This window comes from Bradyrhizobium ferriligni, assembly GCF_056837965.1.
Window position 1 is genome coordinate 1 of sequence record NZ_JBXEJO010000087.1, and the last position, 40,622, is coordinate 40,622.

31 protein-coding genes and 1 tRNA gene are annotated in these 40,622 nt (G+C 65.6%); 14 read left to right on the forward strand and 18 right to left on the reverse strand.

Annotation, left to right across the window (positions count from 1 at the left end; translation table 11 throughout):
• Window positions 1-66: 66 nt before the first annotated feature.
• A complete protein-coding gene (locus tag AC1VNY_RS36440; protein WP_482408784.1) occupies window positions 67-1,602 on the reverse strand; it encodes an aspartate ammonia-lyase in 1,536 nt (511 codons plus the stop codon).
• Window positions 1,603-1,924: 322 nt separating this feature from the next.
• Between AC1VNY_RS36440 and AC1VNY_RS36445 the strand changes: the two genes are divergently transcribed.
• Window positions 1,925-2,638, forward strand: a complete 714-nt coding sequence (locus tag AC1VNY_RS36445; RefSeq protein WP_482408785.1) for a hypothetical protein — start codon at window positions 1,925-1,927, stop codon at window positions 2,636-2,638.
• Window positions 2,639-2,907: 269 nt separating this feature from the next.
• Here the strand turns inward: AC1VNY_RS36445 and AC1VNY_RS36450 are convergent, their stop codons facing one another.
• On the reverse strand, window positions 2,908-3,744 hold the full coding sequence (locus tag AC1VNY_RS36450; protein WP_482408786.1) for a tetratricopeptide repeat protein: 837 nt from the start codon (window positions 3,742-3,744) through the stop codon (window positions 2,908-2,910).
• A 230-nt stretch (window positions 3,745-3,974) separates the two neighbouring features.
• Here AC1VNY_RS36450 and AC1VNY_RS36455 point away from each other — a divergent pair, with 230 nt between their 5' ends.
• Window positions 3,975-5,225 (forward strand): glycosyltransferase family 87 protein, encoded by a 1,251-nt coding sequence (locus tag AC1VNY_RS36455; protein WP_482408787.1) that lies wholly within the window; start codon window positions 3,975-3,977, stop codon window positions 5,223-5,225.
• A gap of 36 nt (window positions 5,226-5,261) precedes the next feature.
• Here AC1VNY_RS36455 and AC1VNY_RS36460 read toward each other — a convergent pair whose 3' ends face one another.
• From AC1VNY_RS36460 to AC1VNY_RS36485, 6 genes are all read right to left on the reverse strand, one after another.
• Window positions 5,262-6,863, reverse strand: coding sequence for a hypothetical protein (locus tag AC1VNY_RS36460; protein WP_482408788.1), 1,602 nt, complete (start codon window positions 6,861-6,863; stop codon window positions 5,262-5,264).
• A complete protein-coding gene (locus tag AC1VNY_RS36465; RefSeq protein WP_482408789.1) occupies window positions 6,863-7,609 on the reverse strand; it encodes an SDR family oxidoreductase in 747 nt (248 codons plus the stop codon). Before AC1VNY_RS36465 ends, AC1VNY_RS36460 begins: the two co-directional genes overlap by 1 nt.
• Window positions 7,609-8,964: an FAD-binding oxidoreductase gene (locus tag AC1VNY_RS36470; RefSeq protein ID WP_482408790.1), complete on the reverse strand. Its 1,356-nt coding sequence runs from the start codon at window positions 8,962-8,964 to the stop codon at window positions 7,609-7,611. The genes AC1VNY_RS36465 and AC1VNY_RS36470 overlap by 1 nt, the downstream gene beginning before the upstream one ends.
• 32 nt (window positions 8,965-8,996) lie before the next feature.
• Window positions 8,997-10,415, reverse strand: a complete 1,419-nt coding sequence (locus AC1VNY_RS36475) for a UbiA family prenyltransferase (RefSeq protein ID WP_482408791.1) — start codon at window positions 10,413-10,415, stop codon at window positions 8,997-8,999.
• Window positions 10,416-10,572: 157 nt separating this feature from the next.
• A tRNA-Arg gene (locus AC1VNY_RS36480) sits at window positions 10,573-10,649 on the reverse strand.
• A 119-nt stretch (window positions 10,650-10,768) separates the two neighbouring features.
• Window positions 10,769-12,271 carry a flavin-containing monooxygenase gene (locus tag AC1VNY_RS36485; RefSeq protein ID WP_482408792.1) on the reverse strand — a complete coding sequence of 501 codons (1,503 nt, stop codon included), beginning with the start codon at window positions 12,269-12,271 and terminating at the stop codon, window positions 10,769-10,771.
• 94 nt (window positions 12,272-12,365) lie between these two features.
• Between AC1VNY_RS36485 and AC1VNY_RS36490 the strand changes: the two genes are divergently transcribed.
• The 3 genes from AC1VNY_RS36490 (at window position 12,366) to AC1VNY_RS36500 (ending at window position 15,184) form a co-directional block, all read left to right on the forward strand.
• On the forward strand, window positions 12,366-13,016 hold the full coding sequence (locus AC1VNY_RS36490; protein ID WP_482408793.1) for a TetR/AcrR family transcriptional regulator: 651 nt from the start codon (window positions 12,366-12,368) through the stop codon (window positions 13,014-13,016).
• Window positions 13,017-13,216: 200 nt separating this feature from the next.
• Window positions 13,217-14,314, forward strand: coding sequence for a helix-turn-helix transcriptional regulator (locus AC1VNY_RS36495; protein WP_482408794.1), 1,098 nt, complete (start codon window positions 13,217-13,219; stop codon window positions 14,312-14,314).
• 192 nt (window positions 14,315-14,506) lie between these two features.
• Window positions 14,507-15,184, forward strand: coding sequence for a hypothetical protein (locus AC1VNY_RS36500; protein ID WP_482408795.1), 678 nt, complete (start codon window positions 14,507-14,509; stop codon window positions 15,182-15,184).
• Here the strand turns inward: AC1VNY_RS36500 and AC1VNY_RS36505 are convergent.
• From AC1VNY_RS36505 to AC1VNY_RS36515, 3 genes are read right to left on the reverse strand one after another with little or no spacing between them, the layout of a single operon-like run.
• A complete protein-coding gene (locus tag AC1VNY_RS36505; protein WP_482408796.1) occupies window positions 15,174-15,596 on the reverse strand; it encodes a CAP domain-containing protein in 423 nt (140 codons plus the stop codon). The two genes, AC1VNY_RS36500 and AC1VNY_RS36505, sit on opposite strands and share 11 nt — an antisense overlap.
• A 22-nt stretch (window positions 15,597-15,618) precedes the next feature.
• A complete protein-coding gene (locus AC1VNY_RS36510) occupies window positions 15,619-15,825 on the reverse strand; it encodes a hypothetical protein (RefSeq protein ID WP_482408797.1) in 207 nt (68 codons plus the stop codon).
• A 40-nt stretch (window positions 15,826-15,865) separates the two neighbouring features.
• Window positions 15,866-16,888, reverse strand: coding sequence for a 2-dehydropantoate 2-reductase (locus AC1VNY_RS36515; protein ID WP_482408798.1), 1,023 nt, complete (start codon window positions 16,886-16,888; stop codon window positions 15,866-15,868).
• 148 nt (window positions 16,889-17,036) lie between these two features.
• On the opposite strand from AC1VNY_RS36515, the gene AC1VNY_RS36520 reads away from it, so the two are divergent.
• Window positions 17,037-17,642, forward strand: a complete 606-nt coding sequence (locus AC1VNY_RS36520; RefSeq protein ID WP_482408799.1) for a YidB family protein — start codon at window positions 17,037-17,039, stop codon at window positions 17,640-17,642.
• A 36-nt stretch (window positions 17,643-17,678) separates the two neighbouring features.
• The gene (locus AC1VNY_RS36525; protein WP_482408800.1) at window positions 17,679-17,948 is read left to right on the forward strand and encodes a GlsB/YeaQ/YmgE family stress response membrane protein; all 270 of its coding nucleotides are present in this window, start codon (window positions 17,679-17,681) and stop codon (window positions 17,946-17,948) included.
• 97 nt (window positions 17,949-18,045) lie between these two features.
• Here AC1VNY_RS36525 and AC1VNY_RS36530 read toward each other — a convergent pair whose 3' ends face one another.
• Window positions 18,046-18,828, reverse strand: a complete 783-nt coding sequence (locus AC1VNY_RS36530; protein WP_482408801.1) for an SDR family NAD(P)-dependent oxidoreductase — start codon at window positions 18,826-18,828, stop codon at window positions 18,046-18,048.
• Window positions 18,829-18,918: 90 nt separating this feature from the next.
• Complete coding sequence (locus AC1VNY_RS36535; RefSeq protein ID WP_482408802.1) at window positions 18,919-19,680, reverse strand: N-acyl homoserine lactonase family protein; 762 nt, start codon at window positions 19,678-19,680, stop codon at window positions 18,919-18,921.
• Between the two features lie 201 nt (window positions 19,681-19,881).
• On the opposite strand from AC1VNY_RS36535, the gene AC1VNY_RS36540 reads away from it, so the two are divergent.
• The 7 genes from AC1VNY_RS36540 to AC1VNY_RS36570 all read left to right on the forward strand — a co-directional run bounded on the left by AC1VNY_RS36540 (window position 19,882) and on the right by AC1VNY_RS36570 (window position 28,114).
• Window positions 19,882-21,510 (forward strand): AMP-binding protein, encoded by a 1,629-nt coding sequence (locus AC1VNY_RS36540; RefSeq protein ID WP_482408803.1) that lies wholly within the window; start codon window positions 19,882-19,884, stop codon window positions 21,508-21,510.
• Window positions 21,511-21,525: 15 nt separating this feature from the next.
• Window positions 21,526-22,740 carry an ABC transporter substrate-binding protein gene (locus tag AC1VNY_RS36545; RefSeq protein WP_482408804.1) on the forward strand — a complete coding sequence of 405 codons (1,215 nt, stop codon included), beginning with the start codon at window positions 21,526-21,528 and terminating at the stop codon, window positions 22,738-22,740.
• A gap of 56 nt (window positions 22,741-22,796) precedes the next feature.
• A complete protein-coding gene (locus tag AC1VNY_RS36550) occupies window positions 22,797-23,930 on the forward strand; it encodes an NADH:flavin oxidoreductase/NADH oxidase (protein WP_482408805.1) in 1,134 nt (377 codons plus the stop codon).
• 2 nt (window positions 23,931-23,932) lie between these two features.
• Window positions 23,933-24,784, forward strand: coding sequence for an IclR family transcriptional regulator (locus AC1VNY_RS36555; RefSeq protein ID WP_482408806.1), 852 nt, complete (start codon window positions 23,933-23,935; stop codon window positions 24,782-24,784).
• Window positions 24,785-25,014: 230 nt separating this feature from the next.
• The gene (locus AC1VNY_RS36560) at window positions 25,015-26,082 is read left to right on the forward strand and encodes an acyl-CoA dehydrogenase family protein (protein WP_482408807.1); all 1,068 of its coding nucleotides are present in this window, start codon (window positions 25,015-25,017) and stop codon (window positions 26,080-26,082) included.
• Window positions 26,083-26,112: 30 nt separating this feature from the next.
• Entirely contained in the window at window positions 26,113-27,273 is a 1,161-nt protein-coding gene (locus AC1VNY_RS36565; protein WP_018269158.1) for an acyl-CoA dehydrogenase family protein, read from the forward strand.
• A 40-nt stretch (window positions 27,274-27,313) separates the two neighbouring features.
• On the forward strand, window positions 27,314-28,114 hold the full coding sequence (locus AC1VNY_RS36570; RefSeq protein WP_028341859.1) for an enoyl-CoA hydratase/isomerase family protein: 801 nt from the start codon (window positions 27,314-27,316) through the stop codon (window positions 28,112-28,114).
• 172 nt (window positions 28,115-28,286) lie between these two features.
• On the opposite strand, the gene AC1VNY_RS36575 is transcribed toward AC1VNY_RS36570, so the two are convergent.
• From AC1VNY_RS36575 to AC1VNY_RS36595, 5 genes are all read right to left on the reverse strand, one after another.
• Complete coding sequence (locus tag AC1VNY_RS36575) at window positions 28,287-30,401, reverse strand: acetate--CoA ligase family protein (RefSeq protein ID WP_482408808.1); 2,115 nt, start codon at window positions 30,399-30,401, stop codon at window positions 28,287-28,289.
• A 303-nt stretch (window positions 30,402-30,704) separates the two neighbouring features.
• Window positions 30,705-31,460: a VOC family protein gene (locus tag AC1VNY_RS36580; RefSeq protein ID WP_482408809.1), complete on the reverse strand. Its 756-nt coding sequence runs from the start codon at window positions 31,458-31,460 to the stop codon at window positions 30,705-30,707.
• A gap of 3 nt (window positions 31,461-31,463) precedes the next feature.
• Complete coding sequence (locus AC1VNY_RS36585) at window positions 31,464-32,258, reverse strand: enoyl-CoA hydratase (protein ID WP_028341862.1); 795 nt, start codon at window positions 32,256-32,258, stop codon at window positions 31,464-31,466.
• Window positions 32,259-32,295: 37 nt separating this feature from the next.
• A complete protein-coding gene (locus AC1VNY_RS36590; protein WP_092083161.1) occupies window positions 32,296-33,501 on the reverse strand; it encodes an ABC transporter substrate-binding protein in 1,206 nt (401 codons plus the stop codon).
• A 158-nt stretch (window positions 33,502-33,659) separates the two neighbouring features.
• Window positions 33,660-40,622: Ig-like domain-containing protein (locus AC1VNY_RS36595; protein WP_482408810.1), on the reverse strand; the 6,963-nt coding region annotated here is incomplete at its 5' end.

Sequence of the window (40,622 nt, forward strand, 5' to 3'; positions counted from 1 at the left end):
CCCCAACCCTCCCCCGCAAGCGGGAGAGGGAGCGCCAACACCTTCGTCGCTACATCTCATGCGGCCTCAACTCTTCGGCACTGGCTGCCGGCGCGCCGGGCGGGTCATTGCTTCGAGTTCAAGCAACTGGTTGAGCTGCGCCTCGGTCAGAAGCTTTTCCTCCAGCACGATGTCGGCGACCGAGCGGTTCTCCTTGAGCGCACGGCGCGCCACGCGCGATGAAGCTTCGTAGCCGAGCGACGGCGCCAGCGCCGTGATCAGGCCGATCGAGCCCTGCACCAGGCTGCGGCAGCGCTCGCGATCGGCCTCGATGCCGTCGACGCAGCGCTTGGTCAGCGTATCGACCGCCGCCGTCAGCATGCGTAGCGAGCTCAAGACGCAATAGCCGATGGTCGGCTCGAACGCGTTGAGCTGCAACTGGCCACCTTCGGCGCACATCGTGACCGTGAGGTCGTGCCCGATCACCAGGAAGGCCACCTGATTGACCACCTCGGGAATGACGGGATTGACCTTGCCGGGCATGATCGACGAGCCGGCCTGCACGGCGGGCAGGCGGATTTCGCCGATGCCGGTGCGCGGCCCCGACGACAACAGCCGCAGGTCGTTGCAGATCTTGGACAGCTTGACCGCGACGCGCTTGAGCACGCCGGAGAACAGCACGAAGGCGCCGAGATCGGACGTCGCCTCGATCAGGTTGGATGCCAGCACCATCGGCTGGCCGGACAGCCGCGACAGCTCCTCGACCGCGAGCGCCGCATAGCGCGGATCGGCATTGATACCGGTACCGATCGCGGTGGCGCCGAGATTGACCTCGCGAAACAGCGCGGAAATCTCGTTCAGGCGCGCGACGTCCTCCTTCACGGTCACGTGGAAGGCATCGAATTCCTGGCCGAGCGTCATCGGCACCGCATCCTGAAGCTGGGTCCGCCCCATCTTCAACACATCGGCGAACTCCACCGCCTTGCCCTTGAGGGAGTAGGCGAGATCGTCCAGCGCGCGCACCAGCGGCTGGGTGGCGAAGATCACCGCGAGCCGCAGCGCGGTCGGATAGGCGTCGTTGGTCGACTGCGCCATGTTGACGTCGTCGTTCGGATGCAGCGCGTGGTAATCGCCGGGCTTGCGCCCCATCAGCCGCAGCGCGACGTTGGCGATCACCTCATTGGCGTTCATGTTGGTCGAGGTGCCGGCGCCGCCCTGGATCGCGTCGACGACGAAGGACTCGGCATAGACCTTTTCGGTCGCAATCTGGGTGCAGGCCGCTTCGATCGCATCCGCCTTCTCGGGTGCAAGATAGCCGAGCCGCTTGTTGGCGCGCGCGGCGGCCTGCTTCACCAGCGCCAGCGCGCGGACGAATTCCGGGAAGTGCCCGACCGGCACGCCGGTGATCGGAAAGTTCATCACCGCGCGCTTGGTGTGAATGCCCCACAGCGCATTGGCCGGCACGTCGTCCTCGCCGAGCAGATCGTGCTCGGTGCGGGACTGCGCCTGCTCGATCGGCACGGTGCGGACGGTCGCGACCGCGAGCTCGCTGGGGCCGCCGCTCTCGCCGGAAGCTGACGCGGCAGCTGCAGTGTTGGCGGTCTCAACCTTCGATTCGGCCATCGGTACCTCCGTTACCTCTCGCAGATCTTGTCGTCAGCGACGACGGCGATGATGCGCCCGGCGGGCGTCGAAAGCCAATGCCTATCGGCAGAGTCTTGCACACCGGTGAGCGGCAAGACGCAGAAAAGCTGCATTGGCGCGCGCCGAACCGTGAGATTGAGGGCTTTGCCTTATCCGTCATGATAACAACAACTTATAGCTCGATATCGTGACTCGCTTGGCGACCGATGCGACTGCTTTCTCCGCCCCGTCGTCGCGTGCTAGACGAGCATCGACTGGCGCAAGGGCGCCGCCGACACTGAACGAACCAAGGGCCAAAGCCGTGTCCAACAACAACGAAGCGATCGCCATCAAATTCCGCTGCCCGGCGGAGCTCGAGGGCAAGATTCCGCCGCCGGTGCCTGCATCATTGGGTCTTCCCGGATGGCTCAAGGCGATGCCGACGCAGGCCTTCAATACGATGAGCAATCGCGAAGAGGATACCGTCAAGCGCTGCCCGCCATTCGTCGATGCGATGACATCGGGTTTCCTGTTGCCGCTGGTCTGCGATCTCAAGGTCGAGAATGGCGCGATCACCTGGGACAACGACCTTCCGGCCGGCGGCGCGCTCGAATTCCCGCGCTCGCCGGTCGGATTCCACGACGAAAGCCAGGTGGTCGGCTCGCCGCTGTTCGAGCCCGACCGCTTCGTCATCAAGTTCATCAATCTGTGGACCATCGAGGCGCCGCCGGGCTACTCACTGTTCTTCACCCATCCGGTCAACCGGTTCGACCTGCCGTTCACCACGCTGACCGGCATGGTCGATTGCGATCTGTTTCACGACAGCTGGGTTCATTTCCCGGCACGCTGGCACGACACCAGTTTCAACGGCGTATTGCCCAAGGGCACGCCGGTTGCGCAGTGCTTCCCGGTCAAGCGCGAGAACTGGGTCGCGCAGACCGCGGCGATGACGCCAGATGAAACATCGCGCGCGCAGGAACTGACCAACAGGATGGCCCGCGAGTCCGGACTCTATCGGCGCCAATTCCGGACGTAGATCGGGCGCGCGAAGCTGCGTTGCGGGCGATGATAGGTGTCGGTGGGGAGAAGATTCTCTCCACCTGTCGTCCCTGCGAAAGCAGGGACCCATACGCCGCGGCGGGTGTTGTGAATGGGACTCGTCGTTCCGGCATCGCTCAACAATGACCATTGGTGGTTATGGGTCCCTGCTTTCGCAGGGACGACGGTGCACCAGCGGCCGAAGCTCTGGATTCTAGTTTGACGCGCTTTCCTGGCGCGAACCGGTGTCTGCTTCGCTCGAAAACGCTAGCTCAGGAATTCCGCAAAGGCGCTGCGGCGGAAGAAGAAGCGGCCGTGCGATGACATGATCAGCGCGGCGGTCGTGCGGCCGATCATTTGCGGCCGGCCGCGCAACGCGAGACGCAGATTGGCCTCGCCGGCCGCGCGGTCGCCCATTTCCAGAAGACTGGCGGAGAAGCTGAGACGCATCAAGGGGTCGTCGGGGCGCTGCGCCATCACCTGGCGGTAGAGATCCGCCGCGGCAGCATATTCGCCATCGAGCAGCAGCACACGCGCAAGCGCGGCCAGAACATCCGGATGTCCCGGCGCCGCATTGCGCAGCTTCTCCAGAATCTCGCGCGCCCGGCCGCGCTCATTGCGCTGGGGCAGCAACTGCGCGAGCAAGAGCTGAAACTCGAGACTCCCCGGCGCGAGAGCAAGCGCGCTCTCAATGACGGCAACCGCCTCGTCGATGCGACCGGCCGAGTGCAATTGCCCTGCCAGCGCCTGGAATGCCGGCAGGTACGGCGGCCGCCGCGCGGTGGTTCGCCGCAGCACATCGATCGCCTCGCTGCCGCGACCGGCGCCGCCGAGCGCTGCGCCGAGCAGGGTCTCGAGGCCGGGATCGTCGACGCGGCGCACGGCTCGCTCGAGCGGCGCGATCGCCTCCTCGTTGCGGTTCTGGATCATCAGCGCCCGCGCCAGGATCGAGGCCGCGCCGACATCGGTCCGGTTTGCCTTCAAGACCTCCGCCGCCAGCCGCTCGGCTTCGACGACCTGTCCCATCTGCAACGCGACCACGGCGCGTTGCAGGACCGGCGATGGGCTGGGCCCGCGATTGGAAGGAGGCGGCGGTTTCGGCATGCGGTCCGTCGTGAGATGGTTCTTGTCAGCCGTTATCACTGCCGCCGACGGAGCGTCCAGCGAAAGTCGCATCCGGACACCGAGATACCGTCCGGTTCCAGCCTCCACCGTCCGATTTCATGCATCCCTGCGGCTGTCGGGCGACAGGGACCAACCGCCCTCTCCCTGCAATTTTTCGACTGCTTAACCTATTCAATCTAGCTTGGGTTGCCATCACAGGGCCCGGCTTGATGCTCGCAACAACGCTCGAAACCATTCAGTCGACGGACTCGAAGCGCACCAACTACACGCGCGGAATCCTCGTGATGCTGGTCGCCGCCCTCCTGTTCAAGGTTGTGTGGTTCTCCCAGCTGGGGCTGGGGCACGGCCGCGAACTGGTCGACTTTGCCGCCTTCTACATTACCGCAAAGCTGGTGTGGCTCGGCGACCTCGACCAGGCCTATCAATTCGCGAAGCTCGCCATCATCGAGAAGCAGGCGTCGGGCGGGCACGACGGCTTCATGCCATGGACCTATCCGCCGCAATTCAACCTGCTGCTGGCTCCGTTCGCGCTGGTCCCGTTCGGAATGGCCTATCTGCTGTTCATGGCCTCGACGCTGGCTGTTTACCTCGCCGTGCTGCGGCGTCTTGCCGGAAACCGGTTCGTGCTCGTGCTGATCGTTTTCTTTCCGACCATCGGGGTCACGCTGGCATGCGGGCAGAACAGCTTCCTTACCGCCGCGCTGATCGGACTGGTGTGCCTGTACTTCGAAGAGCGACCGATGCTCGCGGGCGTGGCCCTTGGTCTCATGATCATCAAGCCGCATTTCGCCGTTGCCTTCGCACTCTATGCCATCCTGCGGCGCTCGTGGATCGTCGTGGTGACGGCGGGCACCGTCGTGCTGATCAGCTCGGCGATCTGCACAATGCTGTTCGGCATGCAGATCTGGACCGTGATGCTGCAGAGCGTGCATGATTCGTCGGTATTCCTGCGGGAAGCCTATTATCCGCTGTACCGAATGGTCTCGGCCTATGCCGCGCTGCGAACCACGGGGTTCCCCGCATCGGCAGCGTTTATCGGCCAGGGCGTCGTCGCCGTCCTTGCGCTCGGCATCGTGCTGGTCGCGGCCTACCGCAAGATGCCGGTGCGCGAGAGTCTCGGCCTGACCGCGATCGTATCGGTCTGCATCAGCCCCTATGCGTATGATTACGATTTCCTGATCTTCAGTATCGGAATGGCGCTGCTGTTGCCGGCGCTTCAGGCCAAGGCCCGCGAGTGGGAACGTGCGATCATCTATGCCGCGCCGATACCGATCGGCGCCTTCGGCTACATGCACACGGTCCATAACAACACGCCCCGCACGGACGTCCATTGGGTCGACGTGCTTTCGATCGGAGGCTTCGGGATCGCCGCGCTGATCACGCTGATCGTCGCAATCCTGCTGCTGCGGGAGTCAAGCGCCGCTTCCGTTCCGGCGCAGGGACCGCTTGCGAGGATTTGAGCGCCCGGCGCGACGCCCCCTGCGATCACGCAACGCTCACGGCGCCACCATTTCGAGACGATCACGCGCCGGCAGGGTCGACGCGAAGGCCTTCAGGGCACCGGCGACGAGTTGCGGCTCCGCGGCCGGCGTGACGTAGAAGGTTACATCACCCCGCGCGCCGGTCACCGGAATCGTGTGCAGGATCGCGACCTTGTTCCAGCTAGCCGGTACGCCCTGCGCAAACCAGCTGTCGTAGATCATGGCGACGCCGACATGATACTCGTCGGCGAGCGCGGCCATCTCGGCCGGGCCGTAGCGGCCGGCGCGCTTCGCCTTGCGCACGCGCTCCGAACCGAGCCCCCACAGATCCAGGACGAAGTTCGGATTTCCCCAGGCAACGAGCCCAAGATCGTTCACGGCAACCGGCCGCCGGTAGAGCTGCTGGGCGAACCGGCCCAATTGATAATGCTGCTCGTAGACGCCGCGCGAGGCAAACGGCGTCTCCAGGGCGGCGCTGACATAGCCCACGCTGGCAAAAACGGCTAGCCCGACGCCGGCGACCGCGGCAGCAGTCCATTGCGGGACGCTCAAGACCGCTCGCGCGCGTGCAACCGCGTAGAGCAGCGCCAGCACCGCAAGCGCAACGATGTAAACCTCATACCGGTAGAACCAGCCATATTGGCCAAAGCCGAGATGCGCAGCGATCGCGGCGAGCACCGTCGCACAGACGATCAGCGCGCCGCGGTCGGCGCGCAGCAGCGCCATCGCGCCGGCGAGCGCAAGGCCGTGCAGCATCAGCCTGAAGCCGGCGGGATCAGTGAAGCTGTCGCCGAGATTGCGGAGGATGGAGGCGAGGACGCCGGTTCCTTCATAGCCGGATTCGGCGATGCGTGATTTGAGCAGTACCGAGCTCGGCAAAAGCGGGAGCCCGAGCGAGGCCATTCGCGCGAAGTACGCGGCGAACGCACAGAGCGTCACGGCGGCGGCCGCGGCCGCAAAACGGCGCTGGCCGAGCAGGGCAAACCCGGTCATCGCCGCGATGGCAAACGCGATTCCCTCGAAGCGGATCAGCGGCAGCAGCACCAGCGCCGCGAAATGCATGGCGGTCGGCGGCCGTCCGCGCGCGGCTTCGGTCAGGCCGCCGAAGGTCGCGACCGTGGCCCAAACGTGAAGACTGTGCTCCATGCCGGTCATCGGCAGCGCGATCGCGCTTGACGAAAAAATGGCAAGCAGCGCGACGAAAAACAGCAGCGGCTTCTCCCGGCCGGGGTCGAGCAGTTCAGCCGATTCAAGGATGCGCAGGAAAGCCACGACGGTCGCTGCCGCGGCCGCGGCATTGATCAGGAGCGGACCGAATGCGCCAAGATGCAGCATCTCGGTCACGGCCAGCAGATAGGGCCAGATGATCGACGAGCTTGGCGACGAGACCTCGGACGCATTGACGCCGTAGCCGCCGGACCGGATGTGATCGGCGACGGCGAGGTGGATGTAGGGATCGTCGAGGGTGAAGATCAGCCGGCCGTCGCAGAGCGTGATGCTGAAGATCAGCGTCGCCGCGAACAGCACGACCCACAGCAATGCCGTCACAAGCGGGACGCTCTGCCGGATCGCGCTGGATCGCGGGAACGACGCGAGGTTGGCGGCGACGCCGGGCATCAGATACGCATCCGTTTGAAGATCGTCTCCGGCAGCGCGCAGATGATCGCCATCACCAGCCGGAAGCGGCGGGCCACATAGATCACGTCACGCGGCCTCGTCACATCGGCCCGGAAGATATCCTCCGCGACCCGATCCGGCTGCACCGTCAGGGGAGCCGGCAGCTTCATATGCGCCGTCATCCTGGTCCGCACGAATCCCGGCTTGACGGTGACGACGCGGACCTTGCCCGCAAGCGCCAGGCGATTGCGCAAGCCGGACAGGAATTGCGAGAAGCCGGCCTTGGCCGCGCCGTAGTAATAGTTCGAGGCCCGCCCGCGATCGCCGGCGACCGAGCTCACGCCGACGATGGTTCCCGAGCCGCGCGTCGCGAAGGCTTGCGCGAACAGTTCGAGCAGCAGCGCGGGCGCCTCGAAATTGGTGCGCATGATCTTCGTCGCAAGCTCGGGATCGGTCTCGGCACGCGGTTGATCGCCGAGCTCGCCGACAACGCATACGACGGTGTCGGGAAGTGCGGAAAGGCCGGCGACGAAGCCGGCAAGCTGCCCTGTCTGCAACACGTCGAGCGCGACAACCGAGGTTTCGATACCGCTTCGCGTCTTGATGTCGTCCGCATTGCGCTGTGCCGCCTCGATATCGCGGGCGGCGAGCATCACGCGCCATCCCTCGCTCGCATAGCGCAGCGCGGTCGCGTGCCCGATGTCCGAGCTGCCGCCAATCACCAGAATTGATTTTGTGCCGGTCATCAAATTCCAAGCCGTGCTGAAAGATGGGACACGAGGCGGCTGTTCGCCCCGGTCTGCTGGCGGATGTCCCGCAAGGCCGCAAGGCCGGGATATCCGGATTCGAATGTCGCGCGGGACTGCCGCGCGTCCTTGGCGAGATAGAGCCGGCCGCCGGCATCGACCACCAGCGCGTCGAGCTGGTCAAGAAACCCGAACAGCGCGTCGCTGACCGGAAAGTCCATCGTCAACGTGTAGCCGCGGAGCGGAAACGACATCGGCCCGCTGCCTTCGCCAAGCTGCTTGAGTACCGCGAGAAACGACGCATCGCCGCGCCGCGACACGCGATCGAGGATTTCGGCGAGAACGCGGCGCGCGCGGTCGAGCGGGATCACGCATTGATATTGCACGAAGCCGCGCCGGCCGTAGATCCTGTTCCAGTCGGCGATCGCATCGAGCGGAAAGAAATACGGGTCCCAATGGACCAGCCGCGGCTTGCCCGGATGAGCGGCGCCGCGGCGGAAGTACAGCTCGTTGAACACCCGCATCGATGCGCGATTGAGCAGCCATCCCGGAAACAGCTCCGGGACCGCGAGCCGCGACGCGCGAAGCCTGGGGAACGTCTCGAGGTCCGGTCCAAGCATATCCTTGTCGCGGCGCGTGGCGTGCTCGGCGAGATAGACCAGCGACCGTCCGAGCGCCGCACCGCGCGCAAGGCAGTCGATCCAGGCGACCGAGTAGGTGCTCGATGCGCTGCTTTCCAGCTGATCGATCGCCGCGTCGAGGTTGCCGGCGACGCGGGTGTCCTGACGCAGCCAGGCGGTCTCGATCGGCAGCAGCCGCAGCGTCGCGTCGAGGATCATGCCCGTCAGGCCCATGCCTCCCAGCGTCGCCGCGAACAGCGCGGCGTTTTCCGATCGCGAGCAGGTGACGATCTCGCCGCCCGGCAGCGCGAGGCGGAACGAATCGACGATGGTGCCGAAGCCGCCATCGCGATGATGGTTCTTGCCGTGAACGTCGGCCGCGATCGCGCCGCCGATCGTCACGAATTTCGTGCCGGGGACGACCTTGAGGAAGAAGCCGCGCGGCTCGAAAACGGCAAGGATGTCGGCGATGGTCACGCCGGCTTCGACCGTCAATCGGGCGGTTGCGGCATCGAAGCTCCGCATCCGGTTCAGGCCGAGCGACGAAATCGTGGATTGCGCTCCGATCGCGGCATCGCCGTAGGCCCGCCCGGCCCCGCGCGCGACGACGCCGGACCGCGCAACCAGGTGCTCCCGGGCGCCCGCGGGCGTCTGCGGCGCCAGCAGTTCGGACGACGCCTTGGGATAGTTGCCCCAGCCGGACAGGCCAATGCCGCCCGGACTGGAGGTCGACATCACAGCTCCTGGTAACGCAGCCGCCGGCATCGCTAGATGGCGGCGAGCATGATGGCGCCGATCGCGCCGAGCGCGACCCAGCTGACGCGATCCCTCAGCGCAAAGATGACCGGATCGTCGTCGATCAATCCGCGCTGCGCGAACAACATCACGCGGCCGATCCAGTACATCAATATCGGACAACCGACCCAGAGCAGTTGCGGATGGCTGTAAAGCGCGCGCACCGTATCGGACGAGATGTAGAGCGTGAAGATCACGACGGCGTTGAAGCCTGACGCGGCGGCGAGGATCGCGATCATCGATTTGTCTTCGACCCGGTAGCCGCGCGCCGCCAGCACGGCGCCGTCCGGTTGGTTGGCGAGCTCGATATAGCGCTTCACCAGCGCCAGCGACATGAAGATGAACAGCGAGAACGCGAGCAGCCACTCCGACATCGGTACGCTGATCGCGACGGCGCCGCCGATCACGCGGACGGTGTAAAGCGTGGCGAGCACGACGACGTCGACAGTCGCGATACGCTTGAGCCAGAACGAATAGGAGGTGGTCAGCGCGAAATAGCCGAGCAGGACGCCGCCGAACTCGGTCGATATCGACATTGCGATCGCAAATGCGGCGACCAGCGCCAGAGCCATCGCGCCGACGGCCCGCGATGCCGGGATGGCGCCGCTTGCGATCGGGCGGTTGCGCTTTGTCGGATGCGCACGGTCGGCCTCGACGTCGAGAAGATCGTTCAGGATGTAGGCGCCCGACGCGCAGAGCGAGAATGCGATCACCGCAAGCAGCGAGGTCGCCGCCGATCCCGATGCGAATTTGTGTGCGGTCAGCAGCGGCACCAGCACGAGGGCGTTCTTCGCGTATTGATGCACCCTGAACAGCTTCAGCCAGCTGCGCATGCCGACCTGCGCGGGCGCGGACGGCTCGGATCGACCGGGGCGCGCGAGGCGCGATGCGGAATCGGGCAATGCGACCGCCGCGCTGCCGATATAGTCAAAGCCCTGGCGAAGCACGGGCGGCAGCTCTTCGCGCTGTGCCGCCGGCAATTGACGTCCCGGCGCGGCGACCCAGGCCGTGAAGACGCCAAGATGCTGAGCGACCGCGCTGACGAACGGCTCGGGATGGGTTTCCGAGCAAAGGTAGACCGGGCGGCCTTCGCCCAGCACCTGCAGCAGGAACCTCACCGCGTCGTGGTCGAATTGCGCCCGGGATGGATCGAACCCCGATGGATCTGCACCATGCGCTGATCGCGCTTGCGTTCCAAGGGGAGCGGTGATCGCCGCGGCGAAAGCGCGAAAGCGGCGGATCAAGTCGGATGCGATATCGGCCGGGACGGAGCTTCCCCGCACCATGACCTCATCGACATCGACGACGAGCGGCCGGCCCTTTGAACGCAGCGGATCGCGAAGGGCATCGCCGCCCCCCTGCTCAACCCGTTCTGGAACGCTAGCTCGCATGCGCGCGGTCTTCCGGTGCCCCCTCCCCATTGTCCCGGGCTTTCCCTAATTTGGGGTGAACTTGATTTCGGGTGAACTTGGGGAGCAAACGCCGGGCCGATCGCGCCGGAACGCGTGGTGCAAAAGCTTCGCCGACAGCGCGCGGCCGAGCAAAAAATGGCGATCCCGGGAAGACTCGAACTTCCGACCTACGGTTTAGGAAACCGTCGCTCTATCCGGCTGAGCTACGGGACCGCACCGCCCGCAGCGAAAGCATACGGGCGTCGCCATCCCATAGCAGAGCTGCCGGGTGATCGCCAGCCCGCGCCACAACGGACGCGCGCGAAGTTGCGCAGCGTTTGGCGCGTCGCGCGTTACGCCACCTGCCGGGCCGGATTCGAGGCGCCATCCGCGCTCGCCCGACGCGCTGGCAGAAACTCGATGGCCTCATCCTTCAGCGAGCCGAAGCGCAGCGTCATGATATCGAGTGCATAATTCTGGTAGAGCCGCCACGGCCGGCGCGAGCCCTGCTTGGGGAACCTGGCGGCAGCGCGCTGGATATAGCCCGAGGAGAAGTCCACCCAGGGCAGTTCGGTGACGGTCGGGTCGTTCCGCCGCGGCGTGACCTGCGCGTAGCCGTTCGCCTTCATGTGGTTGAGCATGCGGCAGACATATTCGCAGGTCAGGTCGCATTTCAGCGTCCATGACGCATTGGTGTAGCCGAAGGCGGCGGCGAGGTTCGGCACGCCCGAGTACATCAGCCCCTTGTAGTTCATGGTCTTCGACAGATCGACACGCGCGCCGTCGACATTGATCTCGAGTCCGCCGAGCACCTGCAGATCGAGGCCGGTTGCGGTCACCACGATATCGGCGTCGAGCAGATTGCCGCTCTTGAGCTTGAGGCCGCCGGGCGTGAAGGTCTCGATCTGGTCGGTGACGACGGACGATCCGCCGTTGCGCAGCGATTGGAAGAGATCGCCGTTCGGCACCAGGCAGAGCCGCTGGTCCCACGGATTGTAACGCGGCGTGAAATGGGTGGCGATGTCGTAGTCGGGGCCGAGCGCGTGACGCACGCCGCCGAGGATCAGCTTCTTCACGCGCTCCGGATCGCGCTTGCAGAGCCGGTAGAAATACATGCCGAACAGCACGTTCTTCCAGCGGGTGAGGCCGTAGGCGAGTTTCGCGGGCAGCCGCGCGCGCAGCCAGTTGGCGACCTTGTCCTCGTCCGGCCGCGCCACGACATAGGTCGGCGAACGCTGCAGCATCGTGACATGGGCGGCGGTCTTGGCCATTTCCGGCACCAGCGTCACCGCGGTCGCACCGCTGCCGATCACCACCACCTTCTTGCCGGCATAGTCGATGTCGTCGGTCCATTTCTGCGGATGGACGACGCGGCCGGCGAAATCGGCGATGCCGGGGAAGTCGGGCGTGTAGCCGTGTTCATATTTGTAGTAGCCGCTGCACATGAACAGGAAGTTGCAGGTGAAGCGCTCGATCGTCTTCTCCGGCCCGCGCTCGACCTCGACCGTCCATTGCGAGTCGGCGGACGACCAGTCGGCGCGCACGACGCGGTGGTTGAAGCGGATGTTCTTGTCGATGCCGTAGACGCGCGCGGTCTCGCGCACATAGTTCAGGATCGAGGGGCCATCGGCGATCGCCTTCGGCTCGGTCCACGGCCGGAACGAATAGCCGAGCGTGTACATGTCGGAGTCGGAGCGGATGCCGGGATAGCGGAAAAGGTCCCAGGTGCCGCCGATGCAATCGCGGCTTTCAAGGATGGCGTAGCTGCGGTCCGGGCAATTGGCCTGCAAATGATAGCCGGCGCCGATGCCCGACAGCCCGGCGCCCACGATCAACACGTCGAAATGACCGGACATGCCCTGGATCTCCCTCTGGCTCCCGCAGCCGTTTTGACAATTCATATTGTCAGATAACTTGACATCTGACAATGCCCCGTGTCAATACGTTTTCATGGCAAGCAGCCGGAAAGCCCGCCTCTATGGCGGTATGGACGCCGAGGAACGCCGCACCGAGCGGCGGCTCAAGCTGATCGATGCGGCGATCGAGGTCTATGGCGAGGTCGGCTATCGCAGCGCCACCGTGAAGGCGATCTGCGAGGCGGCCGAGCTGACCGAGCGCTATTTCTACGAGTCCTTTGCCAACAGCGAGGCCCTGCTGATCGCGGCCTACGGCCATGTCGTCGGCCACCTGCACGAGGAAATGACCGCTGCCGCCGCAGCCGCGGGCGACGATGCCGAGATGAAGCTGCGCGCGGCCCTGACGCTGTATTTCACCCGGCTGAAGCAGCACCCGAAGCCCGCGCGGGTTTTTCTGCTGGAAATTTCCGGCATCAGTCCGGCGGTCGATGCCGTCAAGCTCGACGCCTTGCGCGTCTTCAGCGACATCCTGGTGCCGCCGGCGCTCGATGCGAAGCGCAGCGACAAGGGCGCGGCCGCCTCGCTGCTCTCGGTCGGCATGGTCGGCGCCGTCATCTCGATCGCCCTGCGCTGGGTGTCGAAGCAGTACCCGCAGGCCGTGGAGGAGGTCGTCGCGATCGCCGCCAGCTTCTGCCGCGTGGCGCTGACCGAAGCCGACCACCGTGAGGATGGTCACTCATCGTAGCGGCCGGATCGTACCGGCCAGTGGGACCCGCCGATTTTCGATCATGTTTCGCCAGTGGTTGCGGACCCGGCCCCTAGCCTGTCGCTGATTTAACTTGCATATCGGGCCCCTGGGTTCTCTTATGCCCGGTACCGGGCGCAACGATGTGCTGCCTGTTTCGCCTGACAAAACAACGCTGTTTGCATCGGCGGAGCTGAATTTTGGTCGACCTGCACAGGCTTGACGATGTGACCGCGCGCCTCGGCGATGTGGTTCTCGATCCCTCGACCTGGCCGTCCTTCATGGACGAGGTTTGCGCCGCCGTCGGCGCGACCGGCGCTGCGATGCTTCAGAGCGATATCCGCACCGAAGACATTCCGCGCACGGACTCGATCACCGAGTATTTCACCAAGACCTACTTCCCGCACAACCTTCACCTCACCGACATCCGCGCGGCCCGCGGCGTGCCGCTGATGCACGCCGGCGTCGACGTCATCACCGATGCGGATCTGTTCGAGTCCGAAACCGAGATGCTGCGCGATCCGCTCTACGCCACGCTCGGCGAGTTCGGACTGAAATGGTTCGCGGCCGTCGGCTTCCACTCCGGCCCGGCATTGTGGGCACTGACGATCCAGCGCTCACCCAGGGAAGGCTTGTTCGACGCCGACGAGATCAAGGCGCTGCGAAGGGTGTCGGCGCCGCTCACGGAAGCCGCGACGCTCTCCGCCGTCGTCGGACGCTCCGCGCTCTCGGGCATCACCAGCGCGCTCGATCTGATCCAGGTCGCCGCGATTGCCGTCGGCCGCTTCGGCGCCGTCATCGGCATGAATAGCCAGGCGGAAAGCTGCCTCGGCCACGACCTTGCGATCCGCAACAATCGCCTCACTTTGCTCGACCGACAGGCCAACGCCGATCTGACCAGGCTGATCGATCAGCTGGCCCACAGCTCGGACCTGTACCCATTACCGTCGTCGCCGATCGTGGTGCGCCGGATCGACAAGCGGCCGATCGTGATCCAGATCCAACCGGTGCCTCCGGCCGCGCGCTCGCCGTTCCTCGGGGCGCGCGCGATCCTGTTGATCCGCGATCTCGAAGGCAGCGCGGCGTTCGATCAGGCGCTGCTGGCGGCGACGTTCGAACTGACGCCGGCGCAGGCACGCCTCGCCACCCGGCTTGCGCGCGGCGATTCGGTCGAAGCGGCCGCGCAGGAGGCCGGCGTTGCCCTTGCCACCGCGCGCAATCAGCTCAAGACGATCTTCCAGAAGACCGGCACGCACCGGCAGGCGGAACTGGTTGCACTGCTGCACAGGGTGAAGTGAACTATTTAGGGCGAATTGTTCTGATCTCCGGCCCTTACGATGGGAATTCTTCAATTGTTCCAATCGTGAAGACTTGGTTCCATCAGGCGCGGCAACATTCCACAGGTCAGGAAAATCGTCGGGTTCCCGGGTGACAAGTGTCACTAAAATGGCGACAATCTGCTCACTCTGTGTCGTTCGGGTTTGGTCTCAATGTCCGTGATGCCGTCACGATCATCGACGTTGGCTGTTGCCGTTTTCGCGGTCGCTTGTGTGCTGGCGCCGATGAGCGCGCACGCGCAATGGTGGCGCGGCGGGGCGAAGGACTTCGAGGACTGCGCCGACCTCGCCGAAAAGGCGAAGACCAGGGAAGACAAGACCGCGCAACTCGCCGATTGCAACGCCAAATTCGCCGGCCGTCGCAAGCCCGGCGGCGGGTACACCTATTACGACTTCATGCAGGACCGCAGCTTCGACATCGCCGGTCCCAATCCGACGCCGGACGAGCAGAAGAAGATCGACCAGGAATATACCGGCTATCTCGAGCAGCAGCGCCGCTCGCGTATCGTCGCGGCGTTCAATGCGAAGCAACTCGAGCGGCAGGAGACACAGCCGGTGCGGCCGCCGCAGATCCAGCAGGCGTCATTGCACAATGAGCCGGTGCGCAGTGAGACTGCGAAAGTCCCCGTCCCCGCCGCAAGGCCGGTCAAGCCGCGGGTCGCTGCCGTCCCTCTTCCCGAGCCGCGGCCGCGGGCAAGCAACTGCGTGAAGGGTACGTTCTCCTGCGAATGGCCGCGGCTTTCCGAGGGATTGGACGGCCTGAAGAAGCTGTTCACGCCGACACCGCCGCCACCGACCAAGGTTGCGAAGCGAACCGACGTCAATCGGTAATCACCATCGCCCAGAACCTGCGGTACGGCGACTTCGGGTTGTCGACGAAGGCGACGCCGACGCGCTTGGCGCCCGGCATCAACAGGTTCTCGCGATGGCCCGGCGAATTCTCCCACTGCTTCAGCATCTCGGCGAAGGCGATGAAGCCGGCGCCGATATTTTCGGCGGCGCGCTGCTTCTTGAGCGGCGCGATGCGCGTGAAGAAGCTGCCGCCCGCGGAGTGGCTGACCGATCCGGTCGCCGACATCGCCTGCGCCTGCTTCAGCGCCATCGCGTTCAGCTTCGCGTCGAGCTTCACCACGGGCATGCGATTGGCGCGCCGGTAGGCACTGATCGAGCCGGCATAGTCGGCGGCGCCTGCGGCCGTGGCGAAGCCAAACACGAAGGTGAGCGCGAGGAACAGCAGCTTCATCTGAGGTCATCTCTGTAATGGATCAGCGCGCGCGGGTGCGCTTGTGGTGTCGGGGCGCGACCGATCTGTGCGCAGGCACGGCCGCTCGGCTTGCTGCCGCAGCCGCCGCGCGCTGCTCCTGCAAGCGCGCATCATAGCCAGGCGACGGTGTCACGGTCGGCGGCGCCGCACGGGCCGGGCCGGCCGCGAGCGCAACAAGCGTGAGCAGCATGATGCTGGACCGTTTCATGATGTCACCTCCTCTGTTGTTCGATCGACGTGGCGAACGATCATCGGCGTTCATGGTCACTGCCATCGCGGATCTGTTCGGGCGTCAGCCCCGGCGAGCCCTCGCCGTCGGCCTCCGCCTTCCGGATCAGCGCGATGACGCGGCGCGACAATGGCGTCGCGAGCCCGCGGCGATCCGCGATCGCGGTGATCACGCCCTGCAGATAGTCGATCTCGGTGCGGCGGCCGCGCTGCAGATCCTCCCACATCGAGGAGCGCGCCTCGGGATCGATCTTCATGGTGCGGCCGAGCAGCACGTCGAACAGCGCATCGGGCAGCCGCAGCAAAGGAGGCATCCAGCTCGACGGCAGCGGCGTCGGCGATACCGGTGCAATGCCTTCGGCGCGCACCGCGGCCAGGCCCTCGGCCATCTGATCGGCAAGCAGTCGTCGCCAGCCGCGCTGCGCGAGCTGTTGCCGCAGCGGAATATTGGACAGCGCATTGAGCGCATTGTTGAGATTGACGATCAGCTTGCCCCACTGCACGCCGTCGATATTGGAGGTAGCCTTGATCGCAAGGCCCGGCACCGACAGCTGCATTGCGGTGCCCGCGTCATCCTGCGCGATCACGATGTCGCCGGAGGTCGAGCGATGGAAGCGGCCGTCGCCGAGCGCGACTACGTTGAACGGCACCATGCCGCCGAGCACCTTGCGGCCCGGCAGGCGGTCGCGCAGCAGCGGCACATTGCCGACGCCGTTCTGCAGGCTGATCACCGCGGCATCGCCAGGCGCGTGGCGCGCGATCACATCGGCCATCGCGGCGGTGTCGGCACTCTTCACCGTCACCAGCACGGTCTGAACGTCGGACAAGATCGACGGATCGTCGGACACAATGAGCCGGTCCGCGGATACCGTCCGCTCGGAGCCGTCAAAGCTGCTGATCCGCAAGCCGTTGCCTGCGATCTCCTGGATCAGCCGCGGCCGCGCCAGCAGCGCGACGCGGCGCCCCGCGGCCGCGAGCATGCCGCCGACGAAGCAGCCGATGCTTCCCGCGCCCGCAATGCCGATCGGCCGGTCCTTGTTCATCTGGAACGTCCATTCATCATTGGCTCGATAGCAGACCTTGGGTTGCCTGCCTATTTCGACGCACCGCAGGCCGGGTGGCGCGCCTTGTAACCGTCATGGGCGGAAGCTATGTTTCCCGCTCGGGGCACGGTTGCGGCAGGAGACGATCATGGGTTTACTCGACGTACTCAACGGCATGCAGAACGGCCCCCGCGGTCCGAGCGGGCCAAGCACATCATCCGACAGCTCCAGCGGCGGCGGAATGTCGCCGATGACGATGGCGATCCTGGCGCTGCTCGCCTGGAAGGCGGTCAAGCATTTCTCCGGCGGCCAGGCGGACGCGAGCGCCCCTGAGCCGAAGCCGGCGCAGGCGCCGCCGCTTCCTCCCGGCAACGTCACCGCAGGCCTGCCCGGCGGCGCCGGTGGCGGCGGGCTCGGCGATCTGCTGAAGGGCGGCCTCGGTGGCCTGCTCGCCGGAGGCGCAGCCGGCACCGTGCTCAGCGGCGGCCTTGGCGACCTGCTCAATCAATTGCAGCAGAAGGGTCACGGCGATGCGGCCAATTCCTGGGTCAGCAACGGTCCCAACAAGCAGATCGCGCCCGGCGATCTCGCCAACGCGCTCGGCGCCGACCAGATCAACTCGCTGGCCTCGCAGAGCGGCCTGTCGCGCGACGATCTGCTGCAGGGCTTGAGCCAGTATCTACCCGACGCGATCAATCACCTGACGCCCGACGGGCGGTTGCCGAGCGGCGACGAGCTGCACCGCAGGCTCTGACGGCAACGCTTCTTTGATCGCAGGAGGACGACAGACATGATCCGGGTCATCATCATCGGCTTTATCGCGGGAATCATCGCGCGGTTCCTGTCCCCGGGGCCGAACAATCCAAGCGGCTTTATTCTCACCACCGTGCTCGGCATCGCCGGCGCGTTTCTTGCGACCTTCATCGGCCAGGCGATCGGACATTACGGTCCCGAACAAGGCGCCGGCTTCATCACCGCCACGATCGGCGCACTGGTGGTGCTGTTCATCTGGAATCGGCTGGTCGCGGCGCGCGTGATCCCGGATCCGGGAAACAGGTGACAGCACAGCGAACCGAATATTGATCCAAAATCAAAATGCCCGGGCCTGGCCCGGGCATTTTCGTTTCCGTAACGGTCGGAAGACGTGGATAGCCAGTTCACTGAATCAGATGCATGCCGGCATCCATGCGGACGAACTCGCCGGTCATGTTGCTCGAGGCCGGGCTTGCCAGGAAGCAGACCAGATTGGCGATATCCTCGGCCGTTGAGGCGACCTTCAGCGGCACCCGCGCGATCACGGCATCGCGCACCTGCTTGGCGCCCGCCTCGCCGCGGCCCTTGGTGAACCAGGGCGTATCGATATAGCCCGGACACACCGTGTTGACGCGGATCAACGGCGCCAGCGCGCGCGCCAGCGACTGCGTCATGGTGTTGAGCGCGCCCTTGCTCGCGGCATAGGCGACCGACGAACCGCCACCGGAAATGCCGGCGACCGAGGAGACGTTGACCACCGCCGAGGGACGGCCAGATGCCTTCGCGCCGGCTTCGAGCAGCGCGCGCGCGGCACGAACCATCTGGAACGGGCCGATGGTGTTGACCGCATAGATGCGCTGGAAATCCTCCGCGGTCAGACCGTCGAGATCGTGATGCGGCACGTGCTTGGTGGTGCCCGCATTGTTGACGAGCACGTCGAGGCGGCCCCAGCCCTGCGCGGCGGCTGCGATCTTCTTGCAGTCCTCATCGCGCGAGACGTCGCCCTGCACCACCAGCACCTCGGCGCCCTGCTTGCGGCAGGCTTCCGCGGTCGCTTCGGCTTCCGCCTTGCTGTTGGAATAGTTGACGATGAGGCGCGCGCCCTGCGTGGCGAGGATTTGCGCGGTGGCGGCGCCGAGTCCCGATGCCGATCCCGTCACGATCGCGCACAAACCATCCTTGGACATCTGCATTTTCCTTGTTGTTGTGAGCCAGATGAACTCCGGCGGCGGCACACCATATCGCGTGAGACAGCATCTGCAAACCGCGCCAAATCCTCACGTATACGCGTTCGCTCCCTTTTGCAGGCTGGCCCACTGCGCCTCGTCATGGCCGCAAATGATCTTGACGCCGGATGCCTCGATCCTGGCGATCTCGTCGAGCGACTTCAGGAACTGGTCGACATCGAGGCTGTTCCTCGGTGAGGTCCGCTGATCGAGGTTGGCGCGCACACTGAGCGCGTCGGAGGCGAGCAGGAATTCGCCACTGTTGTCGAGCTTGACCAGCGCGCCAGTCGTTCCCTTCGAGTGGCCGGGCAGCGGGACCAGCGTGAGCTTGCCGTCGCCGAACACATCCATCTGCTGATCGAAGATCTCCATCTTCAGCGGATGATCCCAATCCGCCTTGATGTATCCGCGATCGAACGCGTTATCGGCATTCGCCGCCTCGACCTCGAGTGCGTGGACGAAGATCGTCGCCTTCTTGAAGAAGGCGTTGCAGCCGCAATGGTCGGTGTGCAGGTGGGAGCAGATCACCACGTCGATGTCGTCGGGGCCAAGGCCAACGGCCTTCAGGCTCGTCAGCACATGGTCGTCCGCCGGCATGATCGGGCGCATGTATTTGGCCAGCGTGCCGAGCCGTCCTTCAGGATCGGTCGCGACATCGGGATGGCATCCGGTATCGAACAGCACATTGCCTTGCGTGTGCCGCAACAGCACGCAGGACACCGGCAGCTCGATCATCTCGCCACGCGCCGCGTCAGGCAGATAAGTCCGCTTCGACATCTGGAGACGGCCGCCCGACAACATGTGCATCTTCATCTCGTTACCTCCGTTTTTGGCTTCAAACTACATATGAGTTTTATGGAAACTCATAATGGATTTGACAGCATATTATTCGTCCTTATAGCTTCCGCGCAACGTCGCGATCGCATGACAAATGCGCTCAACGAAGCACCCGGGCTCCTTCGGATCGGCATCGTTGACATCGATCAGCGGCCGTCAAAGGGAAGTTTCGCCACGATGTACACCGTGTTCAGCGCATTCGCTGCGACATCCGATGCGGCAGCGTTCAAACCCTTTCTCTGCATTCCCGCGCGTCCCGACCGCGCATACTTTCCCGATGGCGTCGAACTGTCCTATGGCACCATTGCGCGGCAGGTCCGCGCATTGCGCGATCAGTACCGCGCAGCAGGCTTCGGCCACGGACACCGCGCTTGCCTGCTGCTGGAGAACCGGCCCGATTTCATCGTGCATTGGCTGGCGCTCAACGGCATCGGCGTCTCGATCGTTCCGATCAACCCGGCCTATCGCGCGGCGGAAATCGCGTACCTGATCGCGCATGCCGAGCCCGACCTGATCGTCACGCTGGCCGATCAGAAGGAATTGCAGAAGGCGCTGACCGGCGACGTTCCGCTGCTCACCGTCTCCGGTGACGATCGCGGCGCCGGCGTCGAGCAAGTCCCGCCGGCCAGGCGGCCACCGCCGCGCGCCGGCGAGCCGGGAAGCGAGACCGAGGCTGCGCTGCTCTACACGTCAGGCACGACGGCGCGCCCGAAGGGATGCATCCTGACCAATGAATACGTGGTCTCGACCGGCCGCTGGTACATCAGCCACGGCGGCGAGGCGACGTATCATGCCGGAACGGAGCGCCTGTACAGCCCGCTGCCGCTGTTTCACATGGCCGGCCTGACCCTGACCCCGATCGCGATGATGCTGACCGGCGGCTGTCTGATCCTGCCGGAACGCTTCAACGCGAAACATGCCTGGCGCGACATCGTCGCGTGCCGGGCAACCGTGCTGCATTATCTCGGCGTGATCGTCGCGGCCCTGCTGGCGCAGCCGGAGACACCGGACGAGAAAGCCCATGCGCTGCGCTTCTCGATGGGCGTCGGCGCCAATCCCGAGCAGCGCGCGCGGGCTCGCGAACGCTTCGGCATCCCCTTCGTCGAAGGCTGGGGCATGACGGAGACCGGACGCAGTCCGTTCAACACGGTCGAGCCCCGCCATCTCGAGACCAACACGATCGGCCGCAGCGTCCCCGGCCTCGAAATGATCATTCTGGATGCCGACGGCAATGCGCTGCCGGCAGGCGCAGTCGGTGAACTCTGCGTGCGCCATTCGGAAGCGACGCCGCGGCGCGGCTTCTTCTCCGGCTACCTGAAGGACCCCGAGACCACCGAGCAGGCCTGGCGCGGCGGCTGGTTTCACACCGGCGACAGCGCCTGGCAGCACGAGGACGGCGCCTTCGTGTTCGTCGACCGGCTGAAGCACCTGGTCCGGCGCGCCGGCGAGAACATCTCGGCGGCGGAGGTCGAGGCCGTGCTGACGACGTCGCCTCTGGTCAAGCAGGCGGCGGTCGTCGCCGCGCGCGATCCGATCCGCGACGAGGAAGTTGCGGCCTTCATCGTGATCAACGACGGCACCGACACTGCACGCGAGCTCGCGCAAGACATCTTCCACTTCTGCCGCGAACGCCTGGCGGCGTTCAAGCTGCCGGCGTGGATCGCCTTCGTGGCCGAGCTGCCGCTGACCTCGACCAACAAGATCCAGAAACACGTGCTGCTCGGCGCGGACAGGGATCCGCAGTCGCATCCGGGCATGATCGACCTGCGGCAAGACAAGACCAACGCCATAAGGCAATCGAACTAGAGGAAACCAGGGACAATGACATCGAGATACGGATGGATCGCCGCGAGCGCTGCAATCCTCTCAGTCGCCTTCGCCGCGCCATCCCACGCGCAGATTTCCGACGACGCAGTGAAGATCGGCGTGCTGACCGATCAGGCCGGCCTCTACGCCGACGCTGCCGGCCCCGGCGCGGTCGAAGCGGTCCGGATGGCGATCGCGGACTTCGGCGGCAAGGTCCTGGGCAAGCCGGTCGCAATGGTCGATGCCGACCATCAGAACAAGGCCGACATCGGCGCCGGCATCGCGCGGCGCTGGTATGAGCAGGAGAATGTCGACGTCATCGTCGACTTCGCCAATTCCGCGGTCGCTTTCGCCGTGCTCGAGCTCACCAAGCAGAAAAACAAGGCGATGCTGGTGTCGTCGGCAGGCTCCTCCGATCTGACCGGAAAGGGCTGCTCGGCGAATTCGGTGCAGTGGACCTACAATACCTATGCGCTCGCCAACAGCACGGTTCGGGCGCTGGCCAAATCGGGCGCCAAGAGCTGGTACTTCGTCACGGTCGACTACGCCTTCGGCCACGCCCTGCGCAACGACGCGGCCAGGACCGTGGAGAAGGTCGGCGGCAGCATCGCCGGCGAGGTGCGGCATCCGCTCAACAGCATGGATTTCTCGTCCTATCTGCTGCAGGCCCAGAGCTCGAAGGCCGATGTGATCGCCTTTGCCAACACCGGCGGCGACCTCGCCAACTCGATCCGGCAGGCGCAGGAATTCGGGATGGCGCACACGCAAAAGCTCGCGGCCTTCCTGATGCAGACCAGCGACATCCACGCGATCGGCCTGCAGGCGGCGCAGGGACTACAGCTCGCGACCGCCTTCTATTGGGATCTCGACGACAAGACCCGCGACTTTGCCGCGCGCTTCATGGCCAGGACCAAGAAGCGGCCGACCATGGTGCAGGCCGGTCTCTACTCCGCGGTCATGAACTATCTCAAGGCGGTCGAGAAGTCCGGCACCGACGACGGCCCCAAGGTGATCGCGCAAATGAAGGACATGCCTATCGACGATTTCTTCGCCCGCAACGCATTCCTGCGCGAGGACGGCCAGCTGATCCACGACATGTATCTCGTGCAGGTGAAGTCGCCGGCCGAATCGAAGGGCGCCTGGGACTACGAGAAGCTGGTTCAGGTGATCCCGGGCAAGGAGGCGTTTGCGACGCCCGAGGAGAGCACCTGCCCACTGTTGAAGAAATGATCGCCCACGAATCCACACATCACAGGCAAGAAACCACAAGCAAGGCTGGAGATCGCATGACCGAGCTGCCGCTGCTCTTTACCCCGCTGCAACTGCGCGACCTCGAACTGAAAAACCGGATCATGGTCTCGCCGATGGCGACCTATTCGGCGCGCGAGGGGCGCGCCACAGATTGGCACACCGCACATATCGGCAAGCTCGCCGCCGGCGGCGCCGGCCTCGTGTTCGTCGAGCAGAGCTCGGTGAACACCCAGGGGCGCATCACCCATGGCTGCCTCGGCATCTGGGACGATACGCACATCGCGGACCACGCCGCCCTCGCCGCGCTGATCCACGGCTTCAACGCCAAGGCCGCGATCCAGATCGCCCATGGCGGCCGGAAGGGCTCGTCGCAGCGGCCGTGGGAAGGCGGCAACCCGCTGGGTGAGGCCGATATCAAGGCGCGCGGCGAAGGGCCGTGGCAGATCGCGGCCTCGAGCGGCATTCCGTTCGACGACGGCTGGCCGGCACCGCAGATGATGACCGCAGAGCAGATCGACGCCCTGGTGGACGACTATCGCCAGGCGTTTCGCCGCGCCAGGTCGGCCGGTTACGACGTCATCGAGCTGCATTGCGCGCACGGCTATCTGATGCACTCGTTCCTGTCGCCACTGGCCAACAACCGCAACGACGAGTACGGCGGATCGCGCGAGAACCGCATGCGCCTGCCGCTGCGGATCGCGGCGATCATGCGCGAGGAATGGCCGGACCATCTGCCGGCCTTCGTCCGCATCTCGTCGGTCGACGGCGTCGACATCGGCTGGTCGATCGAGGACTCGATCGCGTTTGCGACCGAGCTGAAGGCGATCGGGATCGACATGGTGGACTGCTCGTCGGGCGGCATGAAATTGCCGCGCGGCAATTCGCTGGTGTCGCGCACACCGGGCTTCCAGGTGCCGTTCGCCGAGCGCATCCAGAAGGAAGTCGGCATGCCGACGGTGGCGGTCGGGCTGATCCGCGAACCGGACTACGCCGAAGCCATTTTGCGGGACGGCAAGGCGACACTTATTGCGCTCGGCCGCGAACTGCTGTGGAATCCGAACTGGCCCGCGCAGACGGCACTCGCGCTCGGATGCGATCCGGAGTGGACGAGTTGGCCGGAGCAATATGGCTGGTGGCTGAAGCGGCGGGTGGCGCAGCAGGGACGATAGCGATGCCGGTGGCGAAGAAAGATTTGGCGAAGGCCGGCGCGGCTGCCGGCGCGCGGACTTTCGACCGCCCCGATTTCCCCGGCGACACCTCGCGCGACCTGCCGAAGATGGACAATGCGGTCAAGTCGGCGCGGCGCGTGTTCGATGTGCTCGAATTCTTCGAGGAACACCAGCGCGCCGCTTCCGCGATCGAGGTCGCGGCGGCGCTCAAGTTCCCGCAGTCCAGCACCTCGGCGTTGATGCGAACGATGACGGCGTTCGGCTATCTCCACTATGACACCAGCCGCCGCACCTATATCCCGACGCCGCGGATCTCGATGCTGGGGCACTGGCTGAGCCCGGCGCTGTTCACGAAAGGGCGCCTGGTCAATTTGATGGAAGAGCTCTCCGCGCGGACCGGCGAGACCATCATGCTCGCGGTGCGCAACGGGCTCAGCGCGCAGTATGTCCATATCATTCAGGCCAAGCTGCCGATGCGGCTGTATGTCAAGGCCGGAACGCTGCGGCCGCTGGCGCGATCGGCATCGGGTTACGCGCTGCTGTCGGCCTATCCGGACAAGGAGGTCCGCCGCCTGGTGCGCCTGATCAACGCGAACGAGACCCGGCCCGATCGGCAGGTCGACATCAAGGCGCTGCTGCTGGAGCTGAAGAAAGTCCGCGCCAAGGGGCACGCCTTCTCGCTCGGCCTGGTCACGCCGGGCGCCGGCGCCGTCGCCATGAACCTGCCGCCATCAGCGGAATCGAACGAACCGCTGGTGCTGTGCGTGGCCGGATTGAACGACGCGCTGGTCACCCAGGAGACCGAGTTCGCCGACCTGATGCGGAAGGCGATCGAGTTTCATCTGGCGGACTGAACAGATGTCACCGGCCAGTTTGCACGTGTGCGTGGCATACAAACAGGGACCATCGAAAGTTCACAATGCGGAATTCGTGCAAAGCGTCCGGCTTCATGCCATCCGCGCAAGTGGCCCTGCGGGCAGCGCTTGTCACGGCTATGGCTTTTCCGCATCATTGAGCGCAAGACAACATCGCAAGCGGGGCATGGCCGAACGGCCAGCCCGAGCCAATCAACACGAGGAACGCTGTGGCGGAGAGTGAGAACATCGTCGCCGAGACCGCGGAAAAGATTTTCGCCGATCTCGCGGATGCCCAAACCATCAATCACGACAAGCAGGGCGCATGGAAGGCGCCGCTGTGGCAGGCGCTGACCGAAGCCGGCCTGCCGCTGTCCTGGGTGCCCGACGATCTCGGCGGTTCCGGCGCCAGTCTCGCCGAAGGATTTAGCGTGCTCAGCGTCGCCGGGCGGCATGCGATTGCCGTTCCGCTGGCCGAAACAATGCTGGCCGGCTGGTTGCTGACGCAAGGCAAGATCAACTCTCCGGAAGGCGAGATGACCGTGCTGCCGGCAAGCCCGAAGGACCGTGTGACGCTCAACGCCGACGGCAGCCTCTCCGGCCGTGCCCGCGGCGTACCGTTTGCGAAGGACGCAAAGCATTTCGCGGTGCTGGCTGTTGGCAATGGCGGGGTGTCGATCGCGCTGGTCGACGCCCCCAAGTGCCGGATCGAATCCGGCATCGGGCTTGGCGGCGATCACAACGACACCGTCACGCTCGACAAGGTGCAGCCGGTCACGACCAGGCCGGCGCCGAAGGGTTTTGACCAGACCACGCTGATGCTGATGGGCGGCGTGGTGCGCAGCCTGCAGATCGCCGGCGCGCTGGAAGCGATGCTCGACATCTCCGTGCGCTATTCCAACGAGCGCGTCGCCTTCGAGAAGAAGATCTCGAAATTCCAGGCGGTGCAGCACAACCTCGCCCGGCTCGCCGGCGAAAACGCCGCGGCACTCGCCGCCGCGACCTCGGCAGCGGATACGATCGTGAACGCCAAGTCGCTGGACACTGATGCGGTGTTCCTGGAAGCCGCGGCGGCCAAGATCCGGTGCTCGGAAGCGGCGGAGAAGGGCAGCAGCATCGCGCATCAGGTGCATGGCGCGATCGGCTTTACCATCGAGCACATCCTGCACCGCTATTCGCTGCGGGCGCTGGCCTGGCGCGACGATTTCGGCTCGGAGAGCTACTGGGCGGTCGAGCTCGGCAAGCTGGTCGCCGAGCGTGGCGCCGATGAATTGTGGCCGCTGGTGGCTTCGCGCTGAGATCAGGCAGAAAGATCAGGACTGGACATCATGACTGCAGCCCTTCGTTTCGATCCGATCCGCCTGCCGGAAAAGTGCGAGCAGCTCCGCAAGGAGGTGCGCGCCTTCCTCGCCGAGGAAATCGCCGCCGGCACTTTCGATCCCCACGCGCCGAACCGCGAGGACAATGACGCGCCGGAATTCTCCCGCCGCGTCGGCGCCAAGGGCTGGCTCGGCATGACCTGGCCGAAGAAATATGGCGGCCAGGAACGCTCGTTCCTCGAGCGCTATGTCGTCACCGAGGAGATGCGGGTGGCGAACGCGCCGACCCGGCGCTTCTTCGTCGCCGACCGCCAGAGCGGGCCGGTGCTTCTGAAGTACGCCCCCGAGCACATCAAAATGGACATCCTGCCGCGGATCTGCCGCGGCGAGGTCTGCTTCGCCATCGGAATGAGCGAGCCGAACTCCGGCTCCGACCTGTTCGCGGCAAAGACCCGCGCGACCAAGACCGACGGCGGCTATCTCATCAACGGCACCAAGATCTGGACCTCGTCGGCGCACATCGCCGACTACATGATCGCGATCTTCCGTACCTCGCCGCCGACCAAGGAAAACCGCCGCCACGGCCTGACCCAGTTCCTCGTCAAGATGAAACAGCCGGGCATTCAGGTGAATCCGATCGGCCAGATCACCGGCCAGTTCGAGTTCAACGAAGTCGTGTTCACCGACTACTTCGTGCCCGACGATCACGTGCTGGGTGAGGTCGACGGCGCCTGGAAGCAGGCGACGTCGGAGCTCGCCTATGAGCGTAGTGGTCCCGAGCGCTTCCTCGAGACGTATTACGTGCTCACCGAGCTGGTGCGCGCGGTCGGCAAGAACCCGGACACCCGCAGCGCCGAGGGCATCGGACGCCTGGTGGCGCAGGTCCACACAATGCGCCGCATGTCGGTATCGGTCGCGGGCATGCTGCAGGCCGGCAAGGAGCCGGTGGTCGAAGCTTCCATCGTCAAGGACATCGGCACGGTGTGGGAGCAGCAGCTGCCGCATCGGGTGCGCGATCTCGCCGCGTTCGTCGAGGAGACCGCGACCAACCGCGAAACGCTGGAAAAGCAGCTCGATTTCGCCATCAAGACCGCGCCCAAGCTGACGATCCAGGGCGGCACAACCGAAGTGCTGCGCGGCATCATCGCCCGCGGTTTGGGCCTGCGCTAGCCGCGCGGGCTCGCCTGCGCTAATTCAACGAGGACAGATCATGACCAAGTACACTGATATCGGCGTCGAAACCCACGGCCATGTCGGCCTGATCGAAATCCGAAAACCCCCGCTGAACTTCTTCGACGTCGCGCTGATCAACCAGATCGCCGACGCGCTGGAGGAGTTCGACAACAATATCGAGATTCGCGCCTCGGTGCTGGCGGCGCAAGGCAAGGCGTTCTGCGCCGGCGCCAATTTCGGCGATCCGGCCCGCCAGGAGCAGGAAGAGCGCGCCAAGAGCGATCCGGCTTCCAACCTGCCGATCAACCATCTCTACGTCCAGGCGGTGCGCATCTTCCGCAACAAGAAGCCGATCGTCGCGGCGATCCATGGCGCCGCGATCGGCGGCGGCCTCGGCCTTGCCGTCTCCGCCGACTTCCGCGTCGCCTGCCCCGAGGCACGCTTCTCGGCCAACTTCACCAAGCTCGGCTTCCATCCGGGCTTCGGCCTGACCGCAACGCTGCCGGAGCTGATCGGCAAGAACAATGCCGAGCTGATGTTCTACACCAGCCGCCGCGTCACCGGCGAAGAGGCCTATCGCTGGGGACTCGCCAACGTGCTGGTGCCGCAGGACCAGGTGCGCGCCGAAGCGATGAAGCTCGCGCAGGAGATCGCCGAATGCTCGCCGCTCGGCCTGGTCTCGACCCGCGCCACCATGCGCGCCGGCCTCGCCGACCGCGTGCTCGCCGCGACCAACCATGAGCTCGCCGAGCAGACCAAGCTGCGCGCGACCGAAGACTTCAAGGAAGGCGTCAAGGCGACGGCCGAACGTCGCGTCGCCAACTTCAAGGGGCGGTGAGGCCTTTCTCTCTCAACGGCCGTTCTCTCTCAACCTGGTCGTCCCTGCGAAAGCAGGGACCATACGCCGCGGCCAGCGGAAAGGGCACAAGCGGCGTTACCTTGCTCCGCCAACACCATTCGGTGGTTATGGGTCCCTGCTTTCGCAGGGACGACGGTGGGGAGATAGTACGCTAACCCCTCGGCACCACCAGCGCGTCGACGATCGTCACGCCCTGCCCCTCCGGGTGCACCAGCACCGGATTGACCTCGATCTCGGCGATCTCGCTTCGGTGCTGCGCCGCCAGCACCGAAATCTGCGAGATCAACCGCGCCAGTGCTGTGACATCCGCCTTCGGCGCGCCGCGGAAGCCGTGCAGCAGCGGCGCGGCCTTCAGCATCTCCAGCATCGTGCTCGCTTCAGCCACGCTCACCGGCGCGGGGCGATAGACCACGTACTTGAACAGTTCGGTGGTGATGCCGCCGAGCCCCACCATCACCATCGGCCCGAAGGTCGCATCCGTCATGGTGCCGATGATGATCTCGACGCCTCGCCTCGCCATCGGCCCGACCAGCACGCCCTGGATTTCAGCGCCCGGCCGCTGCTTCTGCACCGTCTCCAGCATGTCGCGATAGGCCGTGAACGCCGCGCCCTTGGCGGCGATGTTGACGCGGACGCCGCCGACCTCGCTCTTGTGCGCGATCGCGGGCGACTGGATCTTCATGACAAGGGGAAATCCGGTCCGCTCGATCGCGGCGTCGAGCCCGTCGCGATCCGTCACCAGCACCTCGTCGGGCAACGCGATCCCGGCCGCGCGCAATAGTGCCTTGCTGTCATATTCCGACAAGGTCTTCGACGTGAGATGCATGGAGAGATCGTGCGCCGGCGACGCTGATGCCACGATCTCCGGCGCGGGCCTGAAGGCGGCATAGTCGGCCAGCCGCCGCATCGCGACGCCGACATGGGTCAGCCCCGACAGCACCACCACGCCCGACTTGGCAAGCTCCTGCCGCGCGAATTGCGACGGCAGCGTGTAGGAGTAGAACACCACCGGCTTGTGCTGCGCGGCGATCACCGGCTTCAGCTCGGCTTCCTTGAACGGCATACGCGTCTCGCTCGACAGCGACAGCACGACCAGCGTCGCGTCCACTTCATCAGACGTGTCGAACAGCTCGATGCTCTTCTGCAGTCCGCCGGAGGAAACGCCCTGCGCGGTGACGTCGACCGGATTTCCGGCCGCGCCATAGGACGGCATCCATTGCTTGATCTGGCTCTGGATCGCGGCCGAAAGCTCCGGCACGCGGAGGCCCTGCATCGAGACGGTATCGGCGCCCCAGATGCCGGCGCCGCCGGACACCGTCAGCACCGCGACGCGATCGCCCTTCGGCAGCGGATTGGTGGTCAACACGGCGGCAATCGTCACGGCCTCGTCGAGATCGTTGGAGACGATGAAGCCGTATTTCGCGAACACCGCATCATAGGCCGCCGACCAGCCCGCCATGCTCGCGGTGTGCGAGGCCGCCGCGCGCTCGCCGGCGCCGGAGCGGCCCACTTTAGTTACGATCACGGGCTTCCTGAGCTCTGCCGCGTGCTTGGCCGCCACCAGGAACTTGTCGACGTCGCGGATACCCTCGATGAACAGCAGGATCACGTCGGTCGAGGCATCCTGCACCATGTAGTCGAGGAACTCGCCGGCGCCGAGATCGCTCTCATTGCCGGCGCTGACGACATAGCTGAGCGCAACCCCGAGCGCCTTGGCGCGATGATAGATCGCAAAGCCGATGCCGCCGCTCTGCGCGACAATGCCGATGCGCCGCTTGCCGGCGACCAGATCGGGTGCCTCCGGCTTGACGTCGACGGTCGGGCTGAAGGTCGCGGCGACCTTCTGCGCCTGGCTGTAAAACCCTTCCGCGTTGGGCCCACTGATCCGCATCCCGGTCCGCTTCGCCAGCGCCACGATCGCGTCCTGCATGTCAGCGCTGTCGCCGCCCTCTTCGGCAAAGCCGGACGAGATGATGACCGCATTCTTCACACCGGCGGCCGCGCACTGCTCCAGCGCCGGCAGCACCGCACGGGCGGGAATGACGATAACGGCAAGATCGATCGGCGCGCCGATCTCGGCGACCGACTTGAAGCATTTCAGCCCGTCGATCTCGTTATAGTTCGGATTGATCGGATAGAGCGCGCCGGGATAGCCGTTCTTGCGCAGCATCGCGAGCAGCCGCCCGGGAATCTTCTCGTGATCGCGCGAGGCGCCTATCAGCGCGATGCTTTTTGGGGCGAAGAAGGTATCGAGCGGATGCGGCATGGGGCGTGTTCCATTGTTGTTCTTGCGCTCGACGATATTGAATCGTCGCCGCTAGCTCAACCGCCCTTCCCGTCATCCCCGCGCAAAGTCGAAGCCTTTGTCGCTGGAGGTGCGAGCGGAGCGAGCCTCGAAGGATGGACGGCCACCAGCCGGGCCGTGCATCCTTCGAGACGCGCTGCGCGCTCCTCAGGATGACGGGAAAAAAAGACACGTAGCCCGGATGCAGCGCAGCGCAATCCGGGAACGCTCCATCCGCGAAGAGCGCGGTCCCGGATTTCGCTTCGCTGCATCCGGGCTACGAAATCACGCCGTCAGCTTGAACGTCACGCCGCAGAGCTGGAACTCATCGCCCTTCACCGCACAGCTTCTCGCCTTCGCCGCTTCCAGCACCTTCGCCTTGTCGGCGACCTTGAACGTCAAGCCGCTCATGATCTCGCTGTCGCCCTTGACGAAGCGGAAGGTGCTGTTCGGCAGCTTCACCACGGTACCATCGGCGGGAATGCCGATGATCGTGCCCCAATGCGCAGCCAACCCCTCAGGCTCTGGGCTCTGCATCTCCACTTCAGTCAGCGCCAAGGTCGTGTCCTTGCGGATCGACTTCTGCCAGTCCGGGCCGGCCGGCGGGTACGGTCCCAGGATGTCGTCGCTGCCGTCGGTGTGGTTGAACTCGATGAAGGCAGCGCGGCAGTCGCGCGGGTGCAGTTGCACGCCGTGATACGGCGCGTGCGCGATCACGTTGGCGGTGCGCACGCCGATCGCGTTGGCCCTGGCGCCGCGCGCGTCGGGATCCTCGCAAGTGAAGATCGCCATATAGCCGCCGCGGCCGCCGGTCTTCTCGATGAAGCGGCCGGCCGCCGTGCCCGGCCCCGGCTGGAACGGCGCCACGACTTCGAGCAGGATTGTATCGACCGGCAGCAGCGCATTCTCGAGGCCGTATTTCGCGACATTGCCGTCGCGATAGCAGACATCGAGGCCCATGATCGCGGAGATGTCCGCGATGACAGGCGCAAGCTGCGGCGCCACCAGGCAGATCTGCCGCAGCCGCATGTACTCGGCCATGGTCTACTGCCCCTGGAAGGTGGGCTTGCGCTTCTCGACGAAGGCCTTGGCCGCTTCCTTGTGGTCGGTGGTCTCGCCGGCACGCGTGTGGTGGATCGCCTCGCCGTCGAAGCAGGCTTCCAGCGTCATGGTCTCGGCATTGTTGATGTTGCGCTTGATGTAGCCGAGCGCCACCGACGGGCCCTGTGCCAGCGAACGCGCCAGTTCCAGCGCCTCGGCCTCGACATCGGCATCGGGCACCACCTTGGAGACCATGCCGAGGTTGTAGGCTTCCTGCGCCGACAGCACCGGCGACATCATGTAGAGCTCGCGCGCCTTGGCGCTGCCGAGCATCTTGGTCAGGAAATAGGTGCCGCCGTAATCGCCCGAGAAGCCGACCTTGGCGAAGGCGGTGGTGATCTTGCAGGAGGCGCTGGCAACGCGGAGGTCGCAGGACAGCGCGATCGAGAGGCCGGCGCCGGCCGCCGCGCCGTCGAGCTGCGCCACCACCGGCTTCGGCATCTGGTGCAGGATGCGCGAGACCTCCATGCCGCGGCGCAGATTGGCCATCTTGGCCTCGAACGGCAGCGGTGCGCGGCCTTCCGCCATCGACTTGACGTCGCCGCCGACGCAGAAGGTGCCGCCGGCGCCCCGGATCAGCACGGCGCGCACCTCGGTATCGTCCTGCGCGCGCCGCGCCGCCTCGACGAGGCCGCGCGTCATGTCGGGATTGAGCGCGTTGCGCCGATCGGGGCGGTTCATTGTGATGGTGAGCAGGCCCTTGTCGAGGGATTGGAGGACCATCTGATTATCGCTCATGGCGTTTTGCCTTTCGTTGTTGTTGGTTGTCGCAGCGTTATTTCTTCACCAGCGGGCAGCGCGACTCCGACAGCGGCTGGAAGGCCTGATCGCCCGGTACGGTCGCCACCAGCTTGTAGTCGTCCCAGCGGCCCTTCGATTCCGACGGCTTCTTGACCTCGAACAAATACATGTCGTGCACCATGCGGCCGTCCTCGCGGATCTTGCCGTTCTTGGTGAACATGTCGTTGATCGGGGTCTCCTTCATCACCTTCATGACGGCGGCCGCATCGGTGGTGCCGGCGGCCTTCACTGCCTTGAGATAGTGCGTCACCGAGGAATAGACGCCGGCCTGTGCCGAAGTCGGCACCCGCTTGGTGCGCTCCATGAAGCGCTTCGTGAAGGCGCGGCTGTCGTCGTTGAGATCCCAGTAGAAGGCTTCCGCCAGCAACAGGCCCTGCGCGGTATCGAGCCCGACGCTGTCGATGTCGGTGACGAAGGCCAATAGCGGCGACAGTTTCTGACCGCTCTTGGTGAGGCCGAATTCCGCCGCCTGCTTGATCGCGTTGATGGTGTCGCCGCCGGCATTGGCAAGGCCGATCACCTTGGCCTTGGAGGCCTGCGCCTGCAGCAGGAAGGACGAGAAATCCGAGGTGTTGATCGGATGCCGCACGCTGCCGAGCACCTTGCCGCCCGACTTCACCACGACATTGCTGGTATCCTTTTCCAGGTCCTGGCCGAACGCGTAGTCCGCGGTGAGGAAGAACCAGGTATCGAGACCGGATTTCACCGCGGCAAGGCCGGTCACATTGGCCTGCGCGAAGGTGTCGAACACGTAGTGCACGGTATAGGGGCCGCAGGCCTCGTTGGACAGGCGGATCGAACCCGGACCGTTGAACATGATGATCTTGTTGCGCGCCTTGGCGATCTCGGCAGCGGCGAGCGCGGTCGCGGATGCCGCGACGTCGAAGATCATCTCGACGCCCTGATTGTCGATCATGTCGCGGGCGATGTTGGCGGAGAGGTCTGCCTTGTTGAGGTGGTCGCCGACCACGATCTCGACCTTGCGGCCGAGCACCTCGCCGCCGAAATCCTCCACCGCCATCTTGGCGGCGGTTTCGCTGCCCGAGCCGGTGATGTCGGCATAGAGGCTCGACATATCGAGGATGCCGCCGAGCTTCAGCGGAGGCTTGTCCTGCGCCAGCGACGCATTCGCCGAGATCGCAAACGCACAGGCCAACACGCCGGCCAAAACTCGTCTCATTCAAATCCTCCCTTGCAGCGCGGACCTCGTTCCGTCAGGTCCGTTTCGAGGGCCGGATCATGCCGCATGGCCTGTACTGCAGCAAGCCGCAGCGGCAGCAATCTGTTTTCCGCTAAGCGGAATGAGACGCCGCGCCGGAGCTTCCAGCCGCGCTGCGATCAGAGATGAAAGTCGGGAACGGTCTGATGGGGCGTTCCCGCCGGCAGGCCGAGGAACAGGTACTGCGTGCCATAATGTCCGGCGAACGCCGATGCCGTTGCATCCATGATGATGCGGCCGCCCAGATCCAGATGCAATTCCGGCCGGGTAATGGCGCCGAGCGTGTAGGCCGGCACGATGGTCTCGTTGATGTGCAGGGCGTCGAAGACGGCGGACACCGCCGAAAGCGAGGCTGCATTGCCGGCCAGGTCGACGACATCGGCGCCATTGGCGGCGAAGCCGGTCACAGCCAGCGAGCCGGCGCGATCGGTCGACGACACGATGTGATCGAACACCAGCTTCGAGGAATCGCCGAGCAGCGCCGTTGCCGCGGCGTCGTAGATTGCGGTGCCGCCATCGTTCAGCGTCAGGCTCGGCGTGCCGCCATTGACGTGAACCGCCTCGTTGAAGCCGACCGTCAGTTGCACCAGCGAACCCGGCGTCGCGACGCCGCCGGAGGGCGTCGCCGTGATTCCAGTGAGATGAGGCGCCGTGGTGTCGAGCGTGAAGGTCAGGCTCGACGACGCGCCGACATTGCCGGCGGCGTCGACCTCCTGCACCGTCACGGAGTGCACGCCGTCGGTCGTAAAGACCGGCGCCGTCGTCGAGAAGCCCGACGCGCCGTCGGCCTTGTAGCGCAGCGTGTCGGCCGCATCGAACTTGGTGTAATCGATCAACGGATTGCTGGTGATGTGGTCGGTGCTGGAGACGCCGGTGTCCCGGTGCAGCATTAGTGTCGGCGCCGATGGCGCCTTGGTGTCGCCGGTGAAGCCGATCGCGTTGCTTGCTCCGCCGGCATTGCCGGCGATGTCGGTGTAGCTCGCCCCGGCAACCGAAAGATCGGCCGACAGGTGGTCGGTTACATCGGCCGTGAAGGTCGCGGTGTAGATATCGTGGCCTGCGCCGTTGATGCCGACATGGACGAGGCTACCCAGCAGGCCGCCATGGACGGTGACGTCGCCAAGCCCGAAGCCTGCGACCGCCTCGGAGAAGGTGAACGTCATCAGCGCGGCGTCGCCGGCGTGCAGCAGGGTGTGATCGGCCACCACCGATACCGTCGGCGGATGCGTGTCGCCGCCGATCGTCGCGGTATTGCTTGCCGCGCCGGTATTGCCTGATACGTCGGCATAGCTCGCGGCGGTGACCCGGATCGAGCCCGCCACGACGTCGTTGATATCTGGCGCGAAGGTCGCGGTGTAGACGTCCTGCCCCGACATGTTGAGCCCGACATGGACCAGATTGGTCACCGTGCCGCCGGCGACGACGGTATCGCTGAGCGCAAAGCCCGCGACCTGCTCGGAGAAGGTGAAGGTGACAACCGAAGTCTGGCCCGAAAGCACCGTGCTCGGGCTCGCGGCAACCGACACCGTCGGCGCCTTGGTATCGCCGGTGAAATTGATCGTGCCGCTCGCCGCACCGGTATTGCCGGCAATATCCGCATAGCTCGCGGCGGTGACCTGCACCGAGCCCGCTTCAGTGTTGCTTTCATCCGGCGTGAAAATTGCCGTGTAGACGTCCTGGCCCGATGCATTGACGCCGACATGGACCAGATTGCCCAACGCCCCGCCATGCACCGTGACGTCACCGAGCGCGAAGCTCGCAATTTGTTCGGAGAAAGTGAACGTCACCAGCGCGGTCTGACCCGCCAGCAGCGCGTTACGGTCAGCCGCGATCGACACCGTCGGCGCCAGCGTATCGCCGCCGATCGGGGCGGTGTTGCTTGCCGCGCCGGCATTGCCGGCCACATCGCTGTAACCGGACGCATTCACCTTCACCGAGCCGGTCTCGGTGTCGCTGACATCGGGCGTGAAGGTCGCGGTGTAGACGTCCTGCCCAGCGCCGTTGAGCCCGACATGCACGAGATTGCTCAGCGCGCCGCCATGGACGGTGATGTCGCCAAGGGCGAAGCCCGACACGGCCTCCGAGAAGGTGAAGGTCGCGACCGAGAGGTCGCCGGCCAGCACCATGTCGGGATTGAGCGTGACGGAGACCGTCGGCGCCTGCGTGTCACCGGTGAAGTTGATGACGTTGCTGGCGGCGCCAGCGTTGCCGGCCGTATCGCTGTAACTCGATGCGTTGACCTGCACCGAGCCTGCCTCGGCGTTGGTCACGTCGGGCGTGAAGCTGGCGGTGTAGATGTCCTGGCCGGCGCCGTCGACGCCGACATGGACAAGGCTGCCCAGCACGCCGCCGCTGACGCTGACGTCGCCGAGCGCGAAGCCCGCGACGGCCTCGGAGAAGGTGAAGGTCACGACCGCGGTCTGACCGGCGAGCAGCGTGCCATGGTCAGCTGAAACCGACACGGTCGGCGCCTTGGTGTCGCCGCTGAAGCTGATCGTGTTGCTCGACGAGCCGGAATTGCCGGCCGTATCGCTATAGCTCGATGCATTGACCTGCACCGAGCCTGCCTCGGTGTTGGTCACATCGGGCGTGAAGGTCGCGGTGTAGACGTCGTGGCCGGCGCCATCGACGCCGACATGGGTGAGATTGTCCAGCGTACCGCCCTGGACGGTGACATCACCCAATCCAAAGCCGCTGACGGCCTCGGAGAAGGTGAACGTGACAACCGCGCTATCGCCGGCAGTCAGCGTGGTGTGATCGGCTGCAACCGCCACCGTCGGCGCCTTGGTATCGCCGGTGAAAGTGATCGCGTTGCTTGCCGCGCCGGCGTTTCCGGCGCTGTCGGTATAACTCGATGCGTTGACTTGCACCGAGCCTGCCTCGGTGTTGGTCACATCGGGTGTGAAGGTTGCCGTGTAGATGTCCTGGTGCGCGGCGTTGACGCCGACATGCGCGAGGTTGCTGAGCGCGCCGCCGCTCACCGTCGTGTCCATCAGCGCGAAGCCAGTGACCGCCTCGGAGAAGGTGAAGGTGACGGTCGAGGTCTGCCCGGCCAGCAGCGCGGTCGAGCTCGCCGCGACCGACACGGTCGGCGCGATCGCGTCGATCACGAGATGCAAATCGATCGCCGCGTGGGTCACGTCGGCGTCCTGGCCGCCGGGATCCCTGATCGTGCCGCCATTGAGCGAGAGGCTCTGCACCTGTAGATCAGACGTGCTGTCGCCGTCCTGCACCGTGTAGCTGAACACCAGCGCCTGCGAGCCGCTGCCGCTGAGATAGGTCGCGGCCTTGCCGTCGTTGAGCAGCAGTTCGGGCGTGCCGGTCACGCTCACCGTGTTGCTGAAGTTGACGGTGATGGTCACGACCTTGCCGGCGTTCAGGATCGTGAGGTGATCGGTGGTGTCAGCCGTGACCGAGGCGATGCTTGCCTGCGACCGGATTTCCAGATGCGGCGTCGCCGAGCCATCGGAACCAAGAAGCAGCGAGCCGGCCGAGGCGCCGGTGCCAAAACTCAGGTTCAGCGAGGCGAGCGTCGTGCCGCTGCCGCTCTTCACCAGCAACACGCCGTTCGCATAGGACAGCGTTGCCGCGGCGTCATAGCCGATGTTGCCGAAGTCGATGGTGTCGCCGCCGGCAAAGCCGGTGATCGACGTGCTGAACGAGGAGCCGGAGAATGCCGCGGCATCGAGCACGAGTTTTTCGGTGCTGCCGTCGGTGAAGGCGACCGCGCCGGTTCCCGCCGCGCCGTTCGCCGCCAGCTCGAGGATCGAGCCCTTGATGACGGTACCGCCCGAATAGGTGTTGTGCGCGGACAGCACCAGCCGGCCGCCGCCGGTTACCTCGACATCGCCTGGCGTCGCGCCATCGGAGATGACGCCGCTCTGGGTGACGGTCTCGCCGGCCGCGACATTGAAGACCGGATCGCCGGCGACGGTAATGTTGCGGGTCTGCGTGAAACCGTCGGTGAAGCTGATGCCGGTACCGTCGCCGAGCTTCAGCACGTTGGTGACCGCGCCGAGATTGACGTTGGCGGAGATCGACACCCGGGTGCCGGCGCCGCTGACCGTGGTGTTGCCGGTGTAGGTGTTGTTGCCGCCGAGGACGACGGTGCCGCCGCCGCTGATCGCAAGCCCGCCGACGCCCGCATTGGCACCGGTGCCGCCATTGCCGCTCTGGTCCGCGATGTCGTTGGCGACAGTCAGCGTCTGGCCGCTGCCGGGCGCGAAGCTGAGATCGTTGTTGCCCTGGATGAAAATGCCGGAGCCGAAACCCGAGCCGCTGGCCTGGCCGATGCCGTTGGTGCCGCCCTTGACGGCGCTGAAGCCGGAATCATTCGACAGCGAGCCGCTCTTAATGGTCAGCGAACCGCCTTGCTGGACGAAAACGTCGCCGCCCGCGCCAAGGCCGCCACCGCCGCCCGGCGCGCCGTTGCCATTGGTGCCGCCATTGCCGCCGCCGAAGCCGCCGACACCGCCGATGCCACCGCCGCCACCGAAGCCACCGTCGCCATTGTAGCCGCCGCCACCACCGAAGCCGCCGTTGCCGCCATCGCCGCCGCCGCCGCCGAAGCCGCCATTGCCGCCATCAGCCCCGTTGCCGCCGCCGACACCGCCACCCGGACCGTAGGGTGCGCGGACGCCGCTGCCGATCCACCCAGCCGCGCCGCCGCCTCCACCGTTGGCGCCGCCTGCTCCGCCATACCAGTAAAGCTCGGTCCCGCCCCCGATCGAGACCAGGTAACCGTCGCTCCCTTTGCCGCCCCCAGCGGTGTTGGGGATAATGCCGGGCGAACCGCTTCTAAAGAGATCACTGTCCGCGCCCTGAGCGCCGAGGCCGATCCCCCCGCCGCCGCTACTTCCGCCGCGTCCGCCCATCCCGCCGCCGCCGCCGTAGCCGTAGCCGGAGCTGATACTGCCAGTGCCGCCGGCACCGCCGTTGCCGCCGATCGCCGCGCTATTGTGGAAGGTGACATTGTCGATCGTGGCGCTGCCGTTCGACGAGATGAACAGCGCGCCGCCGAGCCCGGCGCCACCGCCGCCACCGCCGCGGACGACGCCGCCGCCGGCGGCCACCGTGTTCTGGATGGTCAGGTTCTCGAGATTGACGCTACCCGTATAGACGAAGAAGCCACGCTGGGCGTTGAGACCGTCGATCGTATGCGTGCCGCCGTGGCCGTCGCTGCCGTTGATCGTGACGCTCGATCCGCTCAAGAGATTGAGCGCGTACAGCTCCGACGTCAGGCTGAAGTTCGCCGTGATGTTGATTGTGTAGTTGGCATTCGGCGCGGCGTTCTGCCCGCCGGAATCCATCTGCAGGATGGCCGCGTTGAGCTCGGCGACGTTGGAGACATTGAAGACGCGCGTCGAGACGACCTGCACGATCGTTCCGCCGTTGGCATCCTGCGAGAGCTGAAAACTGGTCCCGGCGCCGACGCCGGCAAGGGTCAGCGTATCGGTCGTGGTGCCGTTCGAGATCGAGAGCGTGTTGCCGGACAGGCTGACCGTGTTGAGCGACGGATTCTGGGTGTTGTACTGCAGCCCGGTCAGGTCGATGAACTGTCCGGGATTGAAGTTCGCGATCGTGTTGGTGAACGCATTGCCGCTCAGGGCGGCGTTGTCGATCTTCAGCGTGCCGGCGATGCCGGTCGTGAACGAGATGTTGCCGGTTCCGGCGGCGCCGGCCGCGGTGAGCCACACCGTGCCCGAATAGATCGTCGTGCTGCCGTAGTTATTGGCGGCATGGCCAAGCACGAGCGTACCGCCGCCGTCGAGGCCGAGATTGCCGCTGCCGGTGACGAGGGCCGTGTCGGAGACGGTCTTGCCGTTCGCGATCGACAGGATCGAATTGCCGCTGACCGAGAGCGTGTCGTCGAAAGTGCCGCTCGATGTCAGCGACAGATGCGCGCTGCTCAGACCGAACGTCCCGGTCAGCCCGGCGAGCTGTCCCATCCCGAGCTGCAACGTGCCGGCGCCGGACAGCATGAACGTACCGGAGCCGCTGATCGAGCCGGAGTCCGTGATCGTGCCGGACGAGATGTCGAAGGTGCCGCCATTGGCGGTGAGCTGAATGTCGTGCGTAAAAGTGTAGCCGCCGGTCGTGGTCAGTGTGCCGCCATTGAGGATCAGCGTGCCGGCCGAGCCACCGATGTTGTTGTCGGCCGTGATCGAGAGGGTATTGCCACTGTCGATCTGGGTGCCGCCGACATAGCTGCTCGCACCGGTCAGCGTCAGCGTGCCGCCGCCGGAGACGACGAGCCTGCCGGTCGTGCCGCTGCCGCTGATGCCACGTTCGTCAGCGATCGTGTCAGCGATCGTGAGCGTCGTGGATATCGTCGGCCCGCCGGCGAAGGGGGAGGAGATGGTATGCGTCGGCGTGACGACCATCGTGCCCTGGATGAAGATGTCGCCATAGGCGGAGCCGTTGCCCGCACCATTGGCGCCGGCGCCGCCGGTCTCGGTCGCATCCATCAAGGTACCGCCGATCACGGTCAGCGTGCCGCCTTGCTGAACGAAGATGTCGCCGCCGGCACCTAAGCCGCCGCCACCGCCGCCGGCGAGCGAGCCGCTGCCCGCGCCGAACCCGCCGGTGCCGGGCGTGCCGCTCGAACCGCCGCCACCGCCGCCGAAGCCGCCATTGCCGCCGGTGTGCGCGTATCCGCTGCCGTTGCCGGAGCCGCCGCCACCGCCGGCGAAACCACCATTGCCGCCGCCATAAATGCCGCCGCCGCCACCGCCGCCCATGCCGCCGGCGCCGCCATAGCCGATGACGTTGCCCGAAGCGCCGCCGCCGACCGAATTGGCGCCACCGATGCCGCCGCCGCCGCCACCGACACCGCCGCCACCACCGCCGCCGCTCGCGCCACCGCCGGCATGTGCGCCGTAGCCTGAGCCGCCGTAATTGTCGGCGCCCTGTCCGCCGCCCGCCGCACCTTCGATCGTCGCCGGTGTGCCGCCCGCGGTCTGCGCCCCGGTCGAGGGATGCTGGGTGTCGGAGCCCGCCTCGCTGTAACCGCTGCCGCCATTGCCGTGGTAGCCGTAATAGTCCTGGCCGCCGAAGCCGCCGCCACCACCGCCGCCGCCGTT

Coding starts and splice junctions, on each gene's coding strand:
- AC1VNY_RS36570 (WP_028341859.1), top strand. CDS start 27,314: ATGACCAAGTACACTGATATCGGCGTCGAAACCCACGGCCATGTCGGC.
- AC1VNY_RS36510 (WP_482408797.1), bottom strand. CDS start 15,825: ATGAAACGGTCCAGCATCATGCTGCTCACGCTTGTTGCGCTCGCGGCC.
- AC1VNY_RS36575 (WP_482408808.1), bottom strand. CDS start 30,401: ATGCCGCATCCGCTCGATACCTTCTTCGCCCCAAAAAGCATCGCGCTG.
- AC1VNY_RS36590 (WP_092083161.1), bottom strand. CDS start 33,501: ATGAGACGAGTTTTGGCCGGCGTGTTGGCCTGTGCGTTTGCGATCTCG.
- AC1VNY_RS36485 (WP_482408792.1), bottom strand. CDS start 12,271: ATGTCCGGTCATTTCGACGTGTTGATCGTGGGCGCCGGGCTGTCGGGC.
- AC1VNY_RS36585 (WP_028341862.1), bottom strand. CDS start 32,258: ATGAGCGATAATCAGATGGTCCTCCAATCCCTCGACAAGGGCCTGCTC.
- AC1VNY_RS36490 (WP_482408793.1), top strand. CDS start 12,366: ATGGCAAGCAGCCGGAAAGCCCGCCTCTATGGCGGTATGGACGCCGAG.
- AC1VNY_RS36505 (WP_482408796.1), bottom strand. CDS start 15,596: ATGAAGCTGCTGTTCCTCGCGCTCACCTTCGTGTTTGGCTTCGCCACG.
- AC1VNY_RS36520 (WP_482408799.1), top strand. CDS start 17,037: ATGGGTTTACTCGACGTACTCAACGGCATGCAGAACGGCCCCCGCGGT.
- AC1VNY_RS36535 (WP_482408802.1), bottom strand. CDS start 19,680: ATGAAGATGCACATGTTGTCGGGCGGCCGTCTCCAGATGTCGAAGCGG.
- AC1VNY_RS36550 (WP_482408805.1), top strand. CDS start 22,797: ATGACCGAGCTGCCGCTGCTCTTTACCCCGCTGCAACTGCGCGACCTC.
- AC1VNY_RS36500 (WP_482408795.1), top strand. CDS start 14,507: ATGTCCGTGATGCCGTCACGATCATCGACGTTGGCTGTTGCCGTTTTC.
- AC1VNY_RS36460 (WP_482408788.1), bottom strand. CDS start 6,863: ATGCCCGGCGTCGCCGCCAACCTCGCGTCGTTCCCGCGATCCAGCGCG.
- AC1VNY_RS36455 (WP_482408787.1), top strand. CDS start 3,975: ATGCTCGCAACAACGCTCGAAACCATTCAGTCGACGGACTCGAAGCGC.
- AC1VNY_RS36545 (WP_482408804.1), top strand. CDS start 21,526: ATGACATCGAGATACGGATGGATCGCCGCGAGCGCTGCAATCCTCTCA.
- AC1VNY_RS36555 (WP_482408806.1), top strand. CDS start 23,933: ATGCCGGTGGCGAAGAAAGATTTGGCGAAGGCCGGCGCGGCTGCCGGC.
- AC1VNY_RS36440 (WP_482408784.1), bottom strand. CDS start 1,602: ATGGCCGAATCGAAGGTTGAGACCGCCAACACTGCAGCTGCCGCGTCA.
- AC1VNY_RS36540 (WP_482408803.1), top strand. CDS start 19,882: ATGTACACCGTGTTCAGCGCATTCGCTGCGACATCCGATGCGGCAGCG.
- AC1VNY_RS36530 (WP_482408801.1), bottom strand. CDS start 18,828: ATGTCCAAGGATGGTTTGTGCGCGATCGTGACGGGATCGGCATCGGGA.
- AC1VNY_RS36565 (WP_018269158.1), top strand. CDS start 26,113: ATGACTGCAGCCCTTCGTTTCGATCCGATCCGCCTGCCGGAAAAGTGC.
- AC1VNY_RS36515 (WP_482408798.1), bottom strand. CDS start 16,888: ATGAACAAGGACCGGCCGATCGGCATTGCGGGCGCGGGAAGCATCGGC.
- AC1VNY_RS36470 (WP_482408790.1), bottom strand. CDS start 8,964: ATGTCGACCTCCAGTCCGGGCGGCATTGGCCTGTCCGGCTGGGGCAAC.
- AC1VNY_RS36475 (WP_482408791.1), bottom strand. CDS start 10,415: ATGCGAGCTAGCGTTCCAGAACGGGTTGAGCAGGGGGGCGGCGATGCC.
- AC1VNY_RS36465 (WP_482408789.1), bottom strand. CDS start 7,609: ATGACCGGCACAAAATCAATTCTGGTGATTGGCGGCAGCTCGGACATC.
- AC1VNY_RS36580 (WP_482408809.1), bottom strand. CDS start 31,460: ATGGCCGAGTACATGCGGCTGCGGCAGATCTGCCTGGTGGCGCCGCAG.
- AC1VNY_RS36450 (WP_482408786.1), bottom strand. CDS start 3,744: ATGCCGAAACCGCCGCCTCCTTCCAATCGCGGGCCCAGCCCATCGCCG.
- AC1VNY_RS36525 (WP_482408800.1), top strand. CDS start 17,679: ATGATCCGGGTCATCATCATCGGCTTTATCGCGGGAATCATCGCGCGG.